Genomic DNA, 46,704 nt, shown 5'->3' with positions numbered 1-46,704 from the left:
CGGTTGTCGCGCGGGAAGCCACGCGGCGCCATGCGTCCGGCCGTCGCCCGCTTGGCCAGCCACTCGCCCAGATCGGTCTCCGTCCGGGTCCGCCCGGCCGGATCCTTCCAGCTCAGCCCGTCCGCCAGGCGGAAGGTCACCGCATCCGTCAGCCCGCCATCCTTGAACTTCTGCAGCCGGACGCCCTTGCCCCGCGCCATTTCCGGCAGTTCCTCCAGCGCAAACACCAGCATCTTGCGGTTCTCGCCCACGCAGGCCACATGGTCCCCGCCCGTGGCGCGGCACACCACGGTCCGCGCGCCATCACGCATGTTCAGCACCTGCTTGCCGGTCCGCGTCTGCGCGATCAGCTCTTCGGCCGGCGCAATGAACCCGTCGCCATCCGACGAAGCCAGCAGGTATTTCTCCCCGGCCCTCGGCACCAGCACATGCGTCACCTCGACCTCGTTCGGCAGATCGACCATCAGCCGCACCGGCTCGCCCATGCCGCGCCCGCCGGGCAGGTTCGCGCCCAGAACCGTCCAGGCCCGCCCGTTCGAACCCATCAGCACGATCCGGTCGGTGGTCTCCGCATGCAGCGCAAACCCGGGCCCGTCGCCGTCCTTGAACTTCACCTCGGCATCGAGCGGCTGATGCCCCTTCATCGCCCGGATCCAGCCCATCCGCGACAGGATCACCGTGATCGGCTCGCGCTCGATCATCGCCTCGATCGGCACCTCCACGACCTCGCCCGCGGTATCGAAGACGGTGCGGCGCTTGCCCATCGCGGTGCCCTTGCCGAAGGCCTTGCGCACCTCGCCCAGCTCCTGGGTGATCTTCTTCCACTGCGCGGGCTCGGAGGCCAGCAGCGCCTCCAGATCCGCGCGCTCCGCCAGCAGGCCATCGCGCTCGGTGCGCAGCTCCATCTCTTCCAGCCGGCGCAAGCTGCGCAGCCGCATGTTCAGGATCGCCTCCGCCTGCGCCTCGCTCAGCCGCGCGACGGCCCCGCCCTCGGCCTTCCACGGCTCCGCCATCAGCGCCTGCTTGGGATCGTCCTCGAACCGGATGATCTCGATCACCCGATCGAGGTTCAGATAGGCGACGATATAGCCTTCCAGGATCTCCAGCCGCGTCGCGATCTTCTCCAGCCGGTGCCGCGAGCGGCGGCACAGCACCTCGCGCCGGTGATCCAGAAACGCGCGCAGCACTTCCTTCAGCGAACAGACCTTCGGCACCTTGCCGTCGATCAGTACGTTCATATTCAGGCTGAAGCGGATCTCCAGCTCCGAATTGCGGAACAGCATCCCCATCAGCTGCGCCGGATCCACCGTCTTCGCCCGCGGCTCCAGCACGATGCGCACATCGTCGGCGCTCTCGTCGCGCACATCCGCCAGCGCCGGGACCTTTTTCGTCTCGATCAGCTCGGCCAGCCGCTCGATCAACTTCGCCTTCTGCACCTGATACGGGATCTCCGTCACCACGATCTGCCAGGTACCGCGGCCCAGATCCTCCGTCGCCCATCTCGCGCGCAGCCGGAACGCCCCGCGCCCACTGCGATATGCCTCCAGGATCTGTTCCTTCGGCTCCACAATCACGCCGCCGGTCGGGAAATCGGGCCCCGGGATCAGTCCGACCAGCGCCTCGTCCGACAGGCCCGGATCCCTGATCATCGCGAGGCAGCCGTCGATCAGCTCGTCCAGATTGTGCGGCGGAATGTTCGTCGCCATACCGACCGCAATGCCCGAGGCGCCATTCGCCAGCAGGTTCGGGAAGGCCGCGGGCAGCACGATCGGCTCTTCCAGCGTGCCATCGTAGTTCGGTCGGAAATCGACCGCATTCTCCGCCAGCCCCTCCAGCAGCACCTCCGAAGGCGCCGCGAGGCGGGCTTCGGTGTAGCGGCTCGCGGCCGGGTTGTCGCCGTCGATGTTGCCGAAGTTGCCCTGCCCGTCCACCAGCGGATAGCGCATCGCGAAATCCTGCGCGAGGCGCGCCATCGCATCATAGATCGCGGCATCGCCATGCGGGTGATAGTTCCCCATCACATCGCCCGAGATCTTCGCCGATTTCCGGAACCCGCCCGTGGAGCTGAGCTTCAGCTCGCGCATCGCGAACAGGATGCGCCGGTGCACCGGCTTCAGCCCGTCGCGCGCATCGGGCAGTGCGCGGTGCATGATCGTCGAGAGGGCGTAGGTCAGGTAGCGCTCGCCGATCGCGCGGCTCAGCGGCTCGGAATGGGTCGAGGGCGGGGTGTCGTCGTGCTCGGTCATATCCGGGGTGTAGAGCGCCCCGCGCGCCCGGGCAAGCCGCGAAACGAAACGGCCCCCGAAGGGGCCGCCGTCAATCGTCCATCTTCAGCGCGGAGATGAACGCGGATTGCGGGATCTCCACCTTGCCGAACTGGCGCATCTTCTTTTTCCCGGCCTTCTGCTTTTCCAGCAGCTTCTTCTTCCGGGTGGCGTCGCCGCCGTAGCACTTCGCGGTCACGTCCTTGCGCATGGCGCTCAGGGTCTCGCGCGCGACCACCCGCCCGCCGATCGCAGCCTGGATCGGGATCTTGAACATGTGCCGCGGGATAAGCTCCTTGAGCTTTTCCACCATCGCCCGGCCGCGGCTTTCGGCGCGGTCGGCATGGACCATGATCGACAGCGCATCGACCGGCTCGTCGTTCACCAGGATCGACATCTTCACCAGCCGGTCCTCGCGGTACTCGCTCAGCTGATAATCGAAGCTGGCATAGCCCTTGGTCACCGATTTCAGCCGGTCGTAGAAATCGAACACCACCTCGGCCAGCGGCAGGTCGTACACCACCATCGCCCGCGAGCCGGCATAGGTCAGATCGAGCTGGATCCCGCGCCGATCCTGGCAGAGCTTCAGCACATCGCCCAGATATTCGTCCGGCACCATCACCGTCGCCTTGATCCGCGGCTCCTGGATATGGTCGACATAGGTCAGGTCGGGCATGTCGGCGGGGTTGTGCAGGTCGCGCACCTCGCCATCCTTCATGTGCAGCTTGAACACCACCGACGGCGCCGTGGTGATCAGGTCGAGATCGTATTCCCGCTCCAGCCGGTCTCGCACGACCTCCAGGTGCAAAAGCCCGAGGAAGCCGCAGCGGAAGCCGAAGCCGAGCGCGGCCGAGGTCTCCATCTCGTAGCTGAACGAGGCATCGTTCAGCGCGAGCTTTTCGATGGCATCGCGCAGCGCCTCGAAATCGGCGGCATCGACCGGGAACAGCCCGCAGAACACCACCGGCTGCGCCGGCTTGAAGCCCGGCAGCGGCGCCGCGCAGGGCTTCTTCTCATGGGTGATGGTGTCGCCCACCCGGGTATCGCGCACCTGCTTGATCGAGGCGGTGAACACGCCGATCTCGCCCGGGCCGAGCTCCGGGAAATCCACCATCTGCGGCTTCAGCACCGCGAGCTTGTCGATGCCGTAAACCGCGCCGGTCTGCATCATCTTGATCCGGTCGCCCTTGCGGATCACGCCATCCATGACCCGGATCATGACCACGACGCCCAGATAGGGGTCGTACCACGAATCGACCAGCATCGCCTTCAGCGGCGCGTTGCGGTCTCCTTTCGGCGCGGGCAGCCGGGTCACGATCGCCTCCAGCACATCGGGGATCCCGAGGCCGGTCTTGGCCGAGATCGGGATCGCATCCGAAGCGTCGATGCCGATCACGTCCTCGATATTGGCCTTCACCGCATCCGGATCAGCCGCGGGCAGGTCGATCTTGTTCAGCACCGGCACGATGTCGTGGCCCGCGTCGATCGCCTGATAGACGTTCGCCAGCGTCTGCGCCTCGACGCCCTGCGAGGCATCCACCACCAGCAGCGAGCCCTCCACCGCGCGCATGCTGCGCGAGACTTCATAGGCGAAGTCGACGTGGCCGGGCGTGTCGATCAGGTTCAGGACATAGGTTTCCCCGTCCTTCGCCGGGTATTCGATCCGCACGGTGTTGGCCTTGATGGTGATGCCGCGCTCGCGCTCGATATCCATGCTGTCGAGCATCTGCGCCTTCATGTCGCGCGCGGCCACCGTCCCCGTCATCTGGATCAGGCGGTCGGCCAGCGTGGATTTGCCGTGGTCGATATGCGCCACGATCGAGAAATTGCGGATGTGATCAAGCTCGGTCATGGCGCGGCATATATCCAGAAAAACAGGGGCCGGAAAGGGGGCTCAGAGCGGGCGCGACAGCAGCGCGCCGGGGCGGTATTTCGCGATGGTCATCGTCAGCCAGCCGGTGATCACCGCCTTGATCAGGTCGCCCGGAATGAACGGGGTGGAGAGCAGCAGCGCCTCAAGGACGCCCTTCTTCAGGATCGCCATCAGCCCGAGCGTACCGCACAGATAGAGCACCACGATCCCACCCAGAACCGCGCCGAACGCGGCCGCCGCGCCGACATGGCCGGTGGTTTTCTCCACGACGAAGCCGGTGACCCAGGCCGCCGCCAGCCAGCCCACGAGGAAACCCACCGTCGGCCCCGCGAAGACGCCAAGGCCCCCGCGCCCGCCCGCCAGAACCGGCAGCCCAAGCGCCACCAGCCCCAGCACCACCAGCACCGCCAGCGCCCCGCGCCAGCTGCCCAGCACCGCCCCCGCGAGCATCACGCCCAGCGATTGCGCCGAAATCGGCACCCCCGAGGCCAGCGAAATCGGCGGTACGAAGCCGAGCGCGCAGATCAGCGCGGCAAACAGCACGATGAGGGCAAAGTTGCGTTCCATGTCAGTCTCTCCTGTTAACGCGCGCCGGGTTCAACCCTCCTCTGGCGCGCAAAGCCTCTGCCAGATGCTCCGAATCGTCGAGAAGCGAAAGGGTCATCGGCACGATCAGTCTCGGCCCCGGCCTGCGGCGCGACCGCGCCCGCCAGGCCAGAGCCAGAATTTCCATCCGCCCGCGCAGCACCGGCACGAAGCGCAGCACCATCGCCACCGCCAGCGCCGGCAGCCTGGGCGACAAGCCGAACCGCGCCAGTGGCCGCGACAGCCGCTCCACCAGCGCGATCAGATCCGGCAGGGGCGTGGTCAGCGTCACGAAATTGGCCAGCGCCACCATCGCCAGGATCCGCAGCACCAGCACCAGCGCCTCGCGCGGCGTGGCAAGCCAGAGCTGCCACAGCGCGAGAAACCCCAGGATCCAGACCAGCGGCCGCAGCCCCGCGAGCCCCGCGCGCAGCCCGCGCCCGCCCAGCGTCGCATAGAGCGCCGCCACGGCGACCAGCGCGGCACACAGGGGCACCGGCGCCTCCAGCCGCGCAAGCCCTAGCAACAGGAGCGCGAGCGCGCCGAATTTGGCGCCCGCGGGAAGGCGGTGCGCCCAGCTCGTCCCGGGAAGGGCGAGGCTCAGCATGCATCCTCGCGCGCGATCCGCTCCATCGCGGCGGTATAGGCCGGCAGCACCTCGGCCGGAGGACCGTCCGCCGCCACCTGCCCCGCCTCGAGCCAGATCACCCGGTCATAGCCCACGACCCGCAGCGGATCGTGGGTCACCGTCAGCACATTTTGGCCGAGCGCCGCAATCCGCGCCTCGATGCGCAGCGTCGCGGGGAGATCGAGGCTGTTGAACGGCTCGTCGAACAGGATCCAGCGCGGCTCCATCGCCAGGATGGCCAGCAGGCACACCATCTGCCGCTGCCCCTGCGAGAGGGTATGGCACAGCCGCTCCGCCCAATCCGGATGCGCCGACAGCGCGGCCCGCGCGCGCTCCCGGGCGGCGGCGCGGCTCAGGCCCTGCTGCTCGAGCCCAAAGCAGATTTCCTCGATCACCGTCGGGAAGATGATCTGGTGATCGGGGTTCTGGAACAGGATGCCCACCGTATCGAGCGCGCGGCGCCGGTCCCGGCCGACATCGACCCCCGCCACCGTCACCCGGCCCGACTGCGGCGCCAGCAGCCCCGCCGCCAGACGCAGCAGTGTGGATTTGCCCGAGCCATTGCGCCCGACCAGCGCCACCCGGCGCTCAGAGAGCGTCAGGCTCAGCCCCGAGAACACCTGCGTGCCCTCGCGCCTGTAGTGGATATCCCGGATCTCGATCGCATCGCTCATGGCTGCGCTGTTTGACGTGCCAAACGGGCGCGGTCAAACGAAACCGCCATTGACGCGCCCCGCGCCCTGACCGATCTTTCGCGCAACCGATCCGGAGGTGCCCATGATCCTGTCCGTCCCCACCATGACCTGCAACCATTGCAAGGCCAGCATCGAAGCCGCGATCACCGAAGTCGGCGGCAAGGCCATCGTCAGCCTCGAAGACCACGAGGTCGAGGTCAATGGCCTGCCCGAATCGACCGTGCTGGCGGCGCTGAAGGCCGCGGGCTACGAGGCCGAGGTGATCGCCTGACCAAAGGTGGTGGCCCGCAGCAGGGCCACCGCAAGCCGTTGCGGCGCACTTCGCCGCAGCACCCTGCCCCCGCAATTCGTTGCGTTTTCACGCAAGAATCGCTAGCATTCCGCGCAATTTCACAAGTGGCGGACCACGCAGCCCGCCCGGAAAACGAGGGCAGCAGTATGAAGACATCCCTGATCGTGATCGCGGGGCTTCTCGCGGCGGGCACGGCCCATGCGGGCGCGATCGACTCGGCCTGCATGAAATACGCCGGGCGGGCCAATGCCGCCACCTGCGGCTGCATCCAGCAGGTGGCCGATTCGACGCTCAGCCGCTCGGACCAGCGCCGCGCCGCGGGCTTCTTCAAGGACCCGGACAAGGCGCAGGAAGTGCGGATGTCGCCGAGCCAGGCCGACAACGATTTCTGGGCCCGCTACAAGGCCTTCGCCGAGACCGCGGAAGCCTACTGCACGCGCTGAACGCGGTCCAGCAGCGCGCGCGACCCGGCCTCGATGATATCAAGGCAGCCTTCGAAATCGCGCGTGTAATACGGATCGGGCACTTCGCGCAGGCCGGTCTCTCCGTCGAGGAACATCTCCAGCCGCGCCCGCGCGCCTTTGGGCGCGATCTCGGTGGCATCACGCAGGTTGCGCTCATCCATGGCCAGGATCAGATCGAACCGGTCGAAATCCTCGACCGCGATCCGGCGCGCGCGCAGGCCGGCCAGATCATAGCCCCGCAGCCGCGCCGCGACCTGCATCGGGCCATAGGGCGCCGAGCCGGTATGCCAGCCGCCGGTGCCCGCACTGTCGAGCTCGACCGACAGCCCGGCCTTCGCGGCCATATCGCGGAACACGCCTTCGGCGGCGGGGGAGCGGCAGATATTGCCCAGGCAGAGAAACAGGATACGCATGGGGCGGATATAGCAGGAGGAGCGCATGGCGAGAATCGTTGTCCTGACCGGAGCGGGGATTTCCGCCGAAAGCGGCCTGCGCACCTTCCGCGCAGCGGACGGGCTCTGGGAGGAGCACCACATCGAGGACGTGGCCACGCCCGAGGGCTTCGCCCGCGATCCGGAACTGGTGCTGCGCTTCTATAACGCGCGCCGCGCGGCGGCCGCGGCGGCCACGCCCAATGCCGCGCACCGCGCGCTGGCGCGGCTGGAGGCCGACGGGCGGCATGAGGTGCTGATCGTGACCCAGAACGTGGACGACCTGCACGAGCGCGGGGGCTCGCGCAGCCTGATCCACATGCATGGCGCGCTCACCGGGGCGCTCTGCGCGCGCTGCGGGCACCGCTGGACGGCCCCGGCAGTGATGCGGGTTTCGGACCCCTGCCCCGCCTGCGCCCGCCCCGCGGCCCGTCCCGATATCGTCTGGTTCGGCGAAATGCCCTACCGGATGGAGGAGATCTGGCAGGCGCTGCGCCGTGCGGACCTGTTCGTCTCGATCGGCACGTCGGGGAATGTGTACCCGGCCGCCGGCTTCGTGGCCGATGCCGGGCATGCCGGCGTGGAGACGCTGGAGCTGAACCTGGAGCCCTCCGCGGGCTCACGGCTGTTCGATGCGGCGCGCCATGGCCCGGCCACGCGGATCGTGCCCAAATGGGTCGCGGAAATGCTGGGCGAAGCATGAATCGCTTGACGCGGGGTGGCTTTGCCCTTATGCCCCGCGAACGAATTCAGAGGCGCTGCGGGTCTGCGGCGCACGTAGTGTTGGAATAGGGCGGACACGCGCCCCGAGGAAACGAAGGATAAACGCCATGTCGCGCGTCTGCGAACTGACCGGCAAGGGCCCGATGTCGGGCAACAACATCAGCCACGCGAACAACAAGACGCGTCGCCGCTTCCTGCCGAACCTGAACGAAGTCACCCTGATCTCCGACGTGCTCGGGCAGTCGTTCAAGCTGCGCATCTCGGCCGCTGGCCTGCGCTCGGTCGACCACCGCGGTGGCCTCGACGCCTATCTGATGAAGGCGAGCGATTCGGAGCTGTCCTCGAACGCGCTGAAGATCAAGAAGGCGATCATCAAGGCCCAACCGGCCGCCTGATCTGCCCTGCACGGCATGCTGAGAGGCACGGGATTTCCCGTGCCTTTTGCATTTCAGCGCAGCTTCGCCTCGGGAAAGCCCTTCCCGCGCAGCAGCTCCAGTGCGCAATCAGCGCCCTTGGCATCGAACGGGCCGGAGAAGATCAGCTCCAGCTCCTTGCCCCCACGCTTCAGGCGCGAGGTGGCGACGGGCAGGTTCAGCGCACGGATCCGCTCCTTCACCTTCTGCGCATTCGCCGGATCGCCGAAAGCGCCAATCTGCACGAATTTCTCGGCGCTGGCGGCGGCCTTGGGCGCGGCACGACGCGGCTTTTGCGGCGCGCTGGCCGCCACCGGATGGCGCAGCGCAATCTCCAGCAGCACCACCCCCGCAGCCTCTCCGCGCAGCGGCCCGGCCCCGGGCGCCACACCCGAGACGCGAAGGCCCGCCACACCGGCACGGTTGATGAAGCCCACCGGATCGTCCACCTCGGGCGAACAGCGCATCACCACCCGTCCATCCGAAAGCGCATAGCGCTGCGCCAGCGCGGGCTGGTTCGGGCAGCTGGTGAGGGCGCCCGGCAGCGTGCGCATATCGGTGATGATCGTCTCCGGCGGCCCTCCGGCTGCGAAGGGCCCCGGCATCCGGGGCGCGCTTCCCCCCGTGGGCGCATAGCCGCACAGGGGCTGGCCGTCGCGCGTCAGCCGCGCCTGCCAGCCGCCCGCACCGTCGCGCCGGAACACGCAGCCCGCACTGTCCACATATTGCGCCCCGGCAAAGCCCGCAGGCGGCGGCTCGGTCGGCCCGGCCAAAGCGGGCAGTGCCGAGACAAGGACGATCGCCAGACCCCGCACCAGCACCCTATTTCGTCCCGAACATCCGGTCGCCGGCGTCACCCAGCCCCGGCACGATATAGCCGTGATCGTTCAGGCATTCATCCACCGAGGCCGTCACGATCGGCACGTCCGGATGCGCGGCGCGCATATGCGCCACCCCTTCCGGCGCGGCCAGCAGGCACAGGAAGCGGATGTTCTTCGCGCCGCGGTCCTTCAGCATCTGCACCGCCGCGGCGGAGCTGTTGCCGGTGGCCAGCATCGGATCCACCACGATCACCATCCGCTCGTCGAGCATCGGCGGCACCTTGCAGTAATACTCCACCGGCTGCAGCGTCTCCGGGTCGCGGTAGAGGCCGATGAAGCCGACACGCGCCGCCGGGATCAGCTCCAGGATCCCGTCCAGCAGCCCGTTCCCCGCGCGCAGGATCGAGACCAGCGCGAGCTTCTTGCCCTCCAGGATCGGGGCGTCCATCTCGCACAGGGGGGTTTCGATGCGCTTTTGCGTGACCTCCAGCCCCCGGGTGACCTCGTAGGCCAGAAGCAGGCTGATTTCGCGCAGCAGCTGCCGGAAGCTCGCGGTGGAAGTGTCCTTCTCACGCATCAGCGTGAGCTTGTGCTGCACCAGCGGGTGATCCACCACCGTCACGAAATCGTCCATCTGCATCCCCTATAAGAAACTGCGCCCAGGCCCCTCGGGAGCCAGCCCGAGATGCGCGGCGACCGACGCGCCCACATCCACATAACCCACATGCCCCACGTCTTTCAAACCGAAGCCGTGGCCCAGCACCGGCACGCGCTCGCGCGTGTGGTCGGTGCCGGTGAAGGTCGGGTCGTTGCCATGGTCCGCGGTGAAGATCGCCAGGTCCCCGGGGCGGAGGCGCTGCAGGAACAGGCCCGCCTGCGCGTCGAACCATTCCAGCGCCCGCGCATAGCCCGCCACATCGCGGCGATGGCCATAGAGGCTGTCGAATTCCACGAAATTGGCGAATGTCAGGCTACCCTCCTCGGCGGTGTCGGCCAGATCCAGCAGATGCAGCATCAGCGCGGCATCGTCCTTGCCCTTGTGCAGCTGGCCGATGCCGCGGCCGGAGAAAATATCGCCGATCTTGCCGATGGCATGGGTCGCGCGCCCGGCGGCCTGCGCGCGGTCGAGGATCGTGGGCGCGGGTGGCGCGATGGCGAAATCGCGCCGGTTCGGCGTGCGGATGAACTGGCCGGGCCGCCCGGTGAAGGGCCGCGCGATCACCCGGCCCACGCGCATCGCATGCAGCACCGGGGCAATTTCGCGGCAAAGCGTCAGCAGGCGCTCCAGCCCGAAAGCCTCCTCATGCGCGGCGATCTGGAACACGCTGTCGGCCGAGGTATAGCAAATGGGCCAGCCGGTGCGCAGATGCTCCGCGCCGAGGCGCTCGATGATGGCCGTGCCGGGCGCGTGGCAATTGCCGAGGATGCCATCCGTGCCCGCCGCGCGCGCCACCTGCGCCACCAGATCCGGCGGAAAGCTGTTCTCGGTCTCGCGGAAATAATGCCACTCCCAGGGCACCGGCACGCCGGCCAGCTCCCAGTGCCCGGAGGGCGTATCCTTGCCGCGCGAGAGTTCGGTGGCCGCCCCCCAGAGCCCCTGCGGCGCAGCCCCCAGCCCCGGCGCCGTGCCTCCCGAAGCCAGCCGCACCGCCGCGCCGAGCCCGAGCGCATCCAGCACCGGCATGCGCAGGGGTCCGCTGCGCCCGGTATCGGCCGCCCCCGCCGCGCAGGCCTGCGCGATATGCAGGAGGGTGTTCGCGCCCGTATCCGGCGTGGTGTCGTTGAAGAACGCCCCTGCATCCGGCGCCCCGCCGATGCCCACGCTGTCCATCACGATGAGGAAGGCGCGGCTCATGCGGCCGCCTCCGGCCCGATCCGCTCATGGATCAGCGGCGGCTCTTCGGGTGGCTCGTCCTGCAGCCGATAGGCCGCGCAGATCGCCGCGACCGCCCGCTCGGCCTCCGCATCGCTCCCCGCATGGACGAGCGCCAGCGGCTCACCCTCGGCCATCTCCTCGCCGATGACGGCAAGCCCGGTAAGCCCGACCGAAGGATTGACCCGGTCGCTCGCGCGCAGTCGGCCGCCGCCCAGCCGCACCACCGCCTCGCCGAGCGCCCGGCCATCCACGGCCGCGACGAAGCCCGCGCGCGGGCTCGGCACCGGGGCGATCACCCGCGCCGCGGGCAGGCGGTCCGGATAGCGCTCGATGAAATCCACAGGCCCGCCGAGTGCGGCCACCATCCGCCCGAAAATCTCCGCCGCGCGCCCCGATTCGAGCGCATGGTCGATCATCGCCGCGCCTTCGTCGAGGTTGCGCGCCCGGCCGGCCAGCGCCAGCACCTCGCCCCCAAGCGCCGCCGTCACATCCCACAGCGCCTCGTTCACCGCCGAGCCGGTGATCGTCTCCATCACCTCCAGCACCTCCAGCGCATTGCCCGCCGAATGGCCGAGGCTCTGGCTCATATCGGTGATCAGCGCCGAGGTGCGGCAGCCGGCGCCATTCGCCGTATGAACGAGCGCGCGCGCGAGGCCGCGGGCCTGCTCCATATCCGGCAGGAAGGCGCCCGAGCCGACCTTCACATCCAGCACCAGCGCATCCAGCCCCGCCGCCAGCTTCTTCGACAGGATCGAGGCGGTGATCAGATCGACGCTCTCCACCGTCGCGGATTCGTCGCGCACCGCATAGAGGCGCTTGTCGGCGGGAGCGATCTCGCCGGTCGCACCGATGATCGCGCAGCCCACATCCGCCACCACCTTGCGCAGCACCTCGATGCCTGGGAATGCGCGGTAGCCCGGGATCGCCTCCATCTTGTCCAGCGTGCCGCCGGTATGGCCGAGGCCGCGCCCCGAGATCATCGGCACATAGACGCCGCAGGCCGCCAGCGCCGGCGCCAGCAGCAGAGAGACACTGTCGCCGATGCCGCCGGTCGAGTGCTTGTCCACCACCGGGCCGGGCAGGTGCCATCGCAACACCTGGCCCGAATCGCGCATGGCGCCGGTCAGGGCGATGCGGCCCTCCTCCCCGATCCCGTTCAGCACCACGGCCATTGCGAAAGCTCCGGCTTGGGCATCGCTCACAGCACCACTGGCCAGCCCTTCGGCAAACCAGCGCGCCGCCTCGGCCCCGATCCCCTGCCCATCGCGCAACGCCGCGATGATGCTGCGCGCATCCATCATGTATGGCTCATGTGGCTCTGGTCGAACCGGCCGGGCAGCAGCTCGGCGATGGTGGTGGCGAATTGCTTGCCCTCGGTCGTGGCCAGGGTGACCGGGGTGGAGCCGGTGCCGAATTCGGCCAGCTTCTGGCGGCAGCCGCCACAGGGCGGCACCGGCTCTGGGCTGTCGGCGATGACGGCGACCTCCACGAGCTCGGTCTCGCCCGCGGCCACCATCGCGGCAATGGCGCCCGCTTCGGCGCAGGTGCCTTCGGGATAGGCCACGTTTTCCACGTTCACCCCGCGATAGATCGCCCCCGAGGCCCCGCGGATCGCCGCCCCTACCTTGAACCGCGAATAGGGAGCATAGGCATTCTCGCGCACCGCGCGCGCCGCATCGAGCAGGGACATTCGGACCTCCGGCTGGTTACGCCGCGAGTCTGCGCCGCCGCCGATTGTGATGCAAGCGGGTCGATCGATGCTTGCCGGGCGGGGCTGCCGGGTCTATTCCCTCAACCGGCAAAATGGTTTAATGCTAAACCAGTTTTCAGGGAGGCCCAGATGGACGAAGCACGGCACGATCAGGCGCGGCATCCGGCGCTGGACTATCACGAGTTCCCCCGCCCCGGCAAACTCGAGATCCGCGCGACGAAGCCGCTCGCCAACGGGCGCGACCTGAGCCGGGCCTACAGCCCGGGCGTCGCCGAGGCCTGCCTGGAGATCAAGGCCGACCCGGCGACCGCCTCGCGCTACACCGCACGCGGCAATCTCGTGGCCGTGGTGACGAACGGCACTGCGGTGCTGGGCCTCGGCAATATCGGCGCGCTGGCCGCGAAGCCGGTGATGGAGGGCAAGGCGGTCCTGTTCAAGAAATTCGCCAATATCGACGCCTTCGACATCGAGGTGAACCAGCCCGATCCGGAAAAGCTCGCCGAACTCGTCTGCGCGCTGGAGCCCTCCTTCGGCGCGATCAACCTCGAAGACATCAAGGCCCCCGATTGCTTCATCGTGGAGAAGATCTGCCGCGAGCGGATGAACATCCCGGTGTTCCACGACGACCAGCACGGCACCGCCATCGTCGTGGGCGCGGCTGCCACCAATGCGCTGCGCATCGCGGGCAAGCGCTTCGAAGACATCAAGATCGTCTCCACCGGCGGCGGCGCAGCGGGCATCGCCTGCCTGAACATGCTGCTGAAGCTCGGCGTGAAGCGCGAGAATGTCTGGCTGTGCGACATCAAGGGGCTGGTCTATCAGGGCCGCAACGAAGAGATGACGCCGCAGAAGGAAGCCTATGCCCAGGCCTCCGATCTGCGCACACTCGATGACGTGATCGGCGGCGCCGACATGTTCCTCGGGCTTTCCGGGCCGGGCGTGCTGACGCCGGAGATGGTCGCGAAGATGGCGCCGAACCCGATCATCTTCGCGCTGGCGAACCCCACGCCCGAAATCCTGCCCGATGATGTGCGCAAGGTCGCCCCCGGCGCGATCATCGCCACCGGCCGGTCGGATTTCCCCAATCAGGTCAACAACGTCCTGTGCTTCCCCTTCATTTTCCGCGGCGCGCTGGATGTGGGCGCCACCACGATCAACGACGAGATGCAGATCGCCTGCATCGAGGGGATCGCGGCACTGGCCCGCGCCACCACTTCGGCCGAGGCGGCAGCGGCCTATAGCGGCGAGCGGCTGACCTTCGGCGCGGACTACCTGATCCCGAAGCCGTTCGACCCGCGGCTGATCGGGGTGGTGGCCACGGCCGTGGCCCGCGCGGCGATGGAATCGGGCGTGGCGACGCGTCCGATCGAGGATCTGGAAGCCTACAGGCGCAAGCTGGAAGGCTCGGTCTTCAAATCCGCGCTGATCATGCGGCCGGTGTTCGAGGCCGCCGCCACCGCCACGCGTCGCATCGTCTTTGCCGAGGGCGAGGACGAGCGCGTGCTGCGCGCCGCCAATGCGATGCTGGAGGAGACGACCGACCGCCCGATCCTGATCGGCCGCCCCGACGTGATCGAGAGCCGCTGCGAGCGCGCGGGCCTGTCGATCCGCCCCGGCACCGATTTCGAGATCGTCAACCCGCAGGACGACCCGCGCTACCGCGACTATTGGGGCACCTATCACGAGCTGATGGCGCGTCGCGGCGTGACGCCCGACCAGGCCCGCGCGATCATGCGCACAAACAGCACCGCCATCGCCGCGGTCATGGTGCACCGCGACGAGGCCGACAGCATGATCTGCGGCACCTTCGGGCAGTATCTGTGGCACCTGCGCTATGTGCGCGAGGTGCTGGCGCGCGGCGGGCTGCACCCGATCGGCGCGCTGAGCATGATGATCCTGGAGGACGGGCCGCTGTTCGTGGCCGATACCCATGTCCATCACGACCCCAGCCCCGAGCAGATCGCCGAGACGGTGATGGGCTGCTCGCGCCATGTGCGGCGGTTCGGGCTGGAGCCGAAGGTGGCGCTGTGCTCGCACAGCCAGTTCGGCAACCTCGACATTGATACCGGCCGGCGGATGCGCGCAGCCCTCGACCTGCTCGACGCGCGCGAGCCCGATTTCGCCTATGAGGGCGAGATGCACGTCGATTCAGCGCTCGATCCGGAGATCCGGCACCGGCTGCTTCCGGCGGACCGGCTCGAAGGCCCGGCGAACGTGCTCGTCTTCGCCAACAGCGACACCGCTTCGGGCGTGCGCAACATTCTGAAAATGAAGGCCGGAGGGCTGGAAGTGGGCCCGATCCTGATGGGCATGGGCAACAAGGCGCATATCGTCACCCCCTCCATCACCACCCGCGGCCTGCTCAATATCTCGGCGCTGGCGGGGACCCCCGTCTCGATCTACGGCTGAGATTCTCCGCCCGCGCCGCCATGGCGCGGGCGAATTTGCAAAAATGCGCGGGGCGATCAGCAGCCCGGACGCGATAACGGAATTTGCAAACATTTGCCTCGGAAGCCCGCAAAAATCTGCAAATTTTCGCGGAGCGCGCCCGGCTGCGACCGGTAACATTCTTGCGCAAATCTTTCACCGCGCCTTACATGCTTGCAAGTCTGGAGGAGACCCAAGCATGACATACAAGGACGTCTATTCCGCCTGGCAAGCCGATCCCGAAGGGTTCTGGATGAAAGCCGCGGAGGCGATCGACTGGGTGGAAAAGCCGTCGAAAGCGCTGTTCGACGAGAACGCCCCGATCTACGAATGGTTCTGCGATGCCAAGGTGAACACCTGCTGGAACGCGGTGGATCGCCATGTCGAGGCTGGCCGCGGCGACCAGATCGCGATCATGCACGAAAGCCCGATCACCCATTCGACCAAGGGGATCACCTACCGGGAGCTGCGCGACCGGGTGGCCTCTCTGGCCGGGGCGCTGCGCGCCAAGGGCATCGAGAAGGGCGACCGCGTCATCATCTACATGCCGATGATCCCCGAGGCGCTGGAGGCGATGCTGGCCTGCGCGCGGCTCGGCGCGATCCATTCGGTGGTCTTCGGCGGCTTCGCGGCCAATGAGCTTGCCGTGCGCATCGACGACGCCACCCCGAAGGCGATCATCGCGGCCTCCTGCGGGCTCGAGCCGGGCCGGATCGTGCATTACAAGCCGCTGCTCGATGCCGCGGTCGAGCAGGCCACCCACAAGCCCGATTTCTGCGTCATCTTCCAGCGCGAGCAAGAAGTGGCGAAGCTGGAAGAGGGCCGCGACGTGGCCTGGCATTCGTTCCAATATGGCGTGGAGCCCGCGGAATGCGTGCCGGTCGAGGGCAATCACCCGGCCTATATCCTTTATACCTCCGGCACCACCGGCCAGCCGAAGGGGGTCGTGCGCTCCACCGCCGGGCACCTGGTCGCGCTCAGCTGGACGATGAAGAACATCTACAACATCGAGGCGGGCGACCGGTTCTGGGTGGCCTCGGATGTGGGCTGGGTCGTGGGCCACAGCTATATCTGCTACGGCCCGCTGATCGCGGGCGCCCAGACCGTGGTGTTCGAAGGCAAGCCGATCGGCACGCCGCACCCCGGCGTGTTCTGGCGGGTGATCCAAAACCAGCGGATCAAGAGCTTCTTCACCGCGCCCACCGCGCTGCGCGCGATCCGGCGCGAAGACCCGGACGGCGAGTGGATCAATCGCTACAAGCTGCACGACCTGCAGGCCCTGTTCCTGGCGGGCGAGCGCGCGGATCCGGATACGGTGAAATGGGCGGAGGAGCATCTCGGCGTGCCGGTGATCGACCACTGGTGGCAGACCGAGACCGGCTGGGCAATCGCGGCGAACCCGCTCGGGATCGAGCTGCTGCCGGTGAAGCCCGGGAGCCCCTCGGTGCCGATGCCGGGCTATGACGTGCAGGTGCTGGACGAGGGTGGCCATCAGGTCGGCCCGGGCACGCTCGGCGCCATCGCGATCAAGCTGCCGCTGCCGCCCGGAACCCTGCCGACGCTGTGGAACGCCGAGGCGCGCTTCCGCAAGAGCTACCTGGAGCACTTCCCCGGCTATTACGAGACCGGTGACGCCGGCTACATCGACGCGGACGGCTACCTCTACATCATGGCGCGCACCGATGACGTGATCAACGTCGCCGGGCACCGGCTCTCGACCGGCGCCATGGAGGAGGTGCTGGCATCGCATCCCGATGTGGCCGAATGCGCGGTGATCGGGGCGGCAGACGAGCTGAAGGGGCAGAGCCCGGTCGGCTTCCTGTGCCTGAAGAAAGGTGCTGCGAAGGCGCCCGAACAGGTGGTGAAGGACTGCGTGAAGCTGGTGCGCGACAAGATCGGCCCGGTGGCGGCCTTCAAGACCGCAGTGGTGGTGGACCGGCTGCCGAAAACCCGCTCGGGCAAGATCCTGCGCGCCACGATGGTCAAGATCGCCGACGGGCAGGAGTTCAAAGTGCCCGCGACGATCGACGATCCGGCGATTCTCGACGAGATCACCATCGCCCTGAAATCAATCGGCTATCCGGCTGCTTGACGGCGCAGCCGATGCGGCGGGCGATTTGGTCCGCCGCATCGGGCTTGCCGGCGCAACATCTGCGGCGAAATTCCCCGATCCGCCGTGCAAATTGCGGTTCGGCCTTGATCTCTACTCCCCGCGTGACACATTGAGCGCAGGGTTACTCATGATTGTATCGGATTTATCAGTGACATTGGCCCAAGTCCCGCGTGCCGGGCGGCCTCGCGGCGCGGCATCTGCGGCCGCCTTTCTCCCTGCTTTGCCCATTCCTTACCGGCCGGCTTCCGGGCGGCGCGGCGGCGGTGGCCGGAGATGAACCAGTTCCCGCACAGTGACCAGGAGACCGAGCCGAAGACCATCCTCGTCATCGACGACATCCCCTCGCTGCGCTCGATCTATCAGGCCTATCTGGCCGATGCCGGCTACAGGCCGATCGCGGCGAAATCGGCGGCCGAGGGGCTGGAGCAGTTCCACCGCTCCGGCGCGCAGGTGGTGCTTCTGGACATGTTCCTGCCGGACAGAGACGGCCTCGACCTGATGCGCGAGATGCTGGATCTGCGCCCCGCCACCGCGGTCGTGGTGGTGACGGCGGACCTCTCGATCGACCGGGCGGTGATGGCGATGCGCTATGGCGCGCGCGATTTTCTGGTGAAGCCGATCAGCGAGGACCGGCTGCTGACCGCGATCGAGAACGCCTGCCTCGCGGTGCAGCGCGCCGAAGCCGCCGCGAACCCGATCGCGCCGGATCCCCCCGGCCCGGGCTTCATCGGCACGTCGCATGCGGTGCGCAGCCTGGTTGCCGCTCTGGGTGCCGCCGCCGAACGCGGCGCCCCGGCGCTGGTGCACGGCGAGGAAGGGACCGGCAAGGAACTTGCCGCGCGCACGATCCACATGCAGCGCCAGGGCGCGGACGCCCGCGATTTCCTGAAGGTGGATTTCGGACTGCTGCCACCGGACCGCATAGAGGACCATCTCTATGGTACCGCGCAGCGTCAGGGCATGATCCGCGCGGCAATCGGCGGCACCCTGTTCCTGCACCGCATTTCCGCTCTGGCCCCGGCGCAGCAGCCGCGCCTGCTCGACGCCCTGCGCGAAGCGCCCGAACTGCGGGTCGTGGCCTCGGCCACCGCCTCCCCGCAGGCCCTGCGCGATCAGGGCCTGCTCGATCCGGAGCTGCATCGCTGGCTGACCGCGGAGGCGATCCGCGTGCCGCCGCTGCGCGAACGGCGCGAGGACATCCTGCCGCTGGCCCAGGCCTTCCTGAAGCGTTTCGCCGCGCGCGAACGGCGCAATTTGCAGCGGATCGCCGGGCGCACCGAGACCCTGCTGATCGAGCATTCCTGGCCCGGCAATGTGCGCCAGCTGATGAGCATCATCCAGGCGATCACGGTCCTGCACGACGGCGATGCCGTCACCCCGGCCATGCTGCCGGAGGAGATGCGGGGGCCCGAACCTGCGGGCAGCCCTACGCCGGAGGCGCTGGCGGGGCTCACGCTGACGGAAATCGAGCGCATCGTGATCGAGGCGGCGGTGAGCCGCCATGAGGGATCGGTGCCCCGCGCGGCGGAGGAGCTGGACGTGGCGGCCTCCACGATCTACCGGAAAATAGGGCTCTGGCGGCGGGACTGAGCGCGCCGCTCAGGCGAACTGCTCGCGCATCAGCCGCTCTTCGAGGCCATGGCCCGGATCGAACAGGATCCGGTGCGCGACCCCCGGCTCCGAGCGCACCTCGACCCAGAGCACAGGCTTCACCGAGCGCGAATCCGCATCGGCCATCACCGGGCGCTTGTCGGCCTCCAGCACATCGAAGCGCACCAGCGCCGAGGAGGGCAGGATCGCGCCCTGCCAGCGCCGCGGCCGGAACGAGGCGATCCCGGTCAGGGCCAGCACGTCGGACCCGATTGGCAGGATCGGCCCGTGCACGGAGTAGTTATAGGCGGTGGATCCGGCCGGGGTGGAGACGATCGCCCCGTCGCAGACCAGCTCCTCCAGCCGCACCCGGCCATTGACCGAAATCCGCAGCTTCGCCGCCTGCGGCCCCACCCGCAGCAGCGAAACCTCATTGATCGCGAGGGCCTCGTGGATGGCGCCATCGGCGGTCTGGGCGCGCATCGCCAGCGGATTGATCTCCGCCTCCTCCGCCGCCGCGAGCCGCGCGGGCAGGTCCTCGGCCACATAATCGTTCATCATGAAGCCGACCGAGCCGCGGTTCATCCCGTAAACCGGCAGCCCCGCCCCGGCATGCAGCGTCTGCAGCATGAAGCCATCGCCGCCGAGGGCCACGATCACATCGGCCGCGCCGATCGGCACCTGTCCGTAGAGCGCCACCAGCTCGGCGAAGGCCGCCTGCGCGGTCTCGCTGCCCGATGCGGTGAAATGGATATGGTTCGGCCTGTTCACGCGCCCCCTCCGGTTTCCCGCACAGGTGTGGCAAGCGCCAATCGGAAACACAAGACACGATCGGGTACGTCCGTGCCGCGCCAAATGCCACTTTGGTCGCTTTGAGCGCTTTCGGATACGCATTTTCTGCGATAAACGAGCCGCGACATTTTTCCTTCGTGCCAGGAGACGGCGATGACTGACCAGCGCGACACCGGCTTTTTCACCGAAAGCCTTGCGACCCGCGACCCCGAGATCTTCAAGTCGATCGAGCTGGAACTCGGCCGCCAGCGCGACGAGATCGAGCTGATCGCTTCCGAGAACATCGTCTCCAAGGCGGTGATGGAAGCCCAGGGCTCGGTCATGACCAACAAATACGCCGAGGGCTACCCGGGCAAGCGCTACTATGGCGGCTGCCAGTTCGTGGACGTGGCCGAGAACCTGGCGATCGAGCGGGCGAAGCAGCTGTTCGGCTGCGCGTTCATCAACGTCCAGCCGAATTCGGGCAGCCAGGCGAACCAGGGCGTGTTCAACGCGCTGCTGCAGCCGGGCGACACGATCCTCGGCATGAGCCTCGATGCCGGCGGCCACCTGACCCATGGCGCGCGCCCGAACCAGTCGGGCAAGTGGTTCAACGCGATCCAGTACGGCGTGCGCAAGCAAGACAGCCGCCTGGATTACGATCAGGTCCGCGCACTGGCCCATGAGCACAAGCCGAAGCTGATCGTGGCGGGCGGCTCGGCCATTCCGCGGCAGATCGATTTCGCCGAATTCCGCAAGATCGCGGATGAGGTCGGCGCCTGGCTGATGGTCGACATGGCGCATTTCGCCGGCCTGGTGGCGGGCGGCGAGCATCCCTCGCCCTTCCCGCATGCCGATGTCGTCACCACGACGACGCACAAGACGCTCCGCGGCCCGCGCGGCGGCATGATCCTGACGAACAACGAAGAGATCGCGAAGAAGGTCAATTCGGCGATCTTCCCGGGGATCCAGGGCGGCCCGCTGATGCATGTGATCGCGGGCAAGGCCGTGGCCTTCGGCGAGGCGCTGCGCCCCGAGTTCAAGGTCTATGCGAAGCAGGTCGTGGCGAATGCGCAGGCGCTCGCGGACGAGCTGATGAAGGGCGGCCTCGATATCGTGACCGGCGGCACCGACACGCATGTCATGCTGGTGGACCTGCGCCCGAAGGGCGTGAAGGGCAATGCGACCGAGAAGGCGCTCGGCCGCGCCCACATCACCTGCAACAAGAACGGCATCCCGTTCGATCCGGAAAAGCCCACGGTGACCTCGGGCGTCCGCCTTGGCACCCCGGCGGGCACCACCCGCGGCTTCAAGGAGGCGGAATTCCGCGAAATCGCCCGGCTGATCGTTGAAGTGGTCGATGGCCTCGCCGCGAATGGCGAAGAGGGCAACGCCGAGGTCGAAGCCGCGGTGAAGGGCAAGGTGGAGGCGCTGCTGAAGCGCTTCCCGATCTACCCGACGCTCTGATTCCGGGCCGCAGCTCCTTCCGGGGGCTGCGGCTTTTCCATGCCCGGAGGCCGGGCTAGAGGAAGCCGCGCCAATGCGCGAGCCCGATCGCCGCAGCCGCAATCACCACCAGCCCGAGCACCACACTCACCGTCACATCCAGAACGAAGCGGCGCGCCCGTGCCCCCGCCCCGATCGGGCGCAGGTATTTCACGCAGGCGGCATGGGCCCGGCCGATCTGCGCCATATCGAGCCGCCGCGCCATCCGCGGCGAGGCCGAGAGCATCTCCGCCTCGGCCAGGATCCCGGCCGCCTTGCGCACCCGGCGCGGCAGCGCCCGCGCGCCATCCACCTGCGCGCGCAGCGTCGGCCCCCGGGCGCCGAGCCGGTCCGCCAGCAGCTGCGAGACCTGCGCGGTCATCTGTCGAATGCGCGTCGTATCCATGGGCGGAGCCTATCCGGCCGGCCTGCGGGCCGCAATCTCCTCTGGCACCCCGTCCCGCGCGGGAGTAGCGTCGCGCCATGCTGCATACCATCGTTCACGGCGAAGACACCGCCGCCCCGCCCCTGCTCATCGTGCCCGGCCTGTTCGGATCCGCCCGCAACTGGGGCGTGATCGCGCGCAACCTCTCCGCCCGGCGCAAGGTGATCGCCGTCGATCAGCGCAATCACGGCAACAGCCCCTGGTTCGACAGCCATACCTACCCGGAGATGGCCGCCGACCTCGCCGAAGTGATCGGGGCCGAAGGGCGCGCCTGTGACGTGCTCGGCCATTCCATGGGCGGCAAGGCGGCGATGACGCTGGCGCTCGGCGATCCCGGGCTGGTGAACCGGCTGATCGTGGCCGATGTGGCACCGGTGCCCTATTGGCATGGCTCCTATCATCTGGGGCTGATCGCGGCGATGCGCGGGCTGAAGATCGACGATCTGACCTCGCGCACCGAGGCGGACCGGCGGCTGGCGCAAACGGTGCCCGACGCGGGCACGCGCGCCTTCCTGCTGCAATCGCTGGAGCTGCGCGACGGGCCGGTGCGCTGGAAGCTGAACCTGGATGCGCTGGAGCGCTGCCTGCCCGATATCCTGTCCTGGCCGCTGCCTGAGGATACCGCGCCCTATACCGGACCGGCGCTGTTCCTGTATGGGACGCTTTCGCCCTATGTCAGGCCCGAAAGCCGCCCGGTGATCGCGCGACTGTTCCCCAAGGCGGAGTTCGCGAGCGTAGAAGCCGGGCACTGGCTGCATGCCGAGCGCCCGCGCGAGGTCGAGGCGGCGGTCGAAGCCTTCCTCGGGCGTTAGCTCAGCCGCTGGAGCTGCCGCGCGACCAGCCAGGCCACCGGCAGGCCCAGAACGAACCCCGCCCCCGCTGCGGCGATCAGCGACCGGGCATCGACCATATTGAGCGTGAGTGCTGCTGTGATCAGCATTCCGGCCAGTGTGGGCCCCACGAGGGCATAGACGATCGAAAGCAGTCGCATGTCTTGGTCTCCGGTATCAGGTCACCGGATATATTATTCATTTTTGTGAATTCGTATTTGATCCCGGTCAAATCGGCGGGCATTTGAGCTGCAGCCGCGCCTCGCCGGTATCGCCCGGAAGGGAGGGCGAGCGCCACGGCCCGGCGGCGGGGCCGGTCACCCGGCAGCCGGTGGCCTCTTCGGCCGCGCGGGTCATCAGGACGGGCACCGCATCGCGCTGGCGCCGGGTCAGAAAGCCCAGGCGAACCACTTCGGCCTGATCCTCCTTCTGGTAGACGACGAAGCGCACCCCTCCGGTGGTCACCTCATGCCGGTCCGCGCCGAAAAACTGTGGCGCAGGGGAATGCCCGCAGCCGGCCAGCAGCAGCCCGAAAACGAAATAGCGCATGGCACCTCCTGCGCGGAGGGTGCCATGTCATGGTTAACGAATTGTTGCCAGGGAACCTGCCCCCCGCCTGACGGCATGAAGGCGACAGGCATCGTTACCAGAAGGCGGGGCCTTTTGCCGGGCCCATGCTGCTCAGCCGGGTCAGGTTGCGCGAGGTATAACGCCCGATCTCGGTCATCCCCGCCGCCAGCACGGCATCGGGCGCCTTGCCCTCGAGCGCCGCCCAGGCCGAAGCCTCCAGCGCCTCGATCGCGGCTTCGGCCTTCTCCACCACCATCCGCGTCACCTCGGAGGGCGGCGTGTCCCAAAGCCCGGCCATGCCCGCGAGCCGCATGGCGATGACGGTCTGCGCTTCGATGCCGATGCGCGTCGCCTGCAATGCGATGGAGATCGGGGTCAAGGGGTCGAAGAACATGGATCGGATCCTTCTTGTTCTGCTACAGGATGGTAGGTTCCGGCAGCGCACCTCCGGAAGCCGACCTCCTCCTGCCGACCGGACCCTTTATGCGCCCATTCGCGATGGACGGAAAGCGCGACCTTCTGGCAATACCCCGCCGCCGCCGCCGCGCGACAAAGATGTCACGAAGACTTGCCAATCCGGCCACAGGATCACATCTGAAACGCGGAGAATTGACTCTGGTTCGGAAATTCTGAACTTTGCAGTTCACAATTCGGCACTCAGGTGCCCTGCGCATTCACTGACGGGACAGATCATGATCAAACGCATCATTCTCGCGCTTTTCATCATTGTGGTGATCGGCGGCGGAATCGTCGGCTTCAACCTGTTCCGCACGAAGATGATCGCGGATATCTTCGCCAACATGAAGCTGCCCCCGGTTCCGGTCACGGTGACGGAAGTGGTGCCCGGCAACTGGACGCCCGGGATCGAGGCGATCGGCACCGCGAGCGCCCTGCAGGGGACGGACCTGTCCACCGAAGCCTCCGGCATCGTGCGCGAGATCTATTTCCGCGCCAATGACGCGGTGACGCAGGGCCAGCTTCTGGTGCAGATCGACGACCGTCAGGAGAAGGCGGACCTCGATGCCGCGCGCGCCACGGCGGCGCTGGCGCAGACCACGCTGACCCGCGCGCGCAAGCTGCAAGAGCGCGGCGTGCAATCGACCAGCACGCTCGACACAGCAGCCGCGGAGGCGGTCTCGGCCGAGGCGCAGGTGGCGAAACTGGAGGCGGTGCTCACGATGAAGCAGATGAACGCGCCCTTCGGCGGCACGATCGGCATTCCGCGGGTGGATGTCGGGCAATATGTCTCGCCCGGCACGGTCTATGCCACGCTGCAGGACCGCAGCCAGATGCGCGTCGATTTCAGCCTCTCGGAGCAGCAGGCGGCCCTGATCCGCAGCGGCATGACCGTCTCCGTCAATCCGGAGGAGACGGAGACCACGGTTTCGGGCACGATCATCGGCATCGACCCGAAGATCGACCCGAATTCGCGACTGGTCACGGTGCGCGCGCTGCTGCCCGATGCGCAGGGCGCGCTTACCCCGGGGCAGTTCCTGCGGGTGCGGGTGAACCTGCCCGAGGAAAGCAATGTCATCGCGCTGCCGCAGACGGTGGTCGCCTCCTCGCTCTATGGCGATTCCGTCTATGTGGTGCGGATGGAGACGCCCGAGGGCGCCTCCGGGGCGCAGGAGGTCGCGCGGCAGGTATTCGTCACGCTCGGGCGCCGCTCGGCCGACAGGATCGAGATCCGCTCCGGGCTGAAGGCCGGCGACAAGGTCGTCAATGCCGGGCAGAACCGGCTGAGCTCCGGCGCCGCGGTGAAGATCACCGATGAGCCCGCCCCGGCGGCGAACTGAGGACGGCGCGATGCATTTCACCGAAATCTTCATCCGCCGCCCCGTCCTGTCGATGGTGGTTGGCGCGTTCATGCTGCTGCTGGGCGTCGCGGCCTTCTTCAACCTGCCGATCCGCGAATACCCGAAGGTGGACGAGACCGTGGTGACCATCACCACGACCTATGCCGGCGCCGCGCCGGACCTGATCCAGGGCTTCATCACCGCGCCCATCGCCGAAGCGGTGGCGACGACCGAGAACATCGATTACGTCACCTCCTCCTCGACGCCCTCGGTCTCGATCGTCTCGGTCAACATGAAGCTCGGCTCGAACCCCGATGCGGCGATGACCGAAGTTCTGGCGAAGGTGCAGCAGGTCCGCTCGGACCTGCCCGTCGATGCCGAGGACCCGGTGATCGTCAAGGGCACCGGCCAGACCTTCGCGCTCATGTATCTGGCGGCGCTCAACCCGAACATGACCAAGGAGCAGCTGACCGAGTATATCGAGCGGGTGATCCGGCCGCGGATGTCCACGATCCCGGGTGTGGCCGAGATCGAGGTGATCGGCGCGTCGAAATATTCGATGCGGGTCTGGATCGACCCCGACAAGCTGGCCGCGCGCGGGGTGACCGCCGCAGAGGTGCTCGCCGCGATCAATTCGTCGAACTTCCTCTCGGCGCCGGGCAAGACCAAGAACGAATATTACACCGCCGCGATCACGCTGAAATCGACACTGCAGACGCCGGAAGCCTTCGGCAACCTGCCGATCCGGGCCGAGGGCGATGCGGTGGTGCGGCTGCGCGACGTGGCGCTGGTGGATCTTGCCTCCGATGAATCGGGCGAGATCGTGACCTTCGAGGGCAAGGCCGGGACTTTCATCGGCATTTACCCGACGCCCGCCGCGAACCCGCTCGATACCGCCGAGGCGGTCACGAAGGAGCTGCCCGCGATCAACGCAGGCCTGCCCGAAGGCATGAAGATCGAGCTCGTCTACGATTCCACCGATACCATTTCCGCCTCGATCGAAGAGGTGTTCCGCACCATCGCCGAGGCCGTGGTGATCGTGGTGGTGGTGATCTTGCTGTTCCTCGGCTCGTTCCGCTCGGTGCTGATGCCCATCGTCACCATTCCGCTCTCGCTGATCGGGGTGCTGGCGGTGCTGGTGGCGCTCGGCTATTCGATCAACCTGCTGACGCTGCTGGCAATGGTGCTGGCAATCGGGCTCGTCGTCGACGATGCGATCGTGGTGGTGGAGAATATCCACCGCCATATCGAGGATGGGATGAAACCGATCCCGGCCGCGATCCAGGGCATGAAGGAAATCACCGGCCCGGTCATCGCGATGACCATCACGCTTGCCGCCGTGCTGGCGCCTCTGGGCTTCACCGGCGGGCTGACCGGGGCGCTGTTCAAGGAATTCGCCTTCACCCTCGCCGGATCGGTGATCCTATCAGGGGTGATCGCGCTCACCATCACCCCGATGATGGCAGGGCGGATCCTGAAAGCGGGCCATGCCTCGGGCTTCCAGAATTTCGTGGACAAGACCTTCGAGCGCCTCGCAGGCGGCTATGAGCGGCAGGTGAACCGCTCGCTCGATTTCCGCCCGCTCACGCTCATCGTGGTGGCGGTTCTGGTGGGGGTCATGGTGTTCATGTTCCGCAACACCTCGACCGAGCTCGCCCCCAAGGAGGATCAGGGCGCGGTGATGTCGATCGTCAACGGGCCGCGCTACGCGACCGACAGTTACACCGCCAAATACATCGACCAGATCTCCCGCGGCACCGCCGATATCGACGAGGTCCGCGCCCATTTCTCGATCGCGGGCTTCGGCGGCGACGATTCCATGGGCATCCTGATCTGGGCGCTGAAGGACTGGTCCGAGCGCGCCCGCGGCCAGAAGGAGATCCAGGCCCAGATCCAGGGCGTGCTGGACAGCAATACCGGCCTGCAGGGCTTCGCCTTCGCTCGGCCCACCCTGCCCGGCACCGGCGGCGGCCTGCCGATTTCGGTGATCATCCAGTCGATCCACGGCTCCGACCGCGTGGCCGAGATCGCCGAGGAGATCAAGCAGAAGGCCGAGGCCTCCGGCCGCTTCATCGTGGTGCAGAACTCGCTCACCTTCGATGCGCCCGAAGTGCTCGTCACCATCGACCGCGACCGCGCCGCGACGCTGAACGTCTCGGTCGCCGATATCGGCACCACGCTCGGGCTTCTGGTGGGCGGCGGCTCCATCGCCCAGTTCGACCGCGATTCCAACAGCTACGACATCATCACCCAGGTGCCGCAACAGTGGCGCACCAACCCCGAGCAGCTCGGGAATTACTTCGTGCGCGCCGCGACCGGGGAGATGGTGCCGCTCTCCTCCGTGGTGCGGATCGAAAACAGCGTGATGGCGGCGAAGGTCGAGCAGTTCAACCAGCTGAACTCGGCCACGATCACCGCGCTGCCGCTGCCCGGGGAATCGACCGGGACCGGCCTGAAGACCATCGTCGACATCGCCAACGAGGTCATGCCCGAAGGCTTCTTCATCGACTATTCCGGCCAGTCCCGGCTGGAGGTCACGCAGGGCAACACCATCGCCATCGCCTTTGGCGCGGCGGTTCTGGTGATCTATCTGGTTCTCGCCGCGCAGTTCGAGAGCTTCCGCGACCCGTTCATCATCATGATGTCGGTGCCGCTGACGATCTTCGGCGCGATCGTGCCGCTGAACCTCGGCCTCGGCACGCTGAACATCTACAGCCAGGTCGGGCTGATCACGCTGGTGGGGCTGATCACCAAGCACGGGATCCTGATGGTGGAATTCGCCAACCAGCAGCGCGACGAACATGGCCACACCCGGCGCGAGGCGATCGTGCTGGCGGCGCGCACCCGCCTCAGGCCGATCCTGATGACCACGGCGGCGATGGCGCTGGCGGTGATCCCGCTGGTGATCGCCGAAGGCGCCGGGGCCGCCGCGCGCGAGGCGATGGGGATCGTGATGTTCTCCGGCCTGCTGATCGGCACGCTGTTCACGCTCTTCGTCGTGCCGATGTTCTACACCTATATCGCGCCGTCGGATCAGGCCCTGCGCGCGGCCAACGAACGCCGGCTGGCCGCCGGCTGAGGCGGCCGCCTGCCGAAGCGGGTCCGGCGCCCGCCGCCAGCCAATCTGCTTGCGGCGGGCCATGTGCCCGGCGCAGGCGCCTAGCGGGGCTTCCGCCCTTGCATCCTCGCGGGCGGCCGGTCTTCATGGGGCGAACCACCGGAGGCGCCCGTGCTGCTCTATCGTTTCCTGCTCCTGTTCGCGCTGCCCGCGCTCCTGCTCCGGCTCGGGCTGCGGGTGCTGCGCCGCAGGGAGCCCGCTTCCATGCTCTGCGAACGCCTCGGCGGCGGGGCGGCGGCGCCCGGGGCGCTGTGGCTGCATGCGGCCTCGAACGGGGAGCTGGCTTCGGCCCGGCCGCTGATCGAGGCGCTGCTGGCCGGGCGGGCGGATCTGCGCCTGCAGATCACGGTGAATACCGTCACCGCGCGGCAGATGGCGTCGGATTGGGCCCTGCCCCGGATCGCGGTGCGGGCGGCGCCGCTCGATGCCCGCTGGATCCTGCGCCGGTTCCTGCGCCGGCACCGGCCGCTGGGCCTTGTGGTGATCGAGAACGAACTCTGGCCGAACCGGCTCGCGCTTTGCGCCGCGCGGGGGCTGCCGGTCATGGTGGCGGGGGCGCGGATGTCGGCGCGCTCCGCCGGGCGCTGGCGCAAGACGGGCCTCGGCCCCGCCCTCACCGCGCCGATCACCGCCCTCTCGGCACAGGACCAGGCCAGCGAAGCGGCCTTCGTGGCGCTTGGCCTGCCGCCCTCGCGGCTACTGGCGCAGCTGAACCTGAAGACCGCCGTGGCCGCCCCCGCCCCCACCGAAATCCTGCCCTGGCCGCGGGGCGAAACGGTGCTCGCCGCATCGACGCATGAGGGCGAGGACGAGATCGTCCTCGATGCTTTCGTGCAGGCCCGCGCGCGGCACCCCGGCCTGCGCCTGATCCTCGCGCCACGCCATCCCCGGCGTGCGCCGGACATCGCGCGGCTGATGGCGGCGCGCGGCCTCGGCTTCACCACCCGCTCGTCCGGTGCGGCACCCGATGCGCCGGTCCTGCTCGCCGATACGATGGGCGAGATGGCGAACTGGTATGCCGCGGCCGGGGTCTGTTTCATCGGCGGCTCGCTGGTGCCGAAGGGCGGGCATACCCCTTTCGAACCGGCAGCCTATGGCTGCGCCATCGCGCATGGGCCCTCGGTCTACAATCATGCGGCGGCTTTTGCCGCGCTGGATACCGCGGGGGCCGGGCGGCTGACGCCGGATGCGGCGGCAATCGCCGCGGCCTTCGGCCTATCGTCGGAGGATCAGGCGAAACTCGGCCTCGAAGCACAATCTGTGCTTGCAGAGCTGACTGCTGCCGCCGGCATTCCGGCGCTTTCCTGCGCAATTCTTGAGCACATTCCTGCCGTTTCTGCAGAAATTTAGGCCATCGAGCCCAGAAAAGCCCGTCGGCCGGGCCGTGTTATGGAAATCTCCATATTGGCCGCCTATCGCTGGACCAAGCAGAACGCGCCGCCAGGCCGCCCATCGACCCAGAGGCAGGACCATGAAATTCGACCGGAAGCTCCAGCTTCTCCGCGAGTCGAGCGGGGTGGAGCCTGTGCAATTCGCGGCCCTGTGCCTGCGCCGCAAGGGCGGGCGGACGGAGGTGCTGCTAATCACCTCGCGCGATACCGGCCGCTGGCTGCTGCCGAAGGGCTGGGCGATGGAGGACCGATCGAACGCGGAAGCCGCCCTGACCGAAGCCTGGGAGGAAGCCGGCGTCATCGGCCGCCTGGCTGGCCCCGCCATCGGCAGCTATGGCGCGCAGAAAATGCTGATCGCGCGCGAGCCGATGCCCTGCCGGGTCGAGGTCTATCCCGTCCATGTCGACAGGCTCGCCGCGCGCTACCCGGAGAAGGGCCAGCGCCGGCGCAAGTGGATGTCGCTGAAGCGGGCGGCGAAGCTGGTGTCGGAGCCCGATCTGGCGGCGCTGCTGCGCCGGGTCCGCAACGACTGAGGATGGCTTGCATTCATCCGGTGATTGCCTATGTCACATGGATCAACCCTACGGTCCCGAGATGATCCGCTACAGCCTGAAATGCGCCAATGACCACGAGTTCGACAGCTGGTTCGCCTCCGCCGGGGCGTTCGAGAAGCTGCGGGCCGCGGGCATGGTCGCTTGTTCGGTCTGCGGCACGAGCGATGTCGAAAAGGCGCTGATGGCGCCCGCGGTGCAGAAGGAGCGCCCGCTGGCCGCGCCGCGCTCGCCCACCGAGGAGGCGCTGGCCGCCATGCGCCGCGCGGTGGAGGAGAACTCCGAATATGTGGGCATGAACTTCGCCACCGAAGCCCGGGCGATCCACGAGGGCGAAAGCCCGGAGCGCGCGATCTATGGTGAGGCGAAGCTCGAAGAGGCCCGCGCCCTGATCGAGGACGGCATTGCGGTGACGCCCCTGCCCTTCCTTCCGCCGCGCAAGGCAAACTGATCCCGCCCGCTCTTGCATGCGCACGCCCCTTCCGCTAGCAGGGGCGGCGACTGCCGGGCACTGGGTCCGGAGACGTTCAGGGGGAGTATCATGCCGCTTCTCGTCATGAAATTCGGCGGCACCTCGGTCGCGGATCTCGATCGCATCGCCAATGCGGCGGCGAAGGTCCAGCGCGAGGTCGAGCGTGGTTACAACGTCATCGTCATCGTCTCGGCCATGTCGGGCAAGACCAACGAGCTGGTCGGCTGGGTGGAGAAGACCTCGCCGCTCTATGACGCGCGCGAATATGACGCCGTGGTCGCCTCGGGCGAGAACGTCACCGCCGGGCTGATGGCGCTGCGGCTGCAGGAAATGGGCGTGCCCGCGCGCAGCTGGCAGGGCTGGCAGGTGCCGATCAACACCACCTCGGCCCATGGCGCGGCGCGGTTCGTGGATATTCCCCGCACCAATATCGACCAGAAATTCGCCGAAGGCATGAAGGTCGCGGTGGTTGCGGGCTTCCAGGGCTTGTCGCCCGAGGGCCGGATCACCACGCTGGGCCGGGGCGGCTCCGATACCACCGCCGTGGCCTTTGCCGCCGCCTTCGACGCGGAACGCTGCGATATTTATACCGATGTGGACGGCGTCTATACCACCGATCCGCGGGTGAGCTCCAAGGCGCGCAAACTCGACAAGATCGCCTTCGAGGAGATGCTGGAGCTCGCCTCGCTGGGCGCGAAGGTGCTGCAGACCCGCTCGGTCGAGCTGGCGATGCGCTACAATGTGCGCCTGCGGGTGCTGTCCTCCTTCGAGGACACCGACGAAAACTCTGGGACCCTTGTCTGCGGTGAGGATGAAATCATGGAATCGAAAGCCGTCGCCGGTATCGCCTTTTCCCGTGATGAGGCGAAGATCACGCTGTTCACCATCGAAGACCGCCCCGGCATCGCCGCGGCCATCTTCGGGCCGCTGGCCGATGCCGGCGTGAACGTCGACATGATCGTGCAGAACATCTCGGAAAAAGACTATGACGAGGCCCATCCGGGCGCCGTGACCGACATGACCTTCTCCTGCCCGATCAACCAGGTCGGGCGCGCGCAGAAGGCGCTGGAAGATGCGAAAGCCGCGGGCCAGATCAAATATGACGAGCTGATCATCGACACCGAGGTCGCGAAGGTCTCGGTGGTGGGGATCGGCATGCGCTCGCATGCCGGCGTCGCCGCGAAGATGTTCGATTCGCTCGCCGCCGAGAACGTGAACATCAAGGTCATCACAACCTCCGAGATCAAGATTTCGGTGCTGATCGACCGGAAATATATGGAACTGGCGGTGCAGGCACTTCATGATGCCTTCGAACTGGACAAGGCCGCCTGAGTAATCTCCTGGCCTTGTAGAACGCAGGGTCATGCCACAGGGGGCGCGAGACGGACATGCCCGATCGCAGCAAAGGCGACAGTCGCACCTTGCTGCGTCGCCTGCGCGATACGCTGGCGACGCCCGGCGGTGGTCAGGACCGGCTGGACCGGATCACCAGCCTGATCGCCGATTCGATGGGCACCGAAGTGTGCTCCATCTATCTGTTCCGTGACCCGGAGACGCTGGAGCTCTGCGCCACGGAAGGGTTGAACGCGGCCGCCGTGCATCACACCCGGATGCGGCTGGGCGAAGGCCTCGTGGGCCGCGTGGCCCGCACCGGGGCCCCGATCAACACCGGCGACGCGCCCTCCGAGCCCGGCTTCCGCTACATGCCCGAGACCGGGGAGGAGATCTTCTCCAGCTTCCTCGGCGTGCCGATCCAGCGCGTGGGCGAGAAGCTCGGCGTGCTGGTGGTGCAATCGAAACATGCGCGGCAGTTTCTGGACGATGATGTCTATGGTCTCGAAGTGGTCGCCATGGTGCTGGCCGAAATGACCGAGCTCGGGGCCTTCACCGCCGATCATGGCATCGGCGCGACGCATCGCTTCCCGGTGCTGTTCCGCGGCGCCACCGGGCAGGAGGGCGCGGCGGAGGGCCGGGTCTGGCTGCATGAGCCGCGCGTGGTGGTGACGAACCCTGTCGGCGACGACCCGGATGCGGAGCGGGCCCGGCTGGAGGACGCGGTCTCGGCGCTGCGCACGCAGATCGACGGGCTGCTGGAAAATGCCGCCACCATGGACAAGGAGCAGCGTCAGGTCCTGGAGGCCTACAAGATGCTCGCGGGCTCGCGCGGCTGGGTGCAGCGGATGGGCGAGGATATCGGCCTCGGCCTCTCCGCCGAAGCCGCGGTGGAGAAGGAGCAATCGACCGCGCGCGCGCGCCTCGAACGCTCGCCCGACCCCTATCTGCGCGAGCGCCTGAACGATCTGGCGGATCTGTCGAACCGGCTTTTGCGGCTGCTCACCGGCCAGGGCAGCGATACCGGCGCCGCGCTGCCGGAGGACCCGGTTCTGGTCGCGCGCAACATCGGGCCTGCGGAGCTTCTGGACTATGGCCGCCGCCTGAAGGGCGTGGTGCTGGAGGAGGGCTCCGTCGGCAGCCATGCCGCCATCGTCGCGCGGGCGCTGGCGATCCCGCTGGTGATCCATGCCGAGCGCATCACCACCGAGGCGCTGAACGGCGATTCGATCCTCGTCGATGGCGATCAGGGCATCGTGCACCTGCGCCCGGAGGAGAGCGTCTCCGCCGCCTTCCGCGACAAGATCGCCATGGCCGCCGAGGCGCAGAAACGCTACGCCGACCTGCGCGACCTGCCCGCGACCGACCGGTCGGGCCAGACGATCAGCCTGATGATGAATGCCGGGCTGATGGCGGACCTGCCCTCGCTGAAGGGCTCGGGCGCCGATGGCGTCGGCCTGTTCCGCACGGAGCTGCAGTTCCTCACCCGCGCGCGGGTGCCGCGCCGGGGGGAGCTCGCGGCGCTCTATAGCCGGGTGATGGATGCCGCGGGCGAGAAGCGGGTACAGTTCCGCACGCTCGATATCGGCTCGGACAAGGTCCTGCCCTATATGAAGCCGCAAGACGAGCCCAACCCGGCCATGGGCTGGCGCGCGATCCGCGTCGGGCTGGACAAGCCCGGCGTGCTGCGCATGCAGCTGCAGGCGCTGATCCGCGCCGCAGGCGGCCGCCCACTTTCGGTGATGTTCCCGTTCATCGCGACGCCCGACGAGTTCCACGATGCCCGCGGCGCCCTTCTGCACGAGCGCGACCGCGAGGCCGCGCGCGGCCGCCCGGTGCCCGAGGAGCTGAAGATCGGCGCGATGCTGGAGACCCCCTCGCTTGCCTTCGCGCAGGACAGTTTCTATGCCGCCTGCGATTTCATCTCCATCGGCGGCAACGACCTGAAGCAGTTCTTCTTCGCCGCCGACCGCGAGAACGAGCGCGTGCGGCGCCGCTACGACACGCTGGACACTGCCTTCCTGACCTTCATCGAGCGCATCATCGTGCGCTGCCGGCATACGGACACGGCGCTGAGCTTCTGCGGCGAGGATGCCGGGCGGCCGGTGGAGGCCCTGACCTTCGCCGCCCTGGGCATCCGGGCGCTGTCAATGCGGCCGGCCTCCATAGGCCCGGTGAAGCATCTGATTCGGCGCGCCGATCTGCAGGAGCTGCGCAAGCTGATCCAGGACGCGCGCAACCAGGGCGCCCAGAGCCTGCGCCCGGTCGTCACCGAGTATCTGGCGCATCTCTAGGGCGGCTATTTCCGCAGCCGCGCCACCAGTTCCTCGCGAAGCACGCCCTCGTCCTCGCCGCTGCTGCGCGCGAGCCGCTTCAGCCCGAAATGCACGCGGGCGATCTCCTGATAGTAGCTGGTGAAGGCGAAGTTCACCGCCGCCCCTGCCACCGCGCCCAGAACCGGCGCCGTCTGCGCCGCGAGCTTCTGGCCCAGCACCGCCGCGAGCTTCGGCGCCACCTTGGCGATCAGCCCGTTCAGCCCCGGCCCGGTGATGGTCATCCGCGCGGTGAAGAAGCCGAGATCCGTGCCATCGTCCTTCGCCAGAGGCCCGGCCACGGCAAAGACGCGCAAGCACTCCAGCCGCACCTCCTCGTCCTCCGGGTCGAACCCGTGCTCGGCCGCGATGCCCTGGATCGCGCGCAGGAGCATGGTCACGGTGAAGGGCAGCTCCGCGAGCGAGCCCGCGAGGCCGCCGAAGCCTCCGACCGCGCCCATCGCCGTGGTCAGCGCCCGGTTCACCCAGTCGGGCCGGTCGCCCAGCACCTGCCGCGAGCGCGTCGCGGCCCCGAGCGCCGTGCTCAGCGCGGTGAAGGTCGCCCCCTCCAGCCCCTGGCGCACCGGCACCGGCAGCTTTGCGAGCAGGTTCTCCGCCGAGCCGCCGATGAAGCCCAGCACCTGCATGACCGGCCCCGCCGCGCCGCGATAACGCCTGGCCAAGGCATCGAGCTCGCCCAGCACGGCGGTATTGGTGACGGGCAGCAGAACCTCTTGCGGCATCGGGACCTCCATTCGGGCGCATCAGCGCGCTCGGGCGCGCATGGGCCAAATATGGGCCCGCGCGCCAAAAACGCCAGCCTTCAGGCGGATTTCTGCTGCGCTTTCTCCACCGGGCCGCGCACGCCGTCCCAGGCGCCGGGCAGCAGCTCGAGCGCGAGCACGCGGTCCGGGTTCGTGGGCGGCGGCATGATCACGCCGTCGATCTTCCAGAAGCCGAAGCGCTGATAATAGGGCTGATCGCCGACCAGCAGCACCCGCTCCCAGCCGAGGCGGCGCGCTTCGGCGAGGCTTTCGTACATCAGCAGCCCGCCCAGCCCCTCGCCCTGCCGCGTCGGGTGCACCGCAACCGGCCCGAGCAGCAGCACCCGCCGCCCGCCGACCTGCACCGGCCAGTAGCGGATCACCGCAGCGAGCACCCCGTCTTCGCGCAGCGTCAGGCACAGCGGATGCACCTTCTCCACGCCGTCGCGCAGCCGGTAGGAAGACAGCGCCGTGCGCCCCGGCGCGAAGCAGAGGTCATAGAGCGCCTCCACTTCCCACCAGTCGGCCTCGGTCTCTTCTTCCAGCTGATACATCCGGTGCCCTCGAATCCCTCGCGCAACGCGCCTAACACGCGTAAATGTCAGGTTCAAATCAAAGGGACGGGCGATGTTCTACAAACCATCCGAGGGCCACGGCCTGCCGCACAATCCGTTCAACGCCATCGTGGCCCCGCGCCCGATCGGCTGGATCTCCACACGGGGCAGCCTGGGCGACAATCTGGCGCCCTACTCGTTTTTCAATGCCGTGGCCTATGTGCCGCCGCAGGTGATGTTCGCCTCCACCACCGCCAAGCCCGACCGCGACAACACCAAGGACACAGTGGCGCAGATCCGCGAGAGCGGCGTGTTCTGCGTGAACATGGTCACCGAGGCGCTGATCGACGCGATGAACACGAGCTCCGCCCCCCTGGACGCGGGCGTGGACGAATTCCTCGCCGCCGGACTGGAAAAGGCCGCCTGCGAGACGATCGACTGCCCGCGCGTGGCGGCCGCCCCCGCCGCGCTGGAATGCCGCGTGACCCAGATCGTGCCGCTGCTCGGGCACTCCAATGTGCTGGTGCTGGGCGAGGTGACCGGGGTCCATATCCGCCCGGACTGCCTGCAGGACGGACGCTACCTGCCCCCCGACCGGCTGACCCGGCTCGGCTACAAGGATTATGCCGCGGTGCGCGAGACCTTCGAGCTTGACCGCCCGCCGGGGGGCTGATTTCCTCGCCACAGGTCAGCGGAGGGCGGCATGGAACGGATGATCGGGGTGATCGGCGGCTCGGGTCTCTATGAGATCGCCGGGCTCGAAGAGGCGCGCTGGAGCGCGCTGGAGACCCCCTTCGGCGCCCCCTCCGACCAGATCCTCACCGGCGTGCTGGAGGGCATGCGGATGGCCTTCGTGCCGCGCCATGGGCGGGGCCATGTCTATACCCCCACAAGCGTGCCCTACCGCGCGAATATCTGGGCGCTGAAGTCTCTGGGCGTCACCGATGTGGTCGCGGTATCGGCGGTGGGCTCGCTGAAGGAAGACTACGCGCCCGGCGATTTTCTGGTGGTGGATCAGTATATCGACCGCACCTTCGCCCGCGAGAAGACGTTCTTCGGCCCCGGCCTCGTCGGCCATGTGCCCTTTGCGCAACCGGTCTGCCCCCGGCTCTCGGCCATCTGCGCCGAGGCCACCGGGGCGCGCCTCGGGGGCACCTATGTGGCGATGGAGGGGCCGCAGTTCTCCACCCTGGCCGAAAGCCGCCTCTACCGCAGCTGGGGCGCCGATGTGATCGGCATGACCGGCATGCCGGAAGCGAAGCTCGCGCGCGAGGCGGAGCTGTGCTACGCCTGCATCGCGATGATCACCGATTACGACTGCTGGCACCCCGATCATGATGCGGTGGATGTGGCGCAGGTCGTGGCGACGGCGCAGGCCAATGCCGCGCGCGCCCGTGCCGTGATTGCCGCCCTGCCCCGGCTGATGCGTGAGGCGCCCTGCGCCTGCGGCCATGCGCTCGATGGCGCGATCATGACCGCGCCTGCGAAGCGCGACCCGGAGATGATCGCGCGGCTGGGGCCCGTTCTCGCCCGCTCCCTGAAAGGCTGACCGATGAAGACCGTGAAGGATTATATCCGCACCATCCCCGATTTCCCGCATGCGGGCATCCTGTTCCGCGACGTGACCACGCTTTTCGCCGATGCCCGCGGCTTCCGCATGGCGGTGGACGAGATGCTGCACCCCTGGGCGGGCGCACCGATCGACAAGGTGGTGGGGCTGGAGGCGCGCGGCTTCATCCTGGGTGGGGCGATCGCGCATCAGCTGTCGAAAGGCTTCGTGCCGATCCGCAAGCAGGGCAAGCTGCCGGGCGCGACGCTCTCTCAGGCTTACAAGCTCGAATATGGCGAGGCGGTGATGGAGATCCATGACGATGCGATCCAACCCGGCGAGCGGGTGCTGATCGTCGATGACCTCCTGGCCACGGGCGGCACCTGCCAGGCGGGCGCGCAGCTGGTGGAGCGGCTCGGCGGCCAGATCGTCGGCTGCTCCTTCGTGGTCGATCTGCCGGAGCTGGGCGGGCGGCGGCTGCTGCAAACGCTCGGCCTGCAGGTGCAGGTGCTGTGCGCATTCGAAGGGGCCTGAGCCGCCCGGACTATCGCCGCAAAAGCAAAAGGCCGCGCAGCTGCGCGGCCCCAGATCCTTGCGTATGGCGCGATCTTATTTGATCTTGCCTTCCTTGTATTCGACATGCTTGCGCACGACCGGATCGTATTTGTTCACGGTCATCTTTTCGGTCATGGTGCGGGCATTCTTCTTGGTCACATAGAAGTGCCCGGTGCCCGCCGTCGAGTTCAGACGGATCTTGATCGTCGTCGGCTTCGCCATTTTACAGTCTCCTGGAACCGGGAGCCCCGGCCCCCGCGAAAATCTTGAAGCCGCCTTTTACCGGCACCCCGCCCGGAGTCAACCGGGAAACCGGGCGAAGCGCAAAATTCTTTGCCCTCAGGGCAGCGGTTTGGCCATGGCAGCATGGATTTCCGCAACCTTCGCCGCATCCAGCCCGAGCGCCGCCGACAGCTGCCGCAGATAGGCCTTTTCCGGCTCCGAATCGACGGTGATCGCCATCAGCGCCGCGGAGTAGATCTGCGCCTTGGCACTGTCTCCGGCCGCGGCCGCAAGCGCTGCGATATCCACCGGCGCATCGAGCTCCGCGGTGACGAAAGCCAGCTCTTCGTCGCTCGAATCGCCCAGATGGTCCATGATCTTCGCCCGCTCATCGGCATCGATCTCGCCATCGGCCTTGGCCGCCTGGATCATCGCGCGGATCATCAGCCGCGCCTGTTCCTCCATCATGGTGTTGACGGGCGTGCCCGCCGTCACCGCCTCCAACATGTCGCCCAGGCCCTTGGCGCCGGTCGTGGCGGCGGCGGTCATCGCGCCCACCAGGTTCGTCCAGCCCGCCTCGGTGGCATCCGTCGCCGCCGCGGCCTGGCTGCCGAATTTCGTGAACATGTCGCGCACGGCGTCCTTACCGCCGGGGACACCGAGCTTTTCCGCGAAATCGCCCATCTGATCGGCGACACCGCCCGGCTGCCCGGCACCGCGCATGGCGCCTTTCACGCCCTCCATGCCGCCCAACTCCCGATACTTCTGCACGCCGCGTGCGGCTGCGAACCCGACGGCCAGCGTGGCCAGCGTCTTGACGAAGCTCATGCGGTTCCCCCTTTCGTGGACACCATTCAACCCGTCCAATATGGCCACCAACCGCCCCGTTGCCCAAGAAGATTCGTCCGGCTGCGAAAACCTGCCGCGCGGAGGGGCGGGCGGGCCTGTATGACGCTGCCTGAGGCGGCAATGGAGCGTGGGCTGGCGGTTCTGCGCCCCGAAGCAGCGGGCGGCGCGCAGGGGGCCAGCGGCTGCCCCTGTGGCGCCACGGGCCATCCCGGCGTAGTCGATGCGAGTATTAAGAGAGTACGCCGCAGAGCGGACGCGGCGCAGCAGCTCGCCCGCGCGGGCGATGGCGCCCGAGCGATGGCCCGGGAGCCGGATGGCAGGCGCCGGGGGCGCAAGCCGTCCCCCGCGATCAGGCCCCGGCGGACAGCCCCGGCACGAGGGCGCCATGCACCGCAATCACCCGGAGCGCAATACGGTGGCCGGCCTCCGCGGCGGCCGCCACGCCTGCCCCGGCGAAGCGGGCGGCAAGGTAGCCCGCGTTGAAGCTGTCGCCCGCGCCGGTCGTATCCACCGGCACGGCGCGGGGCAGCGCGGGCAGCGCCACCGGGGGCGCACCATTCACCACGGCGACCATCTCCCCGCCGCCGTTCTTCACCAGAACCTCCGCCGCGCCGAGCGCGCGGTAGCGCAGGGCCGTCGCCTCGGGCGAGGCATCGCCGAAATGGGCGGCCTCGTCCTCATGGCTGGGCAGGACGATATCGGCCAGCCGCGCGGCGGCCTCGATCTCGGCGCACATGGTGGCCGCATCGGCCCAGAGCCGCGGCCGCAGGTTCGGGTCGAACACCACCCGCGCCGCGCCCGCACGCGCCTCTTCCAGCGCCGCACGCAGGCGCCGGCGCCCCTCAGGCTCCAGGATCGCCACGGTGATCCCGGTCAGATAGACGACATCCGCCCCCGCCAGCGCCGCCCGGAGCCAGGCCGGGTCATCGGCCAGCGTCCGCGCCGCGGAGCGGTCGCGCCAATAGGTGAAGGAGCGCTCGCCCGCGCGCAGGCTGATCATATAGAGCCCCGGAGCGCGCGTCGGGTGCCGCCCGATCCGCGCCGTCCCGATCCCGGCATCCGCGATGAAGGCGGCCATCTGCTCTGACAGGGGATCACAGCCCAGCACCGTGGCGTAATCGACCGACCAGCCCTCCGGCAGCAGCGCCCGCGCATACCAGGCGGTGTTCAGCGTATCGCCCGCGAACCCCTGCCGCAGCAGGCCTTCGCCCGCCTGCGACAGCTCGATCATGCATTCTCCGATGGAAACCAGCCGCATCGGTCAGATCAACGCCAGAGAGAGGAACGGCAGGAACGTGACCGCCACCAGCGCCACCATCAGCGCGAGCAGGAAGGGCCAGCCTTCGACGATGAAATCCACGATCTTGGTATGGGTCAGGTTGCACACCATCAGCAGGACCGTGCCCACCGGCGGTGTGAGCGTGCCGATCGAGAGGTTCAGGATCAGGACGATGCCGAAATGCACCGGGTCGATGCCGAGCTGCAGTACCACCGGCTTCAGGAGCGGCACCAGGATGATCATCAGCGCGGTGCCCTCGACGAACATCCCCAGGATCAGCAGCAGCAGGTTGACCGCGAGCAGGAACAGCCAGGGGTTTGTGGTCAGGTGGGTGATCATGTCCGCCATCGCGATCCCCGCGCGCTCGATCGAGAAGATCCAGGCGATGGCCGAGGAGGTCATGATCACGAGGAGCACCGCCGAGGTCTGCCGCGCGGTTTCGGAGAAGGCCTGCACCACGTCGCGCAGCTTCATTTCGCGGTAGAGGAAGAAGCCCACGGCCAGCGTGACCAGCGTGGCGATGGCGCCGGCTTCGGTCGGGGTGAAGATCGACAGGCGGATGCCGCCCACGATCACCACCACGAGGAACAGCGCGGGCCAGGCGCCCAAGAGCGTGCTGCCGGTCTCGCGTGCGGTGGGCCAGCTGTCGCGCGAGGGCTTCAGGCCGAGGCGGCGCGCGTTCATATAGACGGCGATCAGCAGCAGTGCGCTGCACAGAAGGCCCGGCAGGATCCCCGCGGTGAACATCGACCCGATCGAGACATCCGCCACCAGCGCGTAGATGATGAGCGCGATCCCGGGCGGGATGATCGGGGTGATCAGCGAGCCGCAGGCGGTGATCGCCGCCGCAGCCCCCGCCGAATAGCCCTGACGGCGCATTTCCGGCACCAGCATCCGGCACATCATCGCCGCATCCGCGAGGTTCGAGGCGGAAATCCCGCCAAGGAGCGTCGAGAGCATCACATTGGTATGCCCAAGCCCGCCGCTCAGCCGCCCGACCATCAGATCGGCAAGCTTCAGCAGCCGCCCCGCGATGCCCGTGGCCCCCATCAACGTACCCAGAAGCACGAAGAACGGGATCGCGAGCAGCGAGGGGTTCTGCGTGGGGGCGATGATCCGCTGCACCGCGATCGGCAGCGGCACGCTGGAAAAGAACACGAAATAGGCCACGATCGCGGCGAACATGGCGAGATAGATCCGCATGTTCAGGGCGAAGAGCGCGAACATCAGCGCGATGACGATGAACCAGGTCATGCTGGGAAACTCCGGGCGCGATCAGTGGGAGGTGGGTTCGGCCGGCTCGGTCGTATCCGGCCGGACCATGCGGATGAGCTTGACGAGCGCCGTGCCCGCGGCCCCGATCACCACCGCGAGATCCAGCCAGAACCAGGAGACACCGAGGATCTGCGTCTTCTTGAAGGCGGTGGATTGCGCGAGTGCCCAGGCCTGCCAGGCCATGAAGACCAGTAGCGCCACGGAGGCCAGCGTGACCACGATCACCAGCGCCCGCCGGGCCCGGCCGGGCAGCGCCTGCTCCAGCAGGTCGATGGTCAGGTGCTGGCGATTGGCCTCGCAGGCGATGGCCCCGATCATGACGATCCAGATCATCAGCAGGCCGGAGACTTCCTCCGTCCAGGCGATGGGGGCGCCGAGGATATAGCGCGCGCCCACGGCCACGGCCGTGAGCAGCACCAGCACGAGGACGGCGATGGCCCCGAAGGCCGAGGTGATGGAAGAGATGAGGCGCATGCGGGGCTCCGTGCCGGGCTTTGTGCTCAGCTCCGGCCAGCCCCGGAAGGGCCGGCCGGAGACGGGATCATTTCGCCAGTTCGGCCTGGATCTGGTCGTAGAGACCCGGGGTCCAGTCCGGGAACATGGTGTAGAAGGGCTTGGTCTTCTCGCGGAAGGCCGCGACGTCGGGCTGGGTCACGGTGACGCCCTGTGCCTTCATCGCGTCGAGCATCTTCGCCTCTTCCTGCACCGCCAGCTCCTGACTGTAGAGGCCCGCCTTGTAGCCGGTCTCGTGCAGCATCTCGACGACCGAAGGGTCCAGCGTCGCGAAGAAGGCTTCGCCGCCCAGCCACAGCGAGGTGTTGGTCAGGTAGCTGATCATCGACAGCTCCTTGGCCTGCTCATGCAGTTTCTGGCCGTAGAGCACCGGCAGCGGGTTTTCTACGCCGTCGATCACGCCCTGCGTCAGCGCCGGATACACATCGCCCAGCGGCATCGGCGTCGGCGTCGCGCCCATCAGCTCGATCGCCTTGATCTGCATGATGTTGTTGGGCACGCGGATCTTCAGCCCGGCCATGTCCTCGGGCTTCTCCACCTTCTTCTTCGCCAGCAGCTGGCGGGTGCCGTAAAGGTAGTTCTTGATGACGATATGGACGCCCTTCTCGCGCAGGGCCGCTTCCTTCTTCTTGAACCAGTCGCTCTCGTAGATCTTGAACAGCTGGTCGGGGCTGTCGGTCAGGTAGGGCCCGAACAGGATGCCGAGGTCCGGGTCGTAATCGGTCAGGAAGCCCACATCGGCGATGGTGATCACGTTCACGCCGAGCAGGCCCTGCTCGATCACGTCGAGCTTCGCGCCGAGCTGCGAGGACGGATAGAGCTCGAGCGCCACCTTGCCGCCCGAAGCCTCCTTCACCAGATCGGCCCAGCGGTGCATCACCAGGTCGGCCGGCTCGCCGGGGTTGTTCTCATAGGCGACCTTGACGACCACATCCTGTGCCGCGGCGGGCAGGAAGGCTGCGGCAGAAAGCAGGGTCGCGAGGGCGATGGATTTCAGGTTCATGGGTCTCCTCCCGTTGAAGCGCGTCAGGGGCCCGGCGGCGCGGCCGGGGTTTTGCGTTCGGACAGGGCGGCGAATACCGCCCCCGAATGATCGAAATGGGCGTTCAGTGCCGCCATCAGCGCCGCCGCATCGCCCGCGCGCAGGCAGGCGATGATGCGGTCGTGCTCGGCCATGGACTGCGCCGTCTCCGGCTGGTGCGACTTGCCGACCTCCAGATAGTATTTCAGCGGCACCGACAGCACCCGGTACATCCGGATCAGCACCGTGTTGGCGGTGGCCTCGACCAGCGCCATGTGAAAATCATAGTCGTGCCCGGCGGCCTCGGAGGCGGTCATCGCCCGCCCCATCCGCGCATTGGCCTCCGCCATCCGCGCCAGCAGCTCCGGCGTCGCGCCGCCCGCGGCGAAGGGGGCCGCCCCGGTCTCCACCATGCGGCGGAAATCCAGCACGTTGCGCAGCGTCGCGGCGGAATGGTCGAAATGCTGCACGAAGGCGGCAAAGATCGGGTCGAAATCGGGCTGACGGACGCGGGCGCCACGGCGGGTCTTCTCGATCAGGCCAAGCGCCTCGAGGTGGATCATCGTCTCGCGCACGGTGTTGCGCGCCACGCCGAAACGTTCGGCCAGCTCGCGCTCGTTGGGCAAGAGATCGCCGATTTGCATGCGCTCGACGATCTCCTGGCGGAGCATTTCGCGAAGGTCTTCGACTGCTGTCTGTCCCGCCATGGCCTCCCCTCCACCGGCTTTGGTCCTATGGTTGGACCAAACATGGGTAACAGGAATGCGAGAAAACGGAGCCGCCTGTCAATCCGATTCTTTTGAAACTTTGTTGCGCGCCGGATCAGCCCTCGGCCCAATGGACCGAGGCCATCAGCGTGGTGTAGGCCGTGGCGAGGTGATGATCGAGCGCCTGCGCCGCCCGCGCCGCATCCCCGTCCAGAACCGCGTCGATGATAGCGAGATGCTCGGCCACCGCATCGCGGTTCCGGCGCAACTCGTCACGCTTGTTCCAGCGGTAGTGGAAATGCACGATGATCGAGATCGTCCGGCTGAAATCCGCGATGAAGCGGTTGCGCGCCGCCTCGCACAGCAGATGGTGGAACCGCGCATCCAGCGCCGGAAACGCCAGCAGCGCCGCCTCCGGCCCCGCGCAGAGCGCCGCATGCTCGGCCCGCAGCGCGATCAGCTCAGCGCGCCGCGCCCCCTCCGGCCCGCAGAGCGCCAGAAGCCCGGCCAGCGCCCGGCGCTCGAACATCTCGCGCACCGCAAACATTTCCTCGGCGAAATCACGAGTGAAGCCCTTCAGCACCCAGTGCCGGTTCGGCCGCTTCTCGATCAGGCCGAAGGGCTCGAACCGGATCAGGAATTCGCGCAGCGTCGCCACCGGCACATCGAACCGCCGCGCCAGCTCCGCCTCGTTGATCGTGGTGCCGGGCGGCACGTCTCCCTGCAGCACCCATTGCAGGAACGGGCCTTCCACCAGCTCCTGGCGCGAGCGCGTTTCCTCCTCGTCGAACCGGTCCCCCGGCCCCGGATTCCGGCGCAGCACCTTGCGCCGCCCATCCCACGAAATCACGCCCTGCTCCACCAGATGCGCGAGCACCGCCCGCACCGTGGTGCGGCTGGCGTCCAGATCCGCCGCCAGCTCGCCCTCCGCACCCAGCTCGTCGCCGGGGCGCATGCCCGCAAGCCGGTCGATCAGCCGGTTCACCTGCAATTTGAACAGCTTGCGATCGCGTGCCATGGCTTCTGCGCCGCCTCCGCCGAAATTCGTTTGACGCTTGGTTCTTTTTAAATAAAAAACATATCGACGGGCAAGCCGGATTCGCGCCCTGCCCCCTCATGCCGGAGTGAAAGTGAACCGATGAGCCTGATGAAATCCCTGGTCTGTGCCGAACCCGGCCGCTTCGAGCTCTCCGAGCGCCCCCGCCCCGCGGCAAAGCCCGGGCATGTGCGGGTGAGAATCGGCCATATCGGGATCTGCGGCACCGATTATCACATCTACGGCGGCCATCAGCCGTTCCTGGCCTATCCGCGGGTGATGGGGCACGAACTGTCGGGCCATGCCACCGAAGCCACCGCCGACGGGCGGATCGCGGCGGGCGATCTGGTCGTGATCAACCCCTACCTGACCTGCGGCACCTGCCGGGCCTGCCGCAAGGGCAAGCCGAACTGCTGCGAGAACATCGCCGTGCTCGGCGTGCATACCGATGGCGGCATGTGCGAGGAGATCGTGGTGCCGGAGGCGAATGTCTATCCGGCGACGGGCCTTTCCGAGAAAGCCGCCGCGATGGTGGAATTCCTGGCGATCGGCGCCCATGGCGTGCGCCGCGGCGGGGTCAGTTCGGGGTCGAGCGCGCTGATCGTGGGCGCCGGGCCGATCGGCATCGGCGCCGCGCTCTTTGCCGCGATCGAGGGCGCCGAGGTGACGCTGCGCGACACCTCCGCCTCGCGGCTGGAGCTGGCGCGCAAGGTGCTGCCCGAAGCCCGCTTCGAGCTGGTTTCCGAAGCAGCGCCCGAGGTCTATGACACCGTGTTCGACGCGACCGGCAACATCCATGCGATGAATGCGGGGCTGCAATATCTGGGCCATGGCGGCGCCTATGTGCTGCTGTCGGTGGTGAAGGGAGACCTGAATTTCGCCGACCCGGAATTCCACAAACGCGAGACGACGCTGTTTGCCAGCCGCAATGCGCTGAAGGCCGATTTCGACCATGTGATGGCGCAGATGCGCAACGGCCGGGTGCCGGTGGATGCGCTGGCCACCCATGAGACCAGCTTCGAGGACGCCGTGGCCAATCTGCCCCTCTGGGCCGAAGACCGCGGCACGCTGATCAAGGCGATCATCCGTGTCTGAGCCCACCCCCATCGTGCAGTTCGGCACCTCGCGCTTCCTGCAGGCGCATGCCGATCTGTTCTTCTCCGAGGCCTGCCCGCCGCGCACGGTGAGCGTGGTGCAAAGCTCGGGCGATCCGGCCCGGGCTGGGCGTCTCGCGGCGCTGGCGCAGGGCTATCCGGTGATCGTGCGCGGGCTGGAGAACGGCGCGCCGGTGGAGACCACGCTGCGCGTGAACGCGGTGCGGCGCACGCTTTCCACCGCGACGGACTGGGCCGAGCTCACCCGCGTGTTCGTGGAGGAGGCGGAGGTCGTCATCTCCAACACTGGCGACGCCGGCTACCAGCCGCGCCCGGCCGATGTGGGGCCCGCGCCGGTGCAGGAGATGAGCTTCCCCGCGAAGCTGTTCCATCTGCTGGCCGCGCGCCATGCGGCGGGTGGGCGCGGGCTCACCGTGATGCCGCTGGAGCTGGTGCCCGAGAACGGCAAGGTGCTGAAGGCGCGCGTGCTGGAGATCGGCGCGGGCAATGGCGCGGATCCTGCGCTGCTGGCGTGGATTGGCGCCCTGCCCTTTGCCAACAGCCTGGTGGACCGGATTGTCTCCGAGCCGCTGGAGCCTGCGGGCGCGGTGGCCGAGCCCTATGCGCTCTGGGCGATCGAGGCGGCGCCGGGGGTGGCGGCGCCCTGCGCCCATCCCCGCGTGCAGATCGTGCCCGACCTCGAGGAGATCGAGCGGATGAAGCTGCATATCCTGAACCTCGGCCATACGGCGCTGGTGGATTTCTGGAAGGCCTCCGGCGCGCAGGAAGACGCGCTTGTGCGCGAGCTGATGGCCGGGCCGGAGGGCGCGGCGCTGCTTGCGCTCTATGCGGCCGAAGTGCTGCCCGGCTTTGCCCATATGGGCCGCGGTGCCGAGGCAGAGGCCTATCTCGCCACCACGCTTGACCGCTTCCGCAATCCGTTCCTCGATCATCGCATCGCCGATATCGCGCAGAACCACCCGCAGAAGGCCGAACGCCGGATCGGCGCTTTCCTCGGCTGGCTCGGGCCGGATGCCCCGGCCACGCCCCTCCTGCATGCAATCCTAGAGAGAGCCCGCGCATGACCGCCTCCCGCCCCGCCTTCATGCATCTGAGCCCGGCCGATACCGTCGGCGTGGCGCTGCGCGCGCTGAAATCGGGCGAGGCGGCGCTTGGCGTCACCCTGCTTGCGGATATCCCGCAGGGGCACAAATTCGCGATCACCGCGATGGCGAAGGGTACGGCGGTCGTCAAATACGGCCAGGTGATGGCGGTCGCGACCGAAGACATCGCCCCCGGCGCCCATG

The 46,704-nt window shown here is 67.8% G+C and carries 48 protein-coding genes (1 of these 48 cut by a window edge); 22 read left to right on the top strand and 26 right to left on the bottom strand.

Annotated elements, in window-relative coordinates; translation table 11 throughout:
* The 5 genes from parC to ACOMG5_RS06260 all read right to left on the bottom strand — a co-directional run.
* On the bottom strand, window positions 1-2,246 hold a 2,246-nt coding region (gene parC, locus ACOMG5_RS06280; RefSeq protein WP_420342942.1), incomplete at its 3' end, for a DNA topoisomerase IV subunit A.
* 70 nt (window positions 2,247-2,316) lie between these two features.
* Complete coding sequence (lepA, locus tag ACOMG5_RS06275; RefSeq protein WP_420342941.1) at window positions 2,317-4,116, bottom strand: translation elongation factor 4; 1,800 nt, start codon at window positions 4,114-4,116, stop codon at window positions 2,317-2,319.
* A 42-nt stretch (window positions 4,117-4,158) separates the two neighbouring features.
* A complete protein-coding gene (locus ACOMG5_RS06270; protein ID WP_420342940.1) occupies window positions 4,159-4,704 on the bottom strand; it encodes a biotin transporter BioY in 546 nt (181 codons plus the stop codon).
* 1 nt (window position 4,705) lies between these two features.
* On the bottom strand, window positions 4,706-5,329 hold the full coding sequence (locus ACOMG5_RS06265) for an energy-coupling factor transporter transmembrane component T family protein (protein WP_420342939.1): 624 nt from the start codon (window positions 5,327-5,329) through the stop codon (window positions 4,706-4,708).
* Window positions 5,323-6,024, bottom strand: a complete 702-nt coding sequence (locus ACOMG5_RS06260) for an energy-coupling factor ABC transporter ATP-binding protein (RefSeq protein WP_420342938.1) — start codon at window positions 6,022-6,024, stop codon at window positions 5,323-5,325. Before ACOMG5_RS06260 ends, ACOMG5_RS06265 begins: the two co-directional genes overlap by 7 nt.
* A 103-nt stretch (window positions 6,025-6,127) precedes the next feature.
* Between ACOMG5_RS06260 and ACOMG5_RS06255 the strand changes: the two genes are divergently transcribed.
* Both ACOMG5_RS06255 and ACOMG5_RS06250 read left to right on the top strand, forming a co-directional pair.
* Window positions 6,128-6,316 (top strand): heavy-metal-associated domain-containing protein, encoded by a 189-nt coding sequence (locus ACOMG5_RS06255; RefSeq protein ID WP_420342937.1) that lies wholly within the window; start codon window positions 6,128-6,130, stop codon window positions 6,314-6,316.
* A 167-nt stretch (window positions 6,317-6,483) separates the two neighbouring features.
* Window positions 6,484-6,780 (top strand): hypothetical protein, encoded by a 297-nt coding sequence (locus ACOMG5_RS06250; RefSeq protein ID WP_420342936.1) that lies wholly within the window; start codon window positions 6,484-6,486, stop codon window positions 6,778-6,780.
* Here ACOMG5_RS06250 and ACOMG5_RS06245 read toward each other — a convergent pair.
* Window positions 6,765-7,214 carry a low molecular weight protein-tyrosine-phosphatase gene (locus tag ACOMG5_RS06245; protein ID WP_420342935.1) on the bottom strand — a complete coding sequence of 150 codons (450 nt, stop codon included), beginning with the start codon at window positions 7,212-7,214 and terminating at the stop codon, window positions 6,765-6,767. The two genes, ACOMG5_RS06250 and ACOMG5_RS06245, sit on opposite strands and share 16 nt — an antisense overlap.
* A 25-nt stretch (window positions 7,215-7,239) precedes the next feature.
* Between ACOMG5_RS06245 and ACOMG5_RS06240 the strand changes: the two genes are divergently transcribed.
* Window positions 7,240-7,935, top strand: a complete 696-nt coding sequence (locus ACOMG5_RS06240; RefSeq protein ID WP_420342934.1) for an NAD-dependent deacylase — start codon at window positions 7,240-7,242, stop codon at window positions 7,933-7,935.
* A gap of 127 nt (window positions 7,936-8,062) precedes the next feature.
* The gene (gene rpmB / locus ACOMG5_RS06235; RefSeq protein WP_420342933.1) at window positions 8,063-8,350 is read left to right on the top strand and encodes a 50S ribosomal protein L28; all 288 of its coding nucleotides are present in this window, start codon (window positions 8,063-8,065) and stop codon (window positions 8,348-8,350) included.
* Window positions 8,351-8,403: 53 nt separating this feature from the next.
* Here rpmB and ACOMG5_RS06230 read toward each other — a convergent pair whose 3' ends face one another.
* Genes ACOMG5_RS06230 through ACOMG5_RS06210 form a run of 5 tightly spaced genes read right to left on the bottom strand, consistent with a single transcriptional unit; the run spans window position 8,404 to window position 12,755 of the window.
* Window positions 8,404-9,189: an SPOR domain-containing protein gene (locus tag ACOMG5_RS06230; RefSeq protein ID WP_420342932.1), complete on the bottom strand. Its 786-nt coding sequence runs from the start codon at window positions 9,187-9,189 to the stop codon at window positions 8,404-8,406.
* A 1-nt stretch (window position 9,190) separates the two neighbouring features.
* Complete coding sequence (upp, locus tag ACOMG5_RS06225; protein ID WP_420342931.1) at window positions 9,191-9,823, bottom strand: uracil phosphoribosyltransferase; 633 nt, start codon at window positions 9,821-9,823, stop codon at window positions 9,191-9,193.
* A gap of 9 nt (window positions 9,824-9,832) precedes the next feature.
* Entirely contained in the window at window positions 9,833-11,044 is a 1,212-nt protein-coding gene (locus ACOMG5_RS06220) for a phosphopentomutase (protein ID WP_420342930.1), read from the bottom strand.
* Window positions 11,041-12,363, bottom strand: coding sequence for a thymidine phosphorylase (locus ACOMG5_RS06215; protein ID WP_420342943.1), 1,323 nt, complete (start codon window positions 12,361-12,363; stop codon window positions 11,041-11,043). Before ACOMG5_RS06215 ends, ACOMG5_RS06220 begins: the two co-directional genes overlap by 4 nt.
* Window positions 12,363-12,755, bottom strand: coding sequence for a cytidine deaminase (locus ACOMG5_RS06210; protein ID WP_420342929.1), 393 nt, complete (start codon window positions 12,753-12,755; stop codon window positions 12,363-12,365). Before ACOMG5_RS06210 ends, ACOMG5_RS06215 begins: the two co-directional genes overlap by 1 nt.
* Window positions 12,756-12,905: 150 nt before the next feature.
* Here ACOMG5_RS06210 and ACOMG5_RS06205 point away from each other — a divergent pair, with 150 nt between their 5' ends.
* The 3 genes from ACOMG5_RS06205 to ACOMG5_RS06195 all read left to right on the top strand — a co-directional run bounded on the left by ACOMG5_RS06205 (window position 12,906) and on the right by ACOMG5_RS06195 (window position 18,906).
* Window positions 12,906-15,185: an NADP-dependent malic enzyme gene (locus ACOMG5_RS06205; RefSeq protein ID WP_420342928.1), complete on the top strand. Its 2,280-nt coding sequence runs from the start codon at window positions 12,906-12,908 to the stop codon at window positions 15,183-15,185.
* A 217-nt stretch (window positions 15,186-15,402) separates the two neighbouring features.
* Window positions 15,403-17,295, top strand: a complete 1,893-nt coding sequence (locus tag ACOMG5_RS06200) for a propionyl-CoA synthetase (RefSeq protein WP_420342927.1) — start codon at window positions 15,403-15,405, stop codon at window positions 17,293-17,295.
* Window positions 17,296-17,589: 294 nt separating this feature from the next.
* Window positions 17,590-18,906 (top strand): sigma-54-dependent transcriptional regulator, encoded by a 1,317-nt coding sequence (locus ACOMG5_RS06195; RefSeq protein ID WP_420342926.1) that lies wholly within the window; start codon window positions 17,590-17,592, stop codon window positions 18,904-18,906.
* 9 nt (window positions 18,907-18,915) lie between these two features.
* Here the strand turns inward: ACOMG5_RS06195 and ACOMG5_RS06190 are convergent, their stop codons facing one another.
* On the bottom strand, window positions 18,916-19,677 hold the full coding sequence (locus tag ACOMG5_RS06190) for an NAD kinase (RefSeq protein WP_420342925.1): 762 nt from the start codon (window positions 19,675-19,677) through the stop codon (window positions 18,916-18,918).
* 174 nt (window positions 19,678-19,851) lie between these two features.
* Between ACOMG5_RS06190 and glyA the strand changes: the two genes are divergently transcribed.
* A complete protein-coding gene (gene glyA, locus ACOMG5_RS06185) occupies window positions 19,852-21,144 on the top strand; it encodes a serine hydroxymethyltransferase (RefSeq protein ID WP_420342924.1) in 1,293 nt (430 codons plus the stop codon).
* A gap of 55 nt (window positions 21,145-21,199) precedes the next feature.
* Here glyA and ACOMG5_RS06180 read toward each other — a convergent pair whose 3' ends face one another.
* Complete coding sequence (locus ACOMG5_RS06180) at window positions 21,200-21,568, bottom strand: hypothetical protein (RefSeq protein ID WP_420342923.1); 369 nt, start codon at window positions 21,566-21,568, stop codon at window positions 21,200-21,202.
* 77 nt (window positions 21,569-21,645) lie between these two features.
* Here ACOMG5_RS06180 and ACOMG5_RS06175 point away from each other — a divergent pair, with 77 nt between their 5' ends.
* Complete coding sequence (locus ACOMG5_RS06175; protein WP_420342922.1) at window positions 21,646-22,419, top strand: alpha/beta fold hydrolase; 774 nt, start codon at window positions 21,646-21,648, stop codon at window positions 22,417-22,419.
* Here the strand turns inward: ACOMG5_RS06175 and ACOMG5_RS06170 are convergent.
* The 3 genes from ACOMG5_RS06170 to ACOMG5_RS06160 form a co-directional block, all read right to left on the bottom strand.
* On the bottom strand, window positions 22,416-22,598 hold the full coding sequence (locus ACOMG5_RS06170; RefSeq protein ID WP_420342921.1) for a hypothetical protein: 183 nt from the start codon (window positions 22,596-22,598) through the stop codon (window positions 22,416-22,418). The two genes, ACOMG5_RS06175 and ACOMG5_RS06170, sit on opposite strands and share 4 nt — an antisense overlap.
* A 67-nt stretch (window positions 22,599-22,665) precedes the next feature.
* The gene (locus ACOMG5_RS06165) at window positions 22,666-22,986 is read right to left on the bottom strand and encodes a hypothetical protein (RefSeq protein ID WP_420342920.1); all 321 of its coding nucleotides are present in this window, start codon (window positions 22,984-22,986) and stop codon (window positions 22,666-22,668) included.
* A gap of 94 nt (window positions 22,987-23,080) precedes the next feature.
* Window positions 23,081-23,401 (bottom strand): hypothetical protein, encoded by a 321-nt coding sequence (locus ACOMG5_RS06160; protein WP_420342919.1) that lies wholly within the window; start codon window positions 23,399-23,401, stop codon window positions 23,081-23,083.
* Between the two features lie 298 nt (window positions 23,402-23,699).
* On the opposite strand from ACOMG5_RS06160, the gene ACOMG5_RS06155 reads away from it, so the two are divergent.
* The 7 genes from ACOMG5_RS06155 (at window position 23,700) to ptsP (ending at window position 33,961) form a co-directional block, all read left to right on the top strand.
* Entirely contained in the window at window positions 23,700-24,803 is a 1,104-nt protein-coding gene (locus ACOMG5_RS06155; protein ID WP_420342918.1) for an efflux RND transporter periplasmic adaptor subunit, read from the top strand.
* A 10-nt stretch (window positions 24,804-24,813) separates the two neighbouring features.
* Window positions 24,814-27,882 carry an efflux RND transporter permease subunit gene (locus tag ACOMG5_RS06150; protein ID WP_420342917.1) on the top strand — a complete coding sequence of 1,023 codons (3,069 nt, stop codon included), beginning with the start codon at window positions 24,814-24,816 and terminating at the stop codon, window positions 27,880-27,882.
* A 150-nt stretch (window positions 27,883-28,032) separates the two neighbouring features.
* Window positions 28,033-29,271 (top strand): 3-deoxy-D-manno-octulosonic acid transferase, encoded by a 1,239-nt coding sequence (locus ACOMG5_RS06145; RefSeq protein WP_420342916.1) that lies wholly within the window; start codon window positions 28,033-28,035, stop codon window positions 29,269-29,271.
* Window positions 29,272-29,392: 121 nt separating this feature from the next.
* Window positions 29,393-29,845: an NUDIX hydrolase gene (locus ACOMG5_RS06140; RefSeq protein ID WP_420342915.1), complete on the top strand. Its 453-nt coding sequence runs from the start codon at window positions 29,393-29,395 to the stop codon at window positions 29,843-29,845.
* A 61-nt stretch (window positions 29,846-29,906) separates the two neighbouring features.
* Complete coding sequence (locus ACOMG5_RS06135) at window positions 29,907-30,314, top strand: DUF1178 family protein (protein WP_420342914.1); 408 nt, start codon at window positions 29,907-29,909, stop codon at window positions 30,312-30,314.
* A 90-nt stretch (window positions 30,315-30,404) separates the two neighbouring features.
* Window positions 30,405-31,667: an aspartate kinase gene (locus ACOMG5_RS06130; protein ID WP_420342913.1), complete on the top strand. Its 1,263-nt coding sequence runs from the start codon at window positions 30,405-30,407 to the stop codon at window positions 31,665-31,667.
* Between the two features lie 56 nt (window positions 31,668-31,723).
* Entirely contained in the window at window positions 31,724-33,961 is a 2,238-nt protein-coding gene (gene ptsP / locus ACOMG5_RS06125) for a phosphoenolpyruvate--protein phosphotransferase (RefSeq protein ID WP_420342912.1), read from the top strand.
* Window positions 33,962-33,966: 5 nt separating this feature from the next.
* Here the strand turns inward: ptsP and ACOMG5_RS06120 are convergent, their stop codons facing one another.
* Together ACOMG5_RS06120 and ACOMG5_RS06115 are read right to left on the bottom strand one after the other, a co-directional pair.
* A complete protein-coding gene (locus tag ACOMG5_RS06120; RefSeq protein ID WP_420342911.1) occupies window positions 33,967-34,722 on the bottom strand; it encodes an EcsC family protein in 756 nt (251 codons plus the stop codon).
* Window positions 34,723-34,802: 80 nt separating this feature from the next.
* Window positions 34,803-35,297, bottom strand: a complete 495-nt coding sequence (locus ACOMG5_RS06115) for a GNAT family N-acetyltransferase (RefSeq protein WP_420342910.1) — start codon at window positions 35,295-35,297, stop codon at window positions 34,803-34,805.
* Between the two features lie 73 nt (window positions 35,298-35,370).
* Here ACOMG5_RS06115 and ACOMG5_RS06110 point away from each other — a divergent pair, with 73 nt between their 5' ends.
* The 3 genes from ACOMG5_RS06110 to ACOMG5_RS06100 are packed head-to-tail and all read left to right on the top strand — an operon-like array spanning window position 35,371 to window position 37,380.
* Window positions 35,371-35,970, top strand: a complete 600-nt coding sequence (locus ACOMG5_RS06110) for a flavin reductase family protein (protein ID WP_420342909.1) — start codon at window positions 35,371-35,373, stop codon at window positions 35,968-35,970.
* 30 nt (window positions 35,971-36,000) lie between these two features.
* Window positions 36,001-36,846: an S-methyl-5'-thioadenosine phosphorylase gene (gene mtnP, locus ACOMG5_RS06105; RefSeq protein WP_420342908.1), complete on the top strand. Its 846-nt coding sequence runs from the start codon at window positions 36,001-36,003 to the stop codon at window positions 36,844-36,846.
* Between the two features lie 3 nt (window positions 36,847-36,849).
* Window positions 36,850-37,380 (top strand): adenine phosphoribosyltransferase, encoded by a 531-nt coding sequence (locus ACOMG5_RS06100; protein WP_420342907.1) that lies wholly within the window; start codon window positions 36,850-36,852, stop codon window positions 37,378-37,380.
* Between the two features lie 75 nt (window positions 37,381-37,455).
* Here the strand turns inward: ACOMG5_RS06100 and rpmG are convergent, their stop codons facing one another.
* From rpmG to ACOMG5_RS06060, 8 genes are all read right to left on the bottom strand, one after another.
* A complete protein-coding gene (gene rpmG, locus ACOMG5_RS06095; protein ID WP_011750518.1) occupies window positions 37,456-37,623 on the bottom strand; it encodes a 50S ribosomal protein L33 in 168 nt (55 codons plus the stop codon).
* A 117-nt stretch (window positions 37,624-37,740) separates the two neighbouring features.
* Window positions 37,741-38,451 (bottom strand): DUF533 domain-containing protein, encoded by a 711-nt coding sequence (locus ACOMG5_RS06090; protein ID WP_420342906.1) that lies wholly within the window; start codon window positions 38,449-38,451, stop codon window positions 37,741-37,743.
* A 370-nt stretch (window positions 38,452-38,821) separates the two neighbouring features.
* Window positions 38,822-39,730, bottom strand: coding sequence for a sugar kinase (locus tag ACOMG5_RS06085; RefSeq protein WP_420342905.1), 909 nt, complete (start codon window positions 39,728-39,730; stop codon window positions 38,822-38,824).
* Between the two features lie 3 nt (window positions 39,731-39,733).
* Entirely contained in the window at window positions 39,734-41,005 is a 1,272-nt protein-coding gene (locus tag ACOMG5_RS06080) for a TRAP transporter large permease (RefSeq protein ID WP_420342904.1), read from the bottom strand.
* Between the two features lie 21 nt (window positions 41,006-41,026).
* The gene (locus ACOMG5_RS06075; protein ID WP_420342903.1) at window positions 41,027-41,500 is read right to left on the bottom strand and encodes a TRAP transporter small permease; all 474 of its coding nucleotides are present in this window, start codon (window positions 41,498-41,500) and stop codon (window positions 41,027-41,029) included.
* 67 nt (window positions 41,501-41,567) lie between these two features.
* On the bottom strand, window positions 41,568-42,542 hold the full coding sequence (locus ACOMG5_RS06070; protein WP_420342902.1) for a C4-dicarboxylate TRAP transporter substrate-binding protein: 975 nt from the start codon (window positions 42,540-42,542) through the stop codon (window positions 41,568-41,570).
* A 23-nt stretch (window positions 42,543-42,565) separates the two neighbouring features.
* Window positions 42,566-43,267 (bottom strand): FadR/GntR family transcriptional regulator, encoded by a 702-nt coding sequence (locus ACOMG5_RS06065; protein WP_420342901.1) that lies wholly within the window; start codon window positions 43,265-43,267, stop codon window positions 42,566-42,568.
* 115 nt (window positions 43,268-43,382) lie between these two features.
* Window positions 43,383-44,285: an FCD domain-containing protein gene (locus ACOMG5_RS06060; protein ID WP_420342900.1), complete on the bottom strand. Its 903-nt coding sequence runs from the start codon at window positions 44,283-44,285 to the stop codon at window positions 43,383-43,385.
* 120 nt (window positions 44,286-44,405) lie between these two features.
* On the opposite strand from ACOMG5_RS06060, the gene ACOMG5_RS06055 reads away from it, so the two are divergent.
* The 3 genes in view from ACOMG5_RS06055 to ACOMG5_RS06045 are tightly spaced (each overlapping or abutting the next) and all read left to right on the top strand, a layout consistent with a single transcriptional unit that may run on beyond the window.
* Complete coding sequence (locus ACOMG5_RS06055; protein WP_420342899.1) at window positions 44,406-45,398, top strand: zinc-binding alcohol dehydrogenase family protein; 993 nt, start codon at window positions 44,406-44,408, stop codon at window positions 45,396-45,398.
* Window positions 45,391-46,482, top strand: a complete 1,092-nt coding sequence (locus ACOMG5_RS06050; protein ID WP_420342898.1) for a mannitol dehydrogenase family protein — start codon at window positions 45,391-45,393, stop codon at window positions 46,480-46,482. Before ACOMG5_RS06055 ends, ACOMG5_RS06050 begins: the two co-directional genes overlap by 8 nt.
* Window positions 46,479-46,704, top strand: partial view of a UxaA family hydrolase gene (locus ACOMG5_RS06045; RefSeq protein WP_420342897.1) — the start only. 1,277 nt of this gene lie beyond the right edge of the window; 226 of the gene's 1,503 nt are visible here — the first part of the coding sequence; it begins with the start codon at window positions 46,479-46,481; its stop codon lies beyond the right edge, outside the window. The genes ACOMG5_RS06050 and ACOMG5_RS06045 overlap by 4 nt, the downstream gene beginning before the upstream one ends.

This window comes from Paenirhodobacter sp., assembly GCF_041916475.1.
GTDB lineage: Bacteria > Pseudomonadota > Alphaproteobacteria > Rhodobacterales > Rhodobacteraceae > Rhodobacter.
The sequence above is the reverse complement of the archived record's forward strand: the minus strand, read 5'-3'. Positions and strand labels throughout refer to the sequence as shown.

What these genes read in the sequence shown, in the direction of transcription:
- lepA (WP_420342941.1), bottom strand. Translation starts at nt 4,116, where the DNA reads ATGACCGAGCTTGATCACATCCGCAATTTCTCGATCGTGGCGCATATC.
- ACOMG5_RS06270 (WP_420342940.1), bottom strand. Translation starts at nt 4,704, where the DNA reads ATGGAACGCAACTTTGCCCTCATCGTGCTGTTTGCCGCGCTGATCTGC.
- ACOMG5_RS06265 (WP_420342939.1), bottom strand. Translation starts at nt 5,329, where the DNA reads ATGCTGAGCCTCGCCCTTCCCGGGACGAGCTGGGCGCACCGCCTTCCC.
- ACOMG5_RS06260 (WP_420342938.1), bottom strand. Translation starts at nt 6,024, where the DNA reads ATGAGCGATGCGATCGAGATCCGGGATATCCACTACAGGCGCGAGGGC.
- ACOMG5_RS06255 (WP_420342937.1), top strand. Translation starts at nt 6,128, where the DNA reads ATGATCCTGTCCGTCCCCACCATGACCTGCAACCATTGCAAGGCCAGC.
- ACOMG5_RS06250 (WP_420342936.1), top strand. Translation starts at nt 6,484, where the DNA reads ATGAAGACATCCCTGATCGTGATCGCGGGGCTTCTCGCGGCGGGCACG.
- ACOMG5_RS06245 (WP_420342935.1), bottom strand. Translation starts at nt 7,214, where the DNA reads ATGCGTATCCTGTTTCTCTGCCTGGGCAATATCTGCCGCTCCCCCGCC.
- ACOMG5_RS06240 (WP_420342934.1), top strand. Translation starts at nt 7,240, where the DNA reads ATGGCGAGAATCGTTGTCCTGACCGGAGCGGGGATTTCCGCCGAAAGC.
- rpmB (WP_420342933.1), top strand. Translation starts at nt 8,063, where the DNA reads ATGTCGCGCGTCTGCGAACTGACCGGCAAGGGCCCGATGTCGGGCAAC.
- upp (WP_420342931.1), bottom strand. Translation starts at nt 9,823, where the DNA reads ATGGACGATTTCGTGACGGTGGTGGATCACCCGCTGGTGCAGCACAAG.
- ACOMG5_RS06220 (WP_420342930.1), bottom strand. Translation starts at nt 11,044, where the DNA reads ATGAGCCGCGCCTTCCTCATCGTGATGGACAGCGTGGGCATCGGCGGG.
- ACOMG5_RS06215 (WP_420342943.1), bottom strand. Translation starts at nt 12,363, where the DNA reads ATGGATGCGCGCAGCATCATCGCGGCGTTGCGCGATGGGCAGGGGATC.
- ACOMG5_RS06210 (WP_420342929.1), bottom strand. Translation starts at nt 12,755, where the DNA reads ATGTCCCTGCTCGATGCGGCGCGCGCGGTGCGCGAGAATGCCTATGCT.
- ACOMG5_RS06205 (WP_420342928.1), top strand. Translation starts at nt 12,906, where the DNA reads ATGGACGAAGCACGGCACGATCAGGCGCGGCATCCGGCGCTGGACTAT.
- ACOMG5_RS06200 (WP_420342927.1), top strand. Translation starts at nt 15,403, where the DNA reads ATGACATACAAGGACGTCTATTCCGCCTGGCAAGCCGATCCCGAAGGG.
- ACOMG5_RS06195 (WP_420342926.1), top strand. Translation starts at nt 17,590, where the DNA reads ATGAACCAGTTCCCGCACAGTGACCAGGAGACCGAGCCGAAGACCATC.
- glyA (WP_420342924.1), top strand. Translation starts at nt 19,852, where the DNA reads ATGACTGACCAGCGCGACACCGGCTTTTTCACCGAAAGCCTTGCGACC.
- ACOMG5_RS06180 (WP_420342923.1), bottom strand. Translation starts at nt 21,568, where the DNA reads ATGGATACGACGCGCATTCGACAGATGACCGCGCAGGTCTCGCAGCTG.
- ACOMG5_RS06175 (WP_420342922.1), top strand. Translation starts at nt 21,646, where the DNA reads ATGCTGCATACCATCGTTCACGGCGAAGACACCGCCGCCCCGCCCCTG.
- ACOMG5_RS06170 (WP_420342921.1), bottom strand. Translation starts at nt 22,598, where the DNA reads ATGCGACTGCTTTCGATCGTCTATGCCCTCGTGGGGCCCACACTGGCC.
- ACOMG5_RS06165 (WP_420342920.1), bottom strand. Translation starts at nt 22,986, where the DNA reads ATGCGCTATTTCGTTTTCGGGCTGCTGCTGGCCGGCTGCGGGCATTCC.
- ACOMG5_RS06160 (WP_420342919.1), bottom strand. Translation starts at nt 23,401, where the DNA reads ATGTTCTTCGACCCCTTGACCCCGATCTCCATCGCATTGCAGGCGACG.
- ACOMG5_RS06155 (WP_420342918.1), top strand. Translation starts at nt 23,700, where the DNA reads ATGATCAAACGCATCATTCTCGCGCTTTTCATCATTGTGGTGATCGGC.
- ACOMG5_RS06150 (WP_420342917.1), top strand. Translation starts at nt 24,814, where the DNA reads ATGCATTTCACCGAAATCTTCATCCGCCGCCCCGTCCTGTCGATGGTG.
- ACOMG5_RS06140 (WP_420342915.1), top strand. Translation starts at nt 29,393, where the DNA reads ATGAAATTCGACCGGAAGCTCCAGCTTCTCCGCGAGTCGAGCGGGGTG.
- ACOMG5_RS06135 (WP_420342914.1), top strand. Translation starts at nt 29,907, where the DNA reads ATGATCCGCTACAGCCTGAAATGCGCCAATGACCACGAGTTCGACAGC.
- ACOMG5_RS06130 (WP_420342913.1), top strand. Translation starts at nt 30,405, where the DNA reads ATGCCGCTTCTCGTCATGAAATTCGGCGGCACCTCGGTCGCGGATCTC.
- ptsP (WP_420342912.1), top strand. Translation starts at nt 31,724, where the DNA reads ATGCCCGATCGCAGCAAAGGCGACAGTCGCACCTTGCTGCGTCGCCTG.
- ACOMG5_RS06120 (WP_420342911.1), bottom strand. Translation starts at nt 34,722, where the DNA reads ATGCCGCAAGAGGTTCTGCTGCCCGTCACCAATACCGCCGTGCTGGGC.
- ACOMG5_RS06115 (WP_420342910.1), bottom strand. Translation starts at nt 35,297, where the DNA reads ATGTATCAGCTGGAAGAAGAGACCGAGGCCGACTGGTGGGAAGTGGAG.
- ACOMG5_RS06110 (WP_420342909.1), top strand. Translation starts at nt 35,371, where the DNA reads ATGTTCTACAAACCATCCGAGGGCCACGGCCTGCCGCACAATCCGTTC.
- mtnP (WP_420342908.1), top strand. Translation starts at nt 36,001, where the DNA reads ATGGAACGGATGATCGGGGTGATCGGCGGCTCGGGTCTCTATGAGATC.
- ACOMG5_RS06100 (WP_420342907.1), top strand. Translation starts at nt 36,850, where the DNA reads ATGAAGACCGTGAAGGATTATATCCGCACCATCCCCGATTTCCCGCAT.
- rpmG (WP_011750518.1), bottom strand. Translation starts at nt 37,623, where the DNA reads ATGGCGAAGCCGACGACGATCAAGATCCGTCTGAACTCGACGGCGGGC.
- ACOMG5_RS06090 (WP_420342906.1), bottom strand. Translation starts at nt 38,451, where the DNA reads ATGAGCTTCGTCAAGACGCTGGCCACGCTGGCCGTCGGGTTCGCAGCC.
- ACOMG5_RS06085 (WP_420342905.1), bottom strand. Translation starts at nt 39,730, where the DNA reads ATGCGGCTGGTTTCCATCGGAGAATGCATGATCGAGCTGTCGCAGGCG.
- ACOMG5_RS06080 (WP_420342904.1), bottom strand. Translation starts at nt 41,005, where the DNA reads ATGACCTGGTTCATCGTCATCGCGCTGATGTTCGCGCTCTTCGCCCTG.
- ACOMG5_RS06075 (WP_420342903.1), bottom strand. Translation starts at nt 41,500, where the DNA reads ATGCGCCTCATCTCTTCCATCACCTCGGCCTTCGGGGCCATCGCCGTC.
- ACOMG5_RS06070 (WP_420342902.1), bottom strand. Translation starts at nt 42,542, where the DNA reads ATGAACCTGAAATCCATCGCCCTCGCGACCCTGCTTTCTGCCGCAGCC.
- ACOMG5_RS06065 (WP_420342901.1), bottom strand. Translation starts at nt 43,267, where the DNA reads ATGGCGGGACAGACAGCAGTCGAAGACCTTCGCGAAATGCTCCGCCAG.
- ACOMG5_RS06060 (WP_420342900.1), bottom strand. Translation starts at nt 44,285, where the DNA reads ATGGCACGCGATCGCAAGCTGTTCAAATTGCAGGTGAACCGGCTGATC.
- ACOMG5_RS06055 (WP_420342899.1), top strand. Translation starts at nt 44,406, where the DNA reads ATGAGCCTGATGAAATCCCTGGTCTGTGCCGAACCCGGCCGCTTCGAG.